The organism is uncultured Ferrimonas sp. (assembly GCF_947489035.1).
Taxonomy (GTDB): Bacteria; Pseudomonadota; Gammaproteobacteria; order Enterobacterales; family Shewanellaceae; genus Ferrimonas.
This window is the reverse complement of record NZ_CANLCI010000005.1, coordinates 1-56,869: the sequence shown is the minus strand read 5'-3', so window position 1 is coordinate 56,869 and position 56,869 is coordinate 1. Positions and strand designations below refer to the sequence as shown.

Annotated in this window: 53 protein-coding genes, 1 rRNA gene and 1 pseudogene; 41 read left to right on the top strand and 14 right to left on the bottom strand. The window is 56.0% G+C overall.

Annotated elements, in window-relative coordinates; all coding sequences use genetic code 11:
- Window positions 1-77: 77 nt before the first annotated feature.
- From Q0796_RS04710 to Q0796_RS04700, 3 genes are read left to right on the top strand one after another with little or no spacing between them, the layout of a single operon-like run.
- A complete protein-coding gene (locus Q0796_RS04710; protein WP_298440685.1) occupies window positions 78-587 on the top strand; it encodes a heavy metal-binding domain-containing protein in 510 nt (169 codons plus the stop codon).
- A 50-nt stretch (window positions 588-637) separates the two neighbouring features.
- Complete coding sequence (locus Q0796_RS04705) at window positions 638-2,083, top strand: efflux RND transporter periplasmic adaptor subunit (RefSeq protein ID WP_298440683.1); 1,446 nt, start codon at window positions 638-640, stop codon at window positions 2,081-2,083.
- Window positions 2,084-2,092: 9 nt separating this feature from the next.
- Window positions 2,093-5,227 (top strand): CusA/CzcA family heavy metal efflux RND transporter, encoded by a 3,135-nt coding sequence (locus Q0796_RS04700; RefSeq protein ID WP_298440681.1) that lies wholly within the window; start codon window positions 2,093-2,095, stop codon window positions 5,225-5,227.
- Between the two features lie 163 nt (window positions 5,228-5,390).
- Here Q0796_RS04700 and Q0796_RS04695 read toward each other — a convergent pair whose 3' ends face one another.
- The gene (locus Q0796_RS04695) at window positions 5,391-5,708 is read right to left on the bottom strand and encodes a hypothetical protein (RefSeq protein ID WP_298440680.1); all 318 of its coding nucleotides are present in this window, start codon (window positions 5,706-5,708) and stop codon (window positions 5,391-5,393) included.
- Window positions 5,709-5,942: 234 nt separating this feature from the next.
- On the opposite strand from Q0796_RS04695, the gene Q0796_RS04690 reads away from it, so the two are divergent.
- Both Q0796_RS04690 and Q0796_RS04685 read left to right on the top strand, forming a co-directional pair.
- Complete coding sequence (locus Q0796_RS04690; protein WP_298440678.1) at window positions 5,943-6,860, top strand: SPFH domain-containing protein; 918 nt, start codon at window positions 5,943-5,945, stop codon at window positions 6,858-6,860.
- On the top strand, window positions 6,857-7,318 hold the full coding sequence (locus Q0796_RS04685; protein WP_298440676.1) for an NfeD family protein: 462 nt from the start codon (window positions 6,857-6,859) through the stop codon (window positions 7,316-7,318). Before Q0796_RS04690 ends, Q0796_RS04685 begins: the two co-directional genes overlap by 4 nt.
- A gap of 23 nt (window positions 7,319-7,341) precedes the next feature.
- Here the strand turns inward: Q0796_RS04685 and Q0796_RS04680 are convergent, their stop codons facing one another.
- Entirely contained in the window at window positions 7,342-8,070 is a 729-nt protein-coding gene (locus Q0796_RS04680) for a tRNA-uridine aminocarboxypropyltransferase (protein WP_298440675.1), read from the bottom strand.
- 63 nt (window positions 8,071-8,133) lie between these two features.
- Complete coding sequence (plsB, locus tag Q0796_RS04675) at window positions 8,134-10,545, bottom strand: glycerol-3-phosphate 1-O-acyltransferase PlsB (protein WP_298440674.1); 2,412 nt, start codon at window positions 10,543-10,545, stop codon at window positions 8,134-8,136.
- A 247-nt stretch (window positions 10,546-10,792) separates the two neighbouring features.
- Between plsB and lexA the strand changes: the two genes are divergently transcribed.
- The 6 genes and pseudogenes from lexA to Q0796_RS04645 all read left to right on the top strand — a co-directional run bounded on the left by lexA (window position 10,793) and on the right by Q0796_RS04645 (window position 16,260).
- Window positions 10,793-11,416, top strand: a complete 624-nt coding sequence (gene lexA / locus Q0796_RS04670) for a transcriptional repressor LexA (RefSeq protein ID WP_298440673.1) — start codon at window positions 10,793-10,795, stop codon at window positions 11,414-11,416.
- On the top strand, window positions 11,416-11,862 hold the full coding sequence (locus Q0796_RS04665; protein ID WP_298440671.1) for a SulA-like leucine-rich domain-containing protein: 447 nt from the start codon (window positions 11,416-11,418) through the stop codon (window positions 11,860-11,862). The genes lexA and Q0796_RS04665 overlap by 1 nt, the downstream gene beginning before the upstream one ends.
- Before the next feature lie 219 nt (window positions 11,863-12,081).
- Window positions 12,082-13,188 (top strand): annotated as a pseudogene (gene coxB / locus Q0796_RS04660) (cytochrome c oxidase subunit II); the annotation flags it as partial.
- Between the two features lie 23 nt (window positions 13,189-13,211).
- Complete coding sequence (ctaD, locus tag Q0796_RS04655) at window positions 13,212-14,840, top strand: cytochrome c oxidase subunit I (protein ID WP_298440669.1); 1,629 nt, start codon at window positions 13,212-13,214, stop codon at window positions 14,838-14,840.
- A gap of 3 nt (window positions 14,841-14,843) precedes the next feature.
- Window positions 14,844-15,374 carry a cytochrome c oxidase assembly protein gene (locus Q0796_RS04650; protein WP_298440667.1) on the top strand — a complete coding sequence of 177 codons (531 nt, stop codon included), beginning with the start codon at window positions 14,844-14,846 and terminating at the stop codon, window positions 15,372-15,374.
- Window positions 15,375-15,384: 10 nt separating this feature from the next.
- Window positions 15,385-16,260 (top strand): cytochrome c oxidase subunit 3, encoded by an 876-nt coding sequence (locus Q0796_RS04645; RefSeq protein ID WP_298440665.1) that lies wholly within the window; start codon window positions 15,385-15,387, stop codon window positions 16,258-16,260.
- Between the two features lie 62 nt (window positions 16,261-16,322).
- On the opposite strand, the gene Q0796_RS04640 is transcribed toward Q0796_RS04645, so the two are convergent.
- Entirely contained in the window at window positions 16,323-16,529 is a 207-nt protein-coding gene (locus tag Q0796_RS04640) for a DUF2909 domain-containing protein (RefSeq protein WP_298440663.1), read from the bottom strand.
- A gap of 27 nt (window positions 16,530-16,556) precedes the next feature.
- Here Q0796_RS04640 and Q0796_RS04635 point away from each other — a divergent pair, with 27 nt between their 5' ends.
- From Q0796_RS04635 to Q0796_RS04615, 5 genes are all read left to right on the top strand, one after another.
- Window positions 16,557-17,261 carry an SURF1 family protein gene (locus tag Q0796_RS04635; protein WP_298440661.1) on the top strand — a complete coding sequence of 235 codons (705 nt, stop codon included), beginning with the start codon at window positions 16,557-16,559 and terminating at the stop codon, window positions 17,259-17,261.
- A gap of 63 nt (window positions 17,262-17,324) precedes the next feature.
- On the top strand, window positions 17,325-17,828 hold the full coding sequence (locus Q0796_RS04630; protein WP_298440659.1) for a hypothetical protein: 504 nt from the start codon (window positions 17,325-17,327) through the stop codon (window positions 17,826-17,828).
- A 9-nt stretch (window positions 17,829-17,837) separates the two neighbouring features.
- Window positions 17,838-18,851, top strand: coding sequence for a COX15/CtaA family protein (locus Q0796_RS04625; RefSeq protein WP_298440657.1), 1,014 nt, complete (start codon window positions 17,838-17,840; stop codon window positions 18,849-18,851).
- Complete coding sequence (gene cyoE / locus Q0796_RS04620) at window positions 18,844-19,743, top strand: heme o synthase (protein ID WP_298440654.1); 900 nt, start codon at window positions 18,844-18,846, stop codon at window positions 19,741-19,743. The genes Q0796_RS04625 and cyoE overlap by 8 nt, the downstream gene beginning before the upstream one ends.
- Window positions 19,740-20,381, top strand: a complete 642-nt coding sequence (locus Q0796_RS04615) for an SCO family protein (RefSeq protein WP_298440652.1) — start codon at window positions 19,740-19,742, stop codon at window positions 20,379-20,381. The genes cyoE and Q0796_RS04615 overlap by 4 nt, the downstream gene beginning before the upstream one ends.
- A gap of 77 nt (window positions 20,382-20,458) precedes the next feature.
- On the opposite strand, the gene Q0796_RS04610 is transcribed toward Q0796_RS04615, so the two are convergent.
- On the bottom strand, window positions 20,459-21,511 hold the full coding sequence (locus Q0796_RS04610) for a polysaccharide deacetylase family protein (protein ID WP_298440650.1): 1,053 nt from the start codon (window positions 21,509-21,511) through the stop codon (window positions 20,459-20,461).
- A 19-nt stretch (window positions 21,512-21,530) separates the two neighbouring features.
- Between Q0796_RS04610 and Q0796_RS04605 the strand changes: the two genes are divergently transcribed.
- On the top strand, window positions 21,531-22,865 hold the full coding sequence (locus Q0796_RS04605; protein ID WP_298440648.1) for an MATE family efflux transporter: 1,335 nt from the start codon (window positions 21,531-21,533) through the stop codon (window positions 22,863-22,865).
- A gap of 76 nt (window positions 22,866-22,941) precedes the next feature.
- Here Q0796_RS04605 and nfuA read toward each other — a convergent pair whose 3' ends face one another.
- Window positions 22,942-23,520, bottom strand: coding sequence for a Fe-S biogenesis protein NfuA (gene nfuA, locus Q0796_RS04600; RefSeq protein ID WP_298440646.1), 579 nt, complete (start codon window positions 23,518-23,520; stop codon window positions 22,942-22,944).
- Between the two features lie 225 nt (window positions 23,521-23,745).
- Here nfuA and Q0796_RS04595 point away from each other — a divergent pair, with 225 nt between their 5' ends.
- Window positions 23,746-26,229: a M14 family zinc carboxypeptidase gene (locus tag Q0796_RS04595; protein ID WP_298440645.1), complete on the top strand. Its 2,484-nt coding sequence runs from the start codon at window positions 23,746-23,748 to the stop codon at window positions 26,227-26,229.
- On the opposite strand, the gene Q0796_RS04590 is transcribed toward Q0796_RS04595, so the two are convergent.
- The gene (locus tag Q0796_RS04590; RefSeq protein ID WP_298440644.1) at window positions 26,226-26,960 is read right to left on the bottom strand and encodes a ComF family protein; all 735 of its coding nucleotides are present in this window, start codon (window positions 26,958-26,960) and stop codon (window positions 26,226-26,228) included. The two genes, Q0796_RS04595 and Q0796_RS04590, sit on opposite strands and share 4 nt — an antisense overlap.
- Between Q0796_RS04590 and bioH the strand changes: the two genes are divergently transcribed.
- Window positions 26,959-27,750, top strand: coding sequence for a pimeloyl-ACP methyl ester esterase BioH (gene bioH / locus Q0796_RS04585; RefSeq protein WP_298440643.1), 792 nt, complete (start codon window positions 26,959-26,961; stop codon window positions 27,748-27,750). The genes Q0796_RS04590 and bioH overlap by 2 nt on opposite strands.
- Before the next feature lie 68 nt (window positions 27,751-27,818).
- Window positions 27,819-28,274: a hypothetical protein gene (locus tag Q0796_RS04580; protein WP_298440642.1), complete on the top strand. Its 456-nt coding sequence runs from the start codon at window positions 27,819-27,821 to the stop codon at window positions 28,272-28,274.
- 12 nt (window positions 28,275-28,286) lie between these two features.
- On the opposite strand, the gene Q0796_RS04575 is transcribed toward Q0796_RS04580, so the two are convergent.
- Window positions 28,287-30,614 carry a Tex family protein gene (locus tag Q0796_RS04575; protein ID WP_298440640.1) on the bottom strand — a complete coding sequence of 776 codons (2,328 nt, stop codon included), beginning with the start codon at window positions 30,612-30,614 and terminating at the stop codon, window positions 28,287-28,289.
- Window positions 30,615-30,724: 110 nt separating this feature from the next.
- Here Q0796_RS04575 and greB point away from each other — a divergent pair, with 110 nt between their 5' ends.
- The 3 genes from greB (at window position 30,725) to envZ (ending at window position 33,344) form a co-directional block, all read left to right on the top strand.
- A complete protein-coding gene (gene greB / locus Q0796_RS04570; RefSeq protein WP_298440638.1) occupies window positions 30,725-31,210 on the top strand; it encodes a transcription elongation factor GreB in 486 nt (161 codons plus the stop codon).
- Between the two features lie 86 nt (window positions 31,211-31,296).
- Window positions 31,297-32,019, top strand: coding sequence for a two-component system response regulator OmpR (gene ompR, locus Q0796_RS04565; RefSeq protein ID WP_298440637.1), 723 nt, complete (start codon window positions 31,297-31,299; stop codon window positions 32,017-32,019).
- Window positions 32,019-33,344, top strand: coding sequence for a two-component system sensor histidine kinase EnvZ (envZ, locus tag Q0796_RS04560; protein WP_298440636.1), 1,326 nt, complete (start codon window positions 32,019-32,021; stop codon window positions 33,342-33,344). Before ompR ends, envZ begins: the two co-directional genes overlap by 1 nt.
- A gap of 11 nt (window positions 33,345-33,355) precedes the next feature.
- Here envZ and Q0796_RS04555 read toward each other — a convergent pair whose 3' ends face one another.
- The 3 genes from Q0796_RS04555 to hslR form a co-directional block, all read right to left on the bottom strand.
- The gene (locus Q0796_RS04555) at window positions 33,356-34,885 is read right to left on the bottom strand and encodes a phosphoenolpyruvate carboxykinase (RefSeq protein WP_298440635.1); all 1,530 of its coding nucleotides are present in this window, start codon (window positions 34,883-34,885) and stop codon (window positions 33,356-33,358) included.
- A gap of 289 nt (window positions 34,886-35,174) precedes the next feature.
- On the bottom strand, window positions 35,175-36,038 hold the full coding sequence (gene hslO, locus Q0796_RS04550) for an Hsp33 family molecular chaperone HslO (RefSeq protein ID WP_298440634.1): 864 nt from the start codon (window positions 36,036-36,038) through the stop codon (window positions 35,175-35,177).
- Window positions 36,035-36,451 (bottom strand): ribosome-associated heat shock protein Hsp15, encoded by a 417-nt coding sequence (gene hslR / locus Q0796_RS04545; protein WP_298440633.1) that lies wholly within the window; start codon window positions 36,449-36,451, stop codon window positions 36,035-36,037. The genes hslO and hslR overlap by 4 nt, the downstream gene beginning before the upstream one ends.
- Window positions 36,452-36,659: 208 nt before the next feature.
- Here hslR and gspC point away from each other — a divergent pair, with 208 nt between their 5' ends.
- The 14 genes from gspC (at window position 36,660) to cysQ (ending at window position 49,552) form a co-directional block, all read left to right on the top strand.
- Complete coding sequence (gene gspC, locus Q0796_RS04540) at window positions 36,660-37,580, top strand: type II secretion system protein GspC (protein ID WP_298440632.1); 921 nt, start codon at window positions 36,660-36,662, stop codon at window positions 37,578-37,580.
- Window positions 37,581-37,604: 24 nt separating this feature from the next.
- Window positions 37,605-39,767, top strand: a complete 2,163-nt coding sequence (gspD, locus tag Q0796_RS04535; RefSeq protein WP_298440631.1) for a type II secretion system secretin GspD — start codon at window positions 37,605-37,607, stop codon at window positions 39,765-39,767.
- Window positions 39,760-41,283 (top strand): type II secretion system ATPase GspE, encoded by a 1,524-nt coding sequence (gene gspE / locus Q0796_RS04530; protein WP_298440629.1) that lies wholly within the window; start codon window positions 39,760-39,762, stop codon window positions 41,281-41,283. The genes gspD and gspE overlap by 8 nt, the downstream gene beginning before the upstream one ends.
- A 3-nt stretch (window positions 41,284-41,286) precedes the next feature.
- On the top strand, window positions 41,287-42,507 hold the full coding sequence (gene gspF, locus Q0796_RS04525; RefSeq protein ID WP_298440627.1) for a type II secretion system inner membrane protein GspF: 1,221 nt from the start codon (window positions 41,287-41,289) through the stop codon (window positions 42,505-42,507).
- Between the two features lie 27 nt (window positions 42,508-42,534).
- Complete coding sequence (gene gspG / locus Q0796_RS04520; RefSeq protein WP_298440625.1) at window positions 42,535-42,978, top strand: type II secretion system major pseudopilin GspG; 444 nt, start codon at window positions 42,535-42,537, stop codon at window positions 42,976-42,978.
- Window positions 42,978-43,583, top strand: a complete 606-nt coding sequence (gene gspH, locus Q0796_RS04515; protein WP_298440622.1) for a type II secretion system minor pseudopilin GspH — start codon at window positions 42,978-42,980, stop codon at window positions 43,581-43,583. Before gspG ends, gspH begins: the two co-directional genes overlap by 1 nt.
- Window positions 43,580-43,951, top strand: a complete 372-nt coding sequence (gspI, locus tag Q0796_RS04510; protein WP_298440620.1) for a type II secretion system minor pseudopilin GspI — start codon at window positions 43,580-43,582, stop codon at window positions 43,949-43,951. Before gspH ends, gspI begins: the two co-directional genes overlap by 4 nt.
- Entirely contained in the window at window positions 43,932-44,627 is a 696-nt protein-coding gene (gspJ, locus tag Q0796_RS04505) for a type II secretion system minor pseudopilin GspJ (protein WP_298440619.1), read from the top strand. Before gspI ends, gspJ begins: the two co-directional genes overlap by 20 nt.
- Entirely contained in the window at window positions 44,624-45,619 is a 996-nt protein-coding gene (gspK, locus tag Q0796_RS04500) for a type II secretion system minor pseudopilin GspK (protein ID WP_298440617.1), read from the top strand. Before gspJ ends, gspK begins: the two co-directional genes overlap by 4 nt.
- Window positions 45,616-46,806 (top strand): type II secretion system protein GspL, encoded by a 1,191-nt coding sequence (gspL, locus tag Q0796_RS04495; protein WP_298440615.1) that lies wholly within the window; start codon window positions 45,616-45,618, stop codon window positions 46,804-46,806. Before gspK ends, gspL begins: the two co-directional genes overlap by 4 nt.
- On the top strand, window positions 46,803-47,297 hold the full coding sequence (locus Q0796_RS04490; protein ID WP_298440613.1) for a type II secretion system protein M: 495 nt from the start codon (window positions 46,803-46,805) through the stop codon (window positions 47,295-47,297). The genes gspL and Q0796_RS04490 overlap by 4 nt, the downstream gene beginning before the upstream one ends.
- Window positions 47,298-47,309: 12 nt before the next feature.
- Window positions 47,310-48,071, top strand: a complete 762-nt coding sequence (locus Q0796_RS04485) for a type II secretion system protein N (protein WP_298440611.1) — start codon at window positions 47,310-47,312, stop codon at window positions 48,069-48,071.
- Window positions 48,072-48,161: 90 nt separating this feature from the next.
- A complete protein-coding gene (gene nudE / locus Q0796_RS04480) occupies window positions 48,162-48,713 on the top strand; it encodes an ADP compounds hydrolase NudE (RefSeq protein ID WP_298440609.1) in 552 nt (183 codons plus the stop codon).
- 29 nt (window positions 48,714-48,742) lie between these two features.
- The gene (gene cysQ, locus Q0796_RS04475) at window positions 48,743-49,552 is read left to right on the top strand and encodes a 3'(2'),5'-bisphosphate nucleotidase CysQ (RefSeq protein WP_298440606.1); all 810 of its coding nucleotides are present in this window, start codon (window positions 48,743-48,745) and stop codon (window positions 49,550-49,552) included.
- A gap of 70 nt (window positions 49,553-49,622) precedes the next feature.
- On the opposite strand, the gene mnmH is transcribed toward cysQ, so the two are convergent.
- Window positions 49,623-50,714, bottom strand: coding sequence for a tRNA 2-selenouridine(34) synthase MnmH (gene mnmH, locus Q0796_RS04470; RefSeq protein ID WP_298440605.1), 1,092 nt, complete (start codon window positions 50,712-50,714; stop codon window positions 49,623-49,625).
- A 106-nt stretch (window positions 50,715-50,820) separates the two neighbouring features.
- On the bottom strand, window positions 50,821-51,933 hold the full coding sequence (locus Q0796_RS04465; protein ID WP_298440604.1) for a fatty acid desaturase: 1,113 nt from the start codon (window positions 51,931-51,933) through the stop codon (window positions 50,821-50,823).
- Window positions 51,934-52,071: 138 nt separating this feature from the next.
- Between Q0796_RS04465 and fabR the strand changes: the two genes are divergently transcribed.
- Both fabR and Q0796_RS04455 read left to right on the top strand, forming a co-directional pair.
- Window positions 52,072-52,704 carry an HTH-type transcriptional repressor FabR gene (fabR, locus tag Q0796_RS04460; protein WP_298440602.1) on the top strand — a complete coding sequence of 211 codons (633 nt, stop codon included), beginning with the start codon at window positions 52,072-52,074 and terminating at the stop codon, window positions 52,702-52,704.
- A gap of 144 nt (window positions 52,705-52,848) precedes the next feature.
- Window positions 52,849-54,060 (top strand): NnrS family protein, encoded by a 1,212-nt coding sequence (locus Q0796_RS04455; protein ID WP_298440600.1) that lies wholly within the window; start codon window positions 52,849-52,851, stop codon window positions 54,058-54,060.
- Between the two features lie 56 nt (window positions 54,061-54,116).
- On the opposite strand, the gene trmA is transcribed toward Q0796_RS04455, so the two are convergent.
- Entirely contained in the window at window positions 54,117-55,208 is a 1,092-nt protein-coding gene (trmA, locus tag Q0796_RS04450; RefSeq protein ID WP_298440598.1) for a tRNA (uridine(54)-C5)-methyltransferase TrmA, read from the bottom strand.
- Between the two features lie 174 nt (window positions 55,209-55,382).
- Between trmA and murI the strand changes: the two genes are divergently transcribed.
- The gene (gene murI, locus Q0796_RS04445; RefSeq protein WP_298440597.1) at window positions 55,383-56,180 is read left to right on the top strand and encodes a glutamate racemase; all 798 of its coding nucleotides are present in this window, start codon (window positions 55,383-55,385) and stop codon (window positions 56,178-56,180) included.
- A 512-nt stretch (window positions 56,181-56,692) separates the two neighbouring features.
- Window positions 56,693-56,869, top strand: a 16S ribosomal RNA gene (locus tag Q0796_RS04440); the annotation flags it as partial.

The window sequence follows — 56,869 nt, the reverse complement described above, 5'->3', positions numbered from 1 at the left end:
TCACTCTAAGTTGTTGCAGTCACTACTGGCTGCAGTTGTTGATTTGATGGCGATTGCCATCGTGATGGAGAGATCCCATGTCCCAATTTTTTGTCGCCCTGATCCGTACTTTTGTGGTGTTGCTGGCGTTAAGCAGCACCAGCTCAGCCTTGGCCGCGAGCCACCACCATGCCTCGTCAATGCAGGCCAGCAGCCACGCCTGCCCGATGCACCCCAAAGTGGTTGGTCAAGCCGGCGATGATTGCCCGAAGTGCGGCATGAAGCTGGCACCGGTGACCGCAGCCAGCCACGCCTGCCCGATGCACCCCAAAGTGGTTGGTCAAGCCGGCGATGATTGCCCGAAGTGCGGCATGAAGCTGGCACCGGTGACCTCAGCCAGCCACGCCTGCCCGATGCACCCTAAAGTGGTTGGTCAAGCCGGCGATGAGTGCCCGAAGTGCGGCATGAAGCTGGCACCGGTGACCGAAGCCAGCCACGCCTGCCCAATGCATCCGAAGGTCATCGGCCAAGCTGGCGATGACTGCCCGAAGTGCGGCATGGCGTTGCAAGCGTCAGCCGCAGCCCACGGCCACGCTAAGCAGCACTGATCGAGTGGCATCGGCGCCGGTGCGCCGATGCCGTTTTCGAGGAGAAAGGTATGAATATTCACGCGCTATTAATTGTTGCGCTGCTGTTGGCGCTGCCGTCATCGGTGCTGGCGGCCGAGCCAAGCAGCACCGAGCAAGCGGCAGCGATCTACGCCTGCCCAATGCACCCAGAGCAGATCGGAGCGCTGAATGAGCGCTGCGCCATCTGCAATATGTTTCTGAATGAGCCAACAACGGCTCAGGCGCATCAAGGCCATAACCATCCCCAGCTCAGTCCGATCGCGGCCACTGCCGTGCTCGACACGGCCAGACCCAGCCTGGATCTGACCAGCCCCGCAGCAGCAAGCCTGCCGCTGGCCAGCAGCACCCAATTTGTGTGCCCGATGCACCCGCATGTGGTGGGGGAAGAAGGCGATAGTTGCCCCATTTGCGGCATGGATCTAGAGCCCATCACCGTGGGCACCGACACTGGGCAAGAGGTGGTGGTGGGGGTTTCTGGCGGCATGCAGCAAGCGCTGGCGATGCGCAGTCAACAGATCGAACGTGGCACCTTATGGCGTTACATCCGCACCCTTGGCACGGTGCAATACAACCAAGATGCCATTGCCCATATCCACACTCGAGTCAGTGGTTGGGTGGAGCAAACCAACATCAGCAACGTTGGGCAGCGCATCAAGAAAGGCGATCTGCTGTATCAGCTTTATTCGCCGGAACTGGTCACCGCCCAAGACGATTATCTGCAGGCGCTGGATTACCTTGATCAACAACAGATCCGTGGCCAAGAACTGCTGCGTAAAGCGCGCTTACGGCTGCAGCTGTTAGGCGTGGACGAGCGGGTGATCACTCAGGTAGAGCAGCAGCGTGCCAGCCTTTATCGCGTGCCATTTTACGCCCCGCAAACAGGGGTGATCAGCCAGCTGAATCTGCGCGATGGCATGTACATCCAGCCGGGGCAAACTCAGGTTGAACTGGTGGATTTAAGCAGCGTTTGGGTGATTGCCGATGTGTTTGAAAACGAGCAAAGCTGGTTAGAAGTCGGCCGCTTTGCGGACGTTACCGCCAGTGCCCAAGGGGTGTTTGCCCGAGAGGGGGTGATCGACTACATCTACCCAGAATTGGACGCCGTTACCCGCGCCATGCAGGTGCGAGTGAAGCTGGATAACGCCGATGAAGTGCTGCGCCCGGGCTCGCTGGTTGAGGTTGAACTCTATGGTGGGCCGCGTCGAAACTTATTGCTGCTGCCAACCGAAGCGTTGATCCAAACTGGCCGAGAGAATCGGGTGGTGGTGCAGCGCGGCGACAACCAATTTAGCTCAGTGGCGGTGACCTTAGGGATGATCAGCCAAGGCAAAGCGGAAGTGCTTGAAGGCTTACAAGAAGGCGACAAAGTGGTGACTTCCGGCCAGTTCCTGCTGGACTCTGAAGCCTCCATCCAAGGCAGCCTACGTCGATTAAGTGGCGCGGCCAGCGTCGAACACAATGGCCATGACCATTAAGGGGGCAAGATGTTAGCAACCATTATTCGTGCCTCTTTGCGTCAGCGGATGCTGGTCTTGGTGGTAACCGCACTGGTGGCGCTGGTTGGCTGGCAGGCGATGCGCTCAACCCCACTGGATGCGTTGCCGGATCTGTCCGATGTGCAGGTGATCATCAAAACCGCTTACCCAGGGCAAGCGCCGCAGTTGGTGGAAGATCAGATCACCTACCCACTTTCCAGCGCGATGCTGGCGGTGCCCGGCGCCAAAACCGTGCGCGGCTTTTCGATGTTTGGCGACTCCTTTGTGTACGTTATTTTTGAAGATGGCACCGACATCTACTGGGCGCGCTCGCGGGTATTAGAGTACCTGTCGCAGATCCAAGCGCAGTTGCCCGATGGGGTGACGCCGGCGTTGGGGCCAGACGCCTCTGGGGTGGGGTGGGTGTTCCAATACGCCTTGGTCGACACCAGTGGTCAGCACGATCTGGCGCAGCTGCGATCGCTGCAAGATTGGTTCTTAAAGCTGGAGCTGCAAAGCGTGGCTGGGGTGTCCGAAGTGGCCACCGTCGGCGGCATGGAGCTGGCTTATCAGGTGGTGGTGGATCCGCATAAATTGGCGCTGTATCGGCTGGATCTGATGGCGGTGCGCAACGCGCTCGATAACGCCAACGCCGCCGTAGGGGGCTCGGTGCTGGAGATGGCGGAAGCGGAGTACATGATCACCGCGTCGGGCTATCGGCAAACCCTAGCCGACTTTGCTGAGATCCCATTGGGGGTGTTGTCCGACGCCGGCACGCCGGTGTTGATGAAGGATGTGGCTACGGTTCGCACCGGTCCTGCCGCCCGTCGTGGCATTGCCGAGCTGGATGGCCAAGGCGAAGTCGTGGGCGGCATTGTGGTGATGCGTTTTGGGGAAAACGCCTTAGCCACCATTGATAACATCAAAGCCAAATTGCAGCAGATCGAAGCTGGATTGCCACCTGGTGTGGAACTTCGCATCACGTACGACCGCTCTGAATTGATCCTGCGCTCGGTGGATAACCTGAAAGGTAAAGTGCTGGAAGAGATGCTGGTGGTGGCGTTGGTGTGCCTGCTGTTTCTGCTGCATGCCCGTTCTACCTTGGTGGCGGTGATCTCATTGCCCTTGGCGATCCTCATCAGTTTTATCGCCATGAACGCCGTTGGCGTTAACGCCAATATCATGAGCCTTGGCGGCATTGCCATTGCGATAGGGGCGGTGGTGGATGCCGCCATTGTGATGGTTGAAAACGCCCATAAGCACTTAGAGCATTACCGTGCTGAGCATGGCCACGATGCCCGCGGTGCCGAGCATTGGCAGTTGATCCAAACCGCCGCCATCGAGGTCGGGCCGGCGCTGTTTTTCAGTTTGTTGATCATCACATTAAGCTTTGTGCCGGTGTTTGCTCTAGAGGCGCAAGAGGGACGTTTGTTCCACCCACTGGCTTACACCAAAACCTTTGCCATGGCGGCTTCGGCGCTGCTGGCGATCACCCTGATCCCAGTGCTGATGGGCTATTTTGTGCGCGGCAAGATCCCATCAGAGCGAAAAAATCCCATCAGCCGAGTGTTGATCAGTCTGTATCAACCGACGTTACAGGCGGTGCTGCGGTTTCCTAAGGTAACGCTGTTGTTGGCTTTGTTGGCGTTGGGATCGGCCTCTTATCCGCTGTCGCAACTGGGCAGTGAGTTTATGCCCGAGCTGGAAGAGGGCGATCTGCTGTACATGCCCACCACGCTGCCGGGGCTCAGTGCCGGTAAGGCGGCGGAGATCTTGCAGCAGACCGATCGGCTGATCAAAACCATTCCCGAAGTAAAGCGGGTGTTTGGCAAGGTGGGGCGCGCCGATACCGCCACCGATCCAGCGCCGTTAACGATGCTGGAAACCACCATCATGTTGAAGCCGCAAGCCCAGTGGCGCGCTGGTTACACCATTGATGACGTGATTGCCGAGCTGCAACAAACGGTGCGAGTGCCGGGGATCACCAACGCCTGGGTACAGCCGATCAAAACCCGCATCGACATGCTTTCTACCGGGGTAAGAACGCCAGTAGGGATCAAGATCTCTGGGGCTAATGTGCAGGAATTAGAGCGCATTGGCGGCGAAATAGAAGCAATTGTGAGTAAGTTACCGGGAACGCGTTCGGCCTTTGCCCAGCGCACCGGCGGCGGTCGCTACATCGACATTACTCCGGATCTGACCGCTGCGGCGCGTTACGGCATGACCTTAGCGCAGGTGCAAGATGTGGTGCAGCTGGCCATTGGCGGCATGACCGTGGGCGAGTCGGTGCAGGGGCAAGAACGCTACCCCATCAATATTCGCTATCCGCGAGAGCTGCGGGACGACATCCATAAGCTGAAGACGCTGCCGGTGCTAACCCAATCCGGCAAGTATGTGCCGCTGGCTAACCTCGCCACACTAAGCTTGCGCGATGGTGCGCCGATGCTCGGCAGTGAAAACGGTCGGCTGATCTCGTGGGTGTTTGTTGATATTGATTCGGTGTCGATTGGCGAGTACATCAACGCCGCCCAAACGGCACTGGATCAGCAGCTGTCGTTGCCACCGCGCTACAGCGTGAGCTTTGCTGGTCAGTATGAATACATGCAGCGAGTTGAGGCGAAGTTAACCCTGCTGGTGCCACTGATGCTGGGGGTGATCCTGCTGTTGCTGATCTTAACCTTTAATTCGTTGTCGCAAGCGTTGGTGATCATGCTCAGTTTGCCGTTTGCCTTGGTGGGCAGTGCGTGGTTGCTGTGGCAGCTGGGGATCAACCTGTCGGTGGCGGTGGCGGTGGGAATGATCGCGCTGGCCGGAGTGGCAGCTGAATTTGGGGTGGTGATGCAGGTGTATCTGAATAATGCCATGGCGGCGCGGCAGCAGGCCGGTACGCTGCAAACCGAAGCGGATCTGCGCGCGGCGTTGCTGGAGGGGGCGGTGATGCGGATCCGACCTAAGGCGATGACGGTGGCCACCATCTTCTTTGGCTTGCTGCCGATCATGTGGGGCAGTGGCAGTGGTAACGAGGTGATGCAAAAGATCGCGGCGCCGATGGTGGGTGGCATGATCACCGCGCCGCTGTTATCGCTGTTTGTGATCCCAGCCATTTACCTGATGCTGTATCGACGTGGCTTAAAGCAGCAGTAATCCCCCACAGCAAAGTCGCCAGTGAGAGCATTGTGCAGGCAGCATATTGAATCGCGGTGGTGGCGATAGCAGCGATAACAATGCGTCTGTTGTCATGCGCTAACAACACCAACCCAACGGGGTTGGTGTTTTTTTTGGGCGTCGCCGTTGATGGCTAAAAAATTTACTGCTCTAACGCCTGCTTGGCTTTTTCTTTGCCTTCTTCTAGGGCATCGGCGGCGGCTTCGGTGGCCTGCTCTAACGCATCGGCGGCTTCGTTTTTGGCATCACCTAAAGCATCTACCGCGGCATCGGCTGCTTCATCTACGGCATCTTCGGCCAGATCTTTGGCCTCATCTAGGGCATCGTGAGCAGCGGCGCTGGCGTCATCGATAACGGCCAGTGTGGCCGCTTTAACGTCGTTTGCCTGTTGTTCCATTTGCTGTTCGCTGCAGCCGATCAAAAGTAAGCAACCGATGGCAGCCAAAGTGAGTTTGTTCATGGTTGGGGATCTCATACTACGTGAAGCGCTGCAGTGTACCGTGGGCAGAAACCGCCTGCGAACACTATGGCGGATCTCCTGTGGGTAAATGTGTTGAAAACCCATTTTAAAGTGCGCTTTAGCAGGATACTCTTTGTATACAAAATGGACAGTGGCTTTGGCGTTGTTGCTGCATTACTGAGCGTTGTTGATCAGTGGTCACCGTTAAACGGCGAAACAGATAAGGATATCCTGATGTATGGAATAGAGGTTCTAGCACTAGTACTGGTGGGATTTGCACTGATATTGCTGCTAACTGGGGTGAAAATTGTGCCTCAGGGTTATCAATACACGGTGGAACGGTTTGGCAAATTTACCCGAGTGCTGCGCCCGGGATTAACGGTGATCATCCCGTTTGTGGATAACATTGGCCATAAGCAAAATATCATGGAGCAAGTTCTCGATATTTTGCCGCAAGAGGTGATCTCCTCCGATAACGCGCAGGTGACCACCGATGCGGTGTGTTTCTTTCAAGTGCAAGATCCGGTTAAGGCCTCGTACGAGGTCAACAATCTGGAACTGGCGATGCAAAACTTGGTGATGACCAACATTCGTGCGGTGCTGGGGTCGATGGAGCTGGATGAGATGCTGTCGAATCGAGATCGGATCAACGCCGAGCTGCTGATCAAAGTGGATGAAGCCACCGATCCTTGGGGGGTGAAAGTCACCCGCATCGAAATTCGCGACATCAGCCCGCCGCAAGATCTGGTGGATGCGATGGCACGGCAGATGAAGGCGGAGCGAGAAAAGCGCGCGTCGATTTTGGAGGCCGAAGGCGAACGGGAAGCGGCGATTAAGGTGGCCGAAGGGCAGAAGCAGTCGGAGATCTTAAAAGCGGAAGGGCAGCTCGAAGCCGCCAAACGCGAAGCCGAAGCGCGCGAACGCTTAGCGGAAGCTGAAGCGAATGCCACTAGCATGGTGTCGAAGGCGATTGCCGAAGGGGATAACCGCGCCATCAATTACTTTGTGGCTCAAAAGTACGTGGAAGCCCTGCAAACCGTTGGCAGTGCTGAAAACAGTAAGGTGATTATGATGCCGCTGGAAGCCAGCAATGTGATTGGTTCGGTCGCGGGCATTGCCGAACTGTTTAAAACGGAGCAACCAAAACCATGATGGAGTGGTTAGCGCAATTGCAGCCATGGCACTGGATCGTTTTATGTTTGGTGTTGCTGGCGTTAGAGGCGCTGGGTACTGGTGGGTTCTTGCTGGGGGCGGCAGCAGCAGCGGGGACCGTGGCTACCATGCTGTGGCTGTTGGCCGATCTCAGTTGGGCCGGGCAGCTGATCGCCTTTGCGGTGGCCACCTTGGTGTACAGCGTGGCCTATTGGCGGCTGTTTCGACACTACAACGAACAGACCGAACAGCCTCAGCTGAATGATCGCGCCAGCCAATTGATCGGTCGCCGTTGGTCGTTGGCGGAAGCCTTGCCCGAAGGCGAGAGCCGAGTGCAGATCGGCGATACTTTCTGGCGGGCTCGGTGCGCCGCTCCCCTTGCCGTGGGCACCTTGGTTGAGGTGATCGACAGTGATGGCATGGTGCTGCTGTTGGCTGCGGTCAACCCCAAGGGATAGCATCAGAAGCGGTTCAGGCACGGCTAACCGTTGGCTGTCAGGCTTTGCAAAAACTGAAAAGGCTCGCTGTCACTGATCGCGGGCTTTTTCATTTTTCCGGCCAAATAGCGTTGCGAGAACACCTGAAAATAGGCGTCTAAAACGTTGGCGTTGTCGGTTTCACCGGCCAGTGCCAACACCTGCGCCGCCACTTCAGCGGTGGCCAGCTGATGATCGTGGGCGGCGCTGCGAAGTTGATAACGACTGAGCGCCTCTGGGCTGATCGACAGCACCGGAATGGTCGACAGATAGTCGCTTTGGAACATCTTGCGGGCTTGCTTCCAGGTGGCATCCAGTAAAATCAGCAGCGGCGTTTTGTTGCTGTGCATCGGAAGAGTGTCATGCACTCGTTCTGGCGCACTGTATTGGCCCGGGAAAACCAGATATGGCTGATATTGCGGATCTTGGAGTAAGGCCAGCAGCGCGGCTTCTGGCTCGGTGCGGCTCCAACTAAAGGCGCTGGTCGTTGGCAGAATTTCAGCAATTAAGCGGCCCGTGTTGGTGGGCTTCAGTGGCTCTTTCGGGTGCATCAGCAAACAAAACTGCAACTGGCTTTGCTGTGGTCGTGCCCATTGGCAGCAACAATGGCTGGCGGCAATTTGGCAGCGCGGGCAGCGAACAACCGTAGCACCACGGGCGTTAAAGGGGCGGGTGGATAGCGCCAACCGCTGCTGGCGCAGGGTTAACACGGCATTGGGGTGTTGTGGTTTCATGGCGTACTGCAATAAAAAAGGCGGGGAAACCCCGCCTTGGAACTTTAGCGTGATAGGCGCAGTTTAGTTGGCCTGTGTAATGCTGTTATAAACCGGTGCGGCCACCAGCGACAGCACCAGTTCGCTCATCTGCGCGACTTTCGCGTGATCGCCTTCTTCCCCTAACAAGCCCAACTCTTTGAGCTTATTGGTGGTGATGTTGAACAGCTTCTTATCAAAGAATTCCGGCGCGCTGATCCCATGCAGTTTCGACATGTGTTCAGCGAGTTTTTGGCTCTCTTTCTCTAAGGTGCCTCGCTCAATCTGCGGCTCTTGCTGCAAGCGAGACAATACCATGGCGTAACGCTGCATGGTTTCCTGCACTTGGCTGGCCATGTTCAGCAGTTCGGCGCGATGTTCGCTGCATGGGCTGATCAGTTCGTCGTGCTGCTGCAGCAACTGCTGATGCAACAGTTCGTTGATGATGCCGTTGAGGTAGTTATCCAGCTCGGCGGTTTCAAGGCCGATAAACAGTTCTGCTTGTAACAGTGGGAACAGGCTGTGGATCTGGGTAAGCAACTGCTGGCGGGGTTGTGCCCCTTGGCGCAGCAGCAAGCTGGCGATCAACGCCGGCAACACCAACAGGTGCTGTGAGCTGTTGCGGTAGTAGGTCATGGTAACGGCCGCGCCATCAAAGATGCGGATGATCTCGGTCAGGCTGTCGCCATCCACTTGGAACTTGTCCAGATCCAGCACATGCTGCAAGACGCTTTTGCCGTCGCCTTCTGGCACGGTGGCGCGGCTGGTGTAAGGCACCGCCCGCAACAGATCCAGATAGATGTCTAACTGCCGTTCGAGCGAATTCCGATCCATGGCGTGTTGATCGGTTGCCAGCAAAATTGAGGCAGTTAACGTCATCGCACTGGCGGCGGCGGCATCGTTGATGTTGCACATCAGTTGATTGGCCAGTTGGTTCACCATTGGGGTCATCCACTTCTGGCGCAAGTTGCCATCGGCCACTTGGGTGCGCCAATCCGGCTGGGTTTTATTCAGGAATTGATGCACCGCAATCGGTTCGCCAAAATTAACGTAGCCTTTGCCGTAGTTGCGTAGCTTGCGAATGGCTGAGAACACCTGCCACGCGCTCTCTTTCTCTTTTTTCTTACCTTTTAATTCTTTGTGGTAAGAGTTCACTTCCATGACGTGATCGTAGCCAAGGTACACCGGCACCATGGTGACCGGGCGTTCCAGCCCGCGCATCACGCTGTTTACGGTCATGGCGATCATGCCGGTTTTGGCTGGCAGCAAGCGGCCAGTACGTGAACGACCCCCTTCACAGAAGTATTCCACCGAATAGCCACGCTTAAACAGCTGATCCAAGTATTCACGGAAGATGGTGGAGTAGAGTTTATTGCCTTTAAATGAACGGCGAATAAAGAACGCACCGCCACGACGGAAGATAGGCCCGGCTGGCCAGAAGTTTAAGTTCACCCCAGCGGCAATGTGTGGCGCAACCAAGCCTTGCTTATAGATCACGTAGCTCAGCAGCAGGTAATCCATGTGTGACCGGTGGCAAGGTACATAGACAATTTCGTGGCCATCTTGCGCCAGCTGTCGCACTTGCTCAGCACCGCGCACATTAATGCCGTTGTAGAGCTTGTTCCACAACCACGTCAGTAAGCGATCGCCAATGCGGAACAGTTTGTCGGAATAATCGGCGGCGATCTCGTCCAAGATTTTATGCGCGTTTTTACGTGCTTCTTGTTCTGAGATCTCTTTGCTGCGCGCTTCTTCAGCGATCGCTTCTTTGATCACTTCCGAGTTAAGCAAGCTGCGGAACAGGGCGTTACGATCCGGCAACTTAGGGCCTGTGGCAACGGTGCGTTGGCGCCCAAAGTGAACCCGGGCCACGCGCGCCAGCTTCGACGCGATGGCGCTGTCGCTGCCCCGTTGTTCCGCCATGTAGCGCATCGATACCGCACGGGAGAAACGGATAAAGTTGTCGCGCCCCAGCATCGCCACAATCAACGATTTACGCAGCCAAGTTGGCTTGTCGTCGGCCAGAATGGTGGCGCTCACGCTCTCCTCTTTACCTGGGTCACGGCCCCAAAGCAGGCTGACTGGGATCACTTGCACATCCAGTTGTGGATTGCTTTTATGCAGCGCCAACAGGTGTTCAAACGGCCCTTGGAAATCGCTTTCGCGGGAGTTAAAGCCAAACAGCCCTTTGGCTGGCGACAGTGCCACCAAACGCGGCACAGACGTGCCATCAATCTCCAGTGGATCAAACGGGCTTGGCAGACCGAGTTTGGTGCAACACTCGTGCAGCGCCAAACGATCAGAGAAGGAGTTTTGCGGCAATACATAGACGATAGGACGGGATAGGTCGAAATCCAGTTCTTGGATCGGCTGTTCAGGAATAGGCTGACTTTGGACCATCAACCGCTGCACCCAACTGACGGGTTGCTGCCAATGGTTCAGGCTGGAAGTACTCACGCGGCTCGCTTCTCTGCAAAAAGTTTCAAATTGGCGCTGAGTTTACACCCATTGACGAGCAGAGGCAGCAGCAAGGGTCGAAACTCCCGCAAGAGTTGCGTTTCCACTGCGGCTTGAGGCGCTAACCCCTGAGTTTTCTTCAAATTGTTGCCAACTGCAGCCAGAAAACTTGGCTTTTGCTGTTGAAATCATCAACAACCTGTATATGATTACAGTATATTCACTGTATGAATAAACAGGTATTTAAATGAAGCCGTTAACTCCGCGCCAATCTGAAGTGTTTGATTTGATCCGGCGTCACATGCAAGAGACCGGCATGCCACCAACTCGGGCGGAGATCGCGCGTCAGTTGGGGTTCCGCAGTGCGAACGCCGCCGAGGAACACCTCAAGGCATTGGCCCGCAAAGAGTACATCGAAATTGTACCGGGCACTTCCCGCGGCATTCGCATCCTGTTTGAACAGCCGCAAGAGGAAGATTTAGGTTTACCGTTGATTGGCCGCGTCGCCGCCGGTGAACCGATTTTAGCGCAAGAACATGTGGAATCACATTACCAGCTAGATCCTGCCCTGTTCCGCCCAGAAGCCAACTACTTGTTGCGTGTTCGCGGCGATTCAATGAAAGAAATTGGCATCCTAGATGGCGATTTACTGGCTGTACACCAAACCCAGACCGCCCGTAATGGCCAAGTGGTTGTGGCACGAGTGGGGGAAGACGAAGTTACGGTAAAGCGTTTCCAAAAGCAGGGCGATGTGGTCTACCTGCATGCCGAGAACAGCGAATACGAACCCATTGTGGTGGATCTGACTGAAATGCCGCTGGCCATCGAAGGCTTGGCCGTTGGCGTAGTGCGAAATGGAGATTGGCAATAATGAAAACCTCAGCAAACCTGCAGCATCGTCATCCCGGGATCTGGCAAACATCGGTGGCCGCGCGCCCCAGTGTTACCCAGCATCGCTGTCAACGTGGTAAAGGTTTGCTGGCGGTAGCGCCGCAGCTGCAACAGCTCACCCAGCAAAGCGGTTGGATCCTGCTTATCAATGCGCCAGAGTGCGACTGGGGCGCCTTTGTACGGCAGTCAGGCATCGACAGCAAACGCATCTTGCGGGTGCGTTGCGCTGACGACATCGAAGCGATGATGGCGTTAGAACAAGCCTTGACTGGTGGCACCTGTGCCGCAGTGCTGGCATGGCTGCCCCAATTAGACAATCGCGATCAACGCCGTCTCGAATTGGTGCAAAAACGGGCCCATTGCCCAGCGTTTTTATTCCATAGCGAATTGCGACTGGCGAATTCCCTTCCCAACCCCATTCATTAATGAACGCCATTTGTGAGCTTGATCAAGCTCAGAACAGGCTGTAGCTTTACTTTAGTAATCAGAAACAAACTGGCAGTTGTACTGGCAGCATTTGCGTAGCTAAGTCGTATACACGTATGCCCATGCCCCCTAGGGTTCAGGGAGCTTACATAGAGTTAAGCCTTACTGTGCGAGCTTTCTTCGAAACGTTGAACATCAACGTGGACAGGAGAAGTGTCTGTGAAGTTAAAGCTGTTTGGCGGCTTAGCCGCTTTGTTCTGCGGGCCAGTTCTGGCCGCTGAATCGCCGTGGAATCTTACCCCCGGTGCCACCGATATCAGTCAGCAGGTATTCAGCCTGCACATGACCATCTTTTACATCTGTTGCGTGATCGCCATTGTGGTGTTTGGGGTGATGATCTATTCGTTGATCAATCACCGTAAATCCAAAGGCGCGGTTGCCGCTAATTTCCATGAAAGCACCAAGGTCGAGATCGCTTGGACGGTGATCCCGTTTATCATCTTGATTGGTATGGCCGTACCGGCAACCAGCACCCTTATCGCCATGGAAGATCCATCGGATTCGGATCTCACCATTCAGATCACCGGCTCGCAATGGAAATGGCACTACAAGTATTTTGGCCACGACGTTGAGTTTTTCAGCCTGTTGTCCACCCCCGCCGAACAGATCCAAAACCAACAAGCCAAAGGCGAAAACTACCTGCTTGAAGTGGATAAACCGTTGGTGATCCCCACCAATCGCAAAGTGCGCTTTTTGATGACTTCCGATGACGTGATCCACAGTTGGTGGGTGCCAGCATTTGCCGTGAAGAAAGACGCTAACCCTGGTTTCATTAACGAAGCTTGGACCAAGGTCAAAGAGCCCGGCACCTATCGTGGTCAGTGTGCTGAACTGTGCGGCAAGGATCATGGCTACATGCCGGTGGTGGTGGAAGTGCTCCCAGAAGCCGAATTTGATCAGTGGCTGGCCACGCAAAAGCTGGCTGCCAATGACGCCGCCGCTGCGGAGCAAGCTTCGTTGACGCAACAGCTGTCGATGGCCAATTCGATGGCACTGGGTGAATCAATCTATAACGCGCGCTGCGCCGCCTGTCATCAGCCTAATGGAATGGGGTTAGCTGGGGTCTTCCCTGCCATCAACGGCAGTGCCATTGCGACCGGAAAAATTGGCGAACACATCGACATTGTGGTGAATGGGCGCAGTGGCACCGCCATGCAGGCCTTTTCCAGTCAGCTGAGTTTGAAAGAGCTGGCGGCAGTGGTGACCTATCAACGCAACGCTTGGGATAACAACACCGGTGATGTGGTGCAAACCGCCGACGTGAATGCCGTGATGCAGGGAGAGCAGCAATGAGTAGTCTCGTAAAAGACGCCAAGTTAGAAGCGGCTGAACCCTTAGTGGGCAACAGCCAGGATGAACACCACGAGCACCATGAACATCACGCCACCGGCATTAAGCGCTGGCTCTACACCACCAACCATAAAGACATCGGTAGCCTCTATCTGTGGTTTAGTTTCATGATGTTTTTGATCGGTGGCGCCATGGCGATGGTGATCCGAGCGGAACTATTCCAACCCGGACTGCAGTTGATTGAACCGCATTTCTTTAATCAAATGACCACAGTACATGGGCTGATCATGGTGTTTGGGGCAGTGATGCCGGCCTTCACGGGATTAGCCAACTGGATGATCCCGTTGATGATCGGTGCCCCAGACATGGCTTTGCCACGGATGAACAACTGGAGCTTCTGGATCCTGCCGTTTGCCTTTGCGATGTTGCTGGGCAGCCTGTTTATGGAGGGCGGCGGCCCCGCGTTTGGTTGGACATTCTATGCCCCTCTGTCGACCACCTTCAGTGGTGACTCGACCGCGGTGTTTGTGTTCTCTGTTCACATCATGGGGATCAGTTCGATCATGGGGGCGATCAATGTGATCGTCACCATCGTTAACCTGCGTGCCCCAGGCATGACGTGGATGAAGTTGCCGCTGTTTGTGTGGACCTGGTTGATCACCGCTTTTTTGTTGATTGCGGTGATGCCGGTGCTGGCGGGTGCGGTAACGATGATCTTGACCGATAAATTCTTTGGCACCAGCTTCTTTGATGCCGCCGGTGGCGGTGATCCGGTGATGTTCCAGCACATCTTTTGGTTCTTTGGTCACCCCGAGGTCTACATCATGATTCTGCCGGCATTTGGCATCATTTCTGCCATTGTGCCAGCCTTCAGTCGCAAGAGGCTGTTTGGTTATGCCTCCATGGTGTACGCCACTGCCTCGATTGCGGGCCTGTCGTTTGTTGTGTGGGCGCACCACATGTTCACCACGGGCATGCCGGTAGCTGCAGAGCTGTTTTTTATGTACTGCACCATGCTGATCTCGGTGCCGACTGGCGTCAAAGTCTTTAACTGGGTAGCCACGATGTGGCGGGGGTCAATCAGTTTCGAAGCGCCAATGCTGTTTGCACTGGCGTTTATTGTGTTGTTTACCATTGGTGGCCTATCGGGGCTGATGCTGGCGATCACGCCGGTGGATTTCCAGTACCACGATACCTATTTCGTGGTGGCGCATTTCCATTATGTGTTAGTGACGGGGGCGATCTTTTCGATCATGGCCGGCGCCTATTATTGGTTACCGAAATGGACCGGCCACATGTACTCAGAATCCTTGGCCAAATGGCACTTCTGGTGTTCACTCATTTCGGTCAATGTGCTGTTTTTTCCGATGCACTTCTTAGGTTTGGCGGGCATGCCTCGCCGGATCCCCGATTACGCGCTGCAGTTTGCAGACATCAACAAAGTGGTGTCGATCGGCGGCTTTGCGTTTGGCCTGTCGCAGCTGATCTTCCTGGTGTTGGTGATTAAGTGCATTCGCGGTGGCCAACAGGCGCAGGCCAAGGTGTGGGATGGGGCGGAAGGACTGGAATGGACGGTGCCATCTCCGGCGCCTCTGCATACCTTTGAAACCCCACCGACAGTGAAATAACCAATGGCAGAGCATAAACGACTGGTTTCAACCCTGCTGCTGGTGGTGGTGGGAATGTTTGGCTTTGGCTTTGCGTTGGTGCCGCTGTATGACGTGTTTTGCGAGATTACTGGCATCAATGGCAAAACCAACACCAGCGCCGTGCAAGCGGCCAACGTAGTGGATGTGCAGCGCACCGTTACCGTGGAGTTTGTTACTTACGTCCGCAACGACATGCCGTGGCAGTTTGAACCGGTGGTTGAGCGGATGCAGGTGCACCCTGGCGAAACCACACAGGTGGCGTTTCGTGCCACCAATCTATCGGGCAACGACACCATCGGCCAAGCGATCCCATCGGTCAGCCCGGGGCAGGGGGCACTCTACTTTTCGAAAATTGAGTGCTTTTGCTTCAATCACCAACCGCTGCCTGCCGGAGAAACCGCGGAAATGGGGTTAGTGTTCTTTGTTGATCCGGAACTGCCGGAATCGATCCAAACCCTGACCCTATCTTACACGCTCTATAACATCACCGATGCGGTGGCCGAGCGTGGCTAAGGAGAGTGCAATGAGTCAACAATATCAACGTTATTACGTTCCAGCGCAAAGCCCGTGGCCAATAGTCGGCGCCGTGGCGTTGTGCATGATCGCGGTCGGTGCCGGCAACTACGTGACCAGCTTGCCCGAAGGCGGTGGCTTTGGCGGTTACTTGCTGCTGGCGGGTGTGGCGGTACTGCTGTACATGCTGGTGGGGTGGTTCCGTAACATCATCGATGAATCGATGGCGGGCATGTATTCCCAGCAGATGGATCGCTCCTTTAAACAGGGAATGGCGTGGTTCATCTTTTCTGAAGTGATGTTCTTCTTTGCCTTCTTTGGTGCGCTGTTTTACACCCGTTTAATCTCGGTGCCTTGGCTGGGTGGTTCGGGCAATAACGCCATGACCAACGAAGTGTTGTGGCCGGGGTTTGAAGCGGTGTGGCCGCTGGTGTCCACTCCGGGTGGGATCACCACTGAAGCGATGGGCTGGGGCGGCTTGCCCCTGTACAACACCATTATCTTAGTGGTGTCGTCGGTGACTCTGCACTTCGCTCATACCGGGTTAGAGCAAGAAAAACGCAAGGCGTTAACCGCTTGGTTGGCGGGCACCATTGCCCTGGGGTTGGTGTTTTTGCTGCTGCAAGCTGAGGAGTATGTGCACGCCTACCGCGAGATGGGGTTGATGTTGAGCTCTGGGGTGTATGGCAACACGTTCTTCTTGCTGACGGGCTTCCACGGCTTGCACGTTACCCTTGGCACCATCATGTTGATAGTGATGTTTTTCCGAGTGCTGAAAGGGCATTTCACGCCACAAAATCACTTTGGCTTCCAAGCGGCCAGCTGGTATTGGCATTTTGTCGATGTGGTGTGGCTGTGCCTGTTCGTGTTTGTGTACGTGCTGTGATTGGTCGGCACTGGCGAACCGCGATGTGCTCGTGGCGCGCGTCAGTGCCGATATTCGCGCGGTTAATATGGCCTTGGGTTGAGCGGTAACCAGCCCATGGCCATCGCCACCAGCACAATCAGCAATACGATGGCAGAGAAACCGACGCGACGGCCCAGATAGTGGGTCATTGAACGCTTACCACGGATCATCGCGACACCAGCCATGGCCAGATTGCCGAGGATGTATAGCAAGATGAGCACCAATACCGTTTTGATGACGATGACCATAATGGCTCCTTGCCAATGATTGCGTGGGTGATCCGTTTAGCTACTGTGGCGGTGCTACTGACGTTGGTCAAGTTGGGGCTGTGGCAACTTGACCGTGCAGCCCACAAGCAACAGCTGCAACAACAGTATCAGCAGCGGGCGCAACAGCGGTTGCAATGGCCGTTGCCAACCGAGGGCGATTTACGAGGTTATCAATTGCAGATCAGTGGCAACTGGCTGCCGCAACAGGCCTTGTTACTGGATAACCAAGTGGTGGATGGCCAAGTAGGTTATCGCTATTTGGTGCCACTGCAGGTGTCGTTAGAGCAGCCTTGGCTGTTGGTGGATTTGGGCTTTGTGGCTGCCCCATCGCGGCGTGAACAACTGCCAGCGTTGCCGCCTTTGCCAAGTCGCAGCGTGGTCTTAGGCCGCCTGCTGCAGCCTCAACCCAACCGATTGGCGGATCAGCTGTTGCCGGAAGTTGGTGTGGTTACCCGCATTCAAGCGCTGAATTGGTCGCAGCTGCAACAGCATTGGCAGCACCCGCTGATTCCAGCGCTCTTGTGGCTGCAACAACCGCAGCAATTGGGGTTCAAACGGCCGTGGCAGCCCATCAACATGGCCGCCGAAAAGCACCACGCTTACGCATTGCAGTGGTTTAGTTTAGCGCTGGCGTGGTTGGTGGTGGCATTGCTGCTGTGGCGGCGTAACCGTAAGGGCACAACCGCAAATCCTGTTAATCGACCCATCTGAATCATCCGATGGCATAACAATAACAATCACCAGCGGTAACGGTGACCATAAGTAGGAGTAACTATGTCCTCATCTTCCGCTGCTTCAAAGCGTACCTTGCTGCTGTTGCTGGGCTTATTTTCCTTACCGGTGATCGCCGCTGCCTTGGTGTTGAAACTGGGCTGGTATCAAGGTGGTAGCACCAACCACGGCCAGTTGTTGTCGGACTTAAGTTACCAGCAGCTACGGGTTGCCAATCCGGCAGAACAAACGTGGCAGATAGTGACCTTTGTGCCAAACCAATGCGACCACGCCTGCCAACAGCACCTGCAGCAACTTAACCAAGCGCACATCGCCTTAGGCCGTGAACATACGCGGGTGATCCCGATCGCTTACAGCAGCGAGGCCATTACGGCGCCAGAACGGTTTCGACAGGTGATTAACCCACCGCTGCAGCAAGCGTTGGCACCCTATGCCATGGTGGTGGTGGATCCTTGGGGGCAGTGGGTACTGGGTTACCAGCAAGGGCAAAGCCGCGACATGCTGCTGGATCTGCGCAAGCTGTTGAAGCTGTCACGGATTGGGTAAGGGGGCGCGATGAAAGGATTAACCTTATTTAGCCTGTGCTTTGCCCTAGTAGTGATCTTACTGGGGGCCTTTACTCGGTTAACGGATGCGGGCTTAGGTTGCCCAGATTGGCCCGGTTGTTATGGCTATCTAACGGTTCCTAATGCCGAGCAAGCCGCGGACGCGCAAGCGCGCTTTCCGGAACGAGCCATCGAGCCAGCCAAAGCGTGGGCCGAGATGGTACACCGTTATGTGGCGGCTTGTTTAGGGCTGCTGATCCTCGCGATCGCGGTGCTGCATTGGCGCCAGCGCGGAGCCAGCGCTGTGCCCTATCTCCTGCTGGGCTTGGTGGTGTTTCAGGCCGCGCTGGGGATGTGGACCGTCACCTTAAACCTTATGCCGCTGGTGGTGATGGGGCATCTGTTGGGGGGCTTCAGTATTGCGGCGCTGCTGTTGTATTGGTTGTTGCAGCAAAGAGGGCAATCCATTCAGGCCAGCGAGAGAGATATTGGCAGCGCAACGCACGTGACCAAGTCGCCGCGGGGGATCACTTCCGGGCTAAAAGCGATGGCTGCCACTGCGTTAGTGGTGTTGGTAACGCAAATTGCATTGGGAGGGTGGACCTCGGCGAATTATGCCTCGTTGGCTTGTACCCAGTTGCCGATCTGCGAAGGCGACTGGCTGGCAAAGTTAAATCCGACCGACGCCTTTAGTCCATTGCAGGCCCCAGCAAGCAGTTATGAATATGGGGTACTGGATCATCCAGCACGGTTAACCATTCACGTCAGCCACCGGATCTGGGCACTGGTTACCACGGCCATTTTATTGCTGCTGTGGTGGCGCTTGCGCCAAGTTGGGATCCAGCGTGAAGCCAATGTGATGGCGGTGGTGTTAACGCTGCAAATCGCACTGGGGATCGGCAATGTGCTGGGGGGATTGCCATTGGCGGTGGCCGTGGCACACAACGGCGTAGCGCTGTTATTACTGCTGGCGGTGATCGCCAGTAATGTTCGGCTGTGGCAGGGAGAAGCGCAACATGGATAAAGCGATAGCAGTAACCTCGGCCTCGGTGCCGTGGCGCGATTACCTCGAAATGACCAAACCTAAGGTGGTGGCCTTGATGCTGCTGACCGCGTTGGTTGGCATGTGTTTATCCACCCCAGGCTGGGTGCCATGGCAACCGCTATTAGCGGGGTTGGTGGGCATCGGCATGATGGCTGGGGCGGCGGCGGCCATCAATCACTTGGTGGATCGGCGCATCGACCACATCATGGCGCGCACCCATAACCGGCCCCTACCAAAAGGCCGAGTCAGTGCGTTGCAGGCGCTGCTGTTTGCCATGGCATTAGGCAGCATGGGCTTTGTGCTGTTATGGCTGTTTACCAATCCGCTGACTGCGTGGTTAACGTTGGGATCCTTGGTGGGCTATGCCGTGGTCTACACCGGCTTTTTAAAGCGCGCGACCCCGCAAAATATTGTGATTGGTGGTTTAGCCGGAGCGATGCCGCCGCTGCTGGGGTGGACCGCCATCAGCGGAGACTTTCACGGCTACGGTTTGCTGTTGGTGATCATCATCTTTGCTTGGACCCCGCCGCACTTTTGGGCGCTGGCGATTGCGCGTAAAGCGGATTACGCCAAAGCGGGCTTGCCAATGTTGCCGGTCACTCATGGCACCGAATACACCAAAACTCAGATTCTGTTGTACAGCTTTTTGTATGCGCTGGCGTGTTTGCTGCCGGTCTTAGTCGGCATGAGCGGCGCGCTCTATTTGGCGGGCACCACGGTGCTGAGCGTGTGGTTTTTAGTGCGAGCGTGGCAGTTGAAATACCAGCCCCAACAATACCCACCAATGAAGCTGTTTTTGTTGTCTATTTGGCACTTGTTGGCGTTGTTTGTGTTGTTGCTGGCGGATCATTATTTGGGGTTGATGCTATGAATCTACGTGTATTGCTGTTGGCGTTTGCTGCGGTTGTGGCATTAGGGGCGGGGGTGTGGTGGTCGTTGCAAACACCGCCACGGCCAGCGGTTGCGGCACTGTGGTTGCAGCAACCACGGGCGCTGGCGGCGGTTGAGTTGGTGGATCAGCGCAATCAAGCGTTCGGCATGGAACAGCTGCAAGGCAAGTGGACCCTGCTGTTTGTTGGCTATACCTCGTGCCCAGATGTTTGCCCAACCACCATGGCCGATCTGGCGCGGCTCTACCCTAAGTTGCAGTCGATACAACAGGGGCCGCAACCGCTGCAGATCGCCATGCTCTCGGTGGATCCGCAGCGGGATAACCTAACTCGGTTAAGCAATTACGTGCGCTTTTTTAATGACGACTTCATCGCGTTAACCGGCGAACACAGCCAGCTGCACCCCTTTACGCAAAGTTTAGGCTTGGTCTATGCCTTGGTGGATAGCCCCAGCGGCAGTGAGTACTTGGTGGATCACAGCGCCGACATGGTGCTGATCAACCCACAGGGGCAATTGGAGGTGATTTTTCGGCCCCAAGGGGAACCAGGGCAAGTGCGGACGGTGTCGATGGCGCAGTTAGAGCACGAGTTGCCGTTAATCATCCACTTCGCCAGTTAGCCCGCAGGGTTAACGGATCGCCGCTGCCAGACGCAGCATCAATACCCCAACAGGGCGCCATTACGGCGCCCTGTTTGTTATTCCTGCGGCCAGCTGCCATCGCTGTTGGCTTGTACCCAAGGCTGGGAAAACCAGTAGTAACCGGACTGGCTCAAACTGGGTGCGGTGCAGTTGTAGCGAGAACGGCCTGCGGGTAAGGGCAGATCCGCTTGAATGCTAAAGGTGTTGTCATCCAGCCATTGTGGCGCTTTCGCGCCTTGGCCTTGGACATAACACATCAGGGCGCGCTTACGCACATCGGTACCCGTTAAGGTAACGGTCAGGCTGGGTTGGCGCCGTTCAATCAGCTCTGAGCCAGCACCATCAAGCGCCACCACCGGCATATTGAGGCTGTGCAGTTTCACTTTCAGGGTGTTGAGATCGGCGTATGGCCCAGCAACGGGAAAGCGTGGAATGGCGGTTAAATTAGAGTAAGGACCGGCGGCGCCGCTGTGTTGACCAATGCCAGCAAAGCCCAGTTGCTCCAGCAGGTTTTGCAGGGCTGGATTGTATTCGCCGTAGGGGTAGGCCAACGCCTTTAAGTGATGGCCTATTTGTTCAGTAATCGCCGTTTCGGTGCGCTCAATGTCAGTGCGGATCCGCTGTTGCCACGCCAGATCGTCTTCGCCAGCTTGCTGGCGGATCAAATGATCGTGTTGGTAGCTGTGATTGGCGATGGTGGCCCCTTGGCGGCTTAACTGGCGCAGCGTCTCCCAGCCCATGATATTGCGGTAGCCCTGTTCAATCGGGGCGACATTAACAAACACGGTGTAGGGGAAGCCGTGCTGACGCAAAATGGGGTGTGCATTCGCCGCGATGCTTTGGTAGCCATCGTCGAAGGTGATCGCCACCGATTTGGCGGGCAACGCCTGTTTCGCGCGGATCGCCGTTAAGGCGGTTTCTAAGCTGATCACGTTAAAGCCTTGTTCGCTTAAGTAGGTCATCTGCGTTTGAAACTGCGCTGGAGTCACCGAAGTGCTAGCTGGAGTACTGTTACTGACGTGGTGGTACTGTAGAATTACCACCGCTCGCGCTGGCAGGCTCAACAGCAGCAAGGCCATTCCAAGCCAAGCCAAACCTTTTTTCATCATTGTTGGAAATCCATAAGTTATGACCATCCCCGCCGTGCTCAGGCAGTGGCCAGCGCACCAACGCACCTTGGCGTTGGCGCTGCCGATGATCTTCTCCAATATCACCACTCCGCTATTGGGCTTGGTGGATACGGCAGTCATCGGCCATTTAAGTGAGGCCTATTATCTCGGCGGCGTGGCCGTCGGCGCGATGATTATAACCCTTTTATGGTGGGTGTTAGGCTTTTTGCGTATGGCCACCACTGGCTTGGTGGCGCAGGGCTTTGGCCAGCAGCACTGGCCGAACCAAATTGCGGTGCTGTGGCAGGGGCTGTGCTGTGCCGCGGCATTGGCGTTGGCGCTGTTGTTATTGCAGCAACCGCTGCTGCAGGGGGGCATCGCTTTAATTGGTGGCAGTGCGGAAGTGCAGCATTACGCGCTTGAGTACGCCCAGATCCGCATCTGGGGGGCACCGGCGGCCTTGATGAATTTAGTGTTGTTGGGATTCTTACTGGGGCGGCAACAAGCGAAGGCAGCCATGCTGCTGCTGATCTTGACCAATAGCCTCAATATTGGCCTGGATCTGCTGCTGGTGGTGGGGTTTGAGTGGGGCGTAGCGGGAGCCGCAATGGCCACGGTGATTGCCGATTACAGCGCCTTAGCCGCGGGCTTGTGGCTCAGTTGGCGCCAGATCCCAGCCGCACAGCGGCTGCGGCAACGCTTGCACCTGCGGGGCATCGGCAAACTGTTGGCGCTGAACCGCGACATCTTCCTACGCTCGTTGTGTTTGCAGCTGTGCATCGCCTTTGTTACGGCGCAAGGGGCACGAATGGGCGATGCGATTGTGGCGGCCAATTCGGTGCTGATGAACCTGACTTTGCTGATCGCCTACGCCTTAGATGGCATCGCTTATTCGGCGGAGGCGCAAGTGGGGCAGGCGGTGGGGAAAGCCGATCAGCGGCGGGTGCGCGATGCCATTTGGCTGTGCTGGAGCTGGTCGGCCCTGACGGCGTTGCTGTTCAGTGTGGGGTTCTTGCTGGCGGGAGAGTCGTTGATCGCCTTGCTGACCGACATCGAATCGGTGCGACTTGGAGCGCAGCATTACCTCGGGTGGCTGGTGGCTTACCCACTGGTGGCCTTTACCTGCTTCCTGTTTGACGGGGTCTACATTGGCGCGGCCAAAGGGCGGGCGATGCGCAATAGCATGTTGATCTCGGCGCTGGGCTTCTTTGCCCTATGGTGGCTAAGCCAAAGCTACGGCAATCACGGCTTGTGGTTGGCGTTTTGCGGTTTTGCGCTGTTGCGGAGCCTGACGCTGGCGGCGCACTATCTGTATCGGCAACATCAACAGCGGTGGCTGGCGGATGGCCATTAACCGAACCGATCCCAAGCTCAGACATTGAGCGACAAAAAAACCGCCCCGTTGGGCGGTTTTTTGTTGGCGGGGGATCTTAGAAGTAAGAGTGCTCGCCTGCTTGGTGCTCGGTGATGTCTTTCACCGCAGAGAGCTCGCCGCTGAAGTGTTCCAGCAGCTGCTTTTCGATGCCATCTTTCAAGGTTACGTCCACCATGGAACAGCCGTTACAGCCGCCGCCAAACTGGATCACTGCGATGCCATCTTCGGTCAGTTCCATCAAGGTGATGAAGCCGCCGTGGCCAGCCAGCTGTGGGTTAACCTGAGATTGGATCATGTATTCAACTCGATCCTTCAGCGGCGCGTCGTCTTCCACTTTACGCATCTTGGCGTTGGGCGCTTTCAGTGTCAGCTGGCTACCCAGTTGATCGGTCACAAAATCGATGTTGGCGTCTTCTAAGAAAGGCGCGCTTTTGCTGTCGATCATGGCGTTAAAACCATTGAATTCCAGTTCGGTGTCGTCGGCTTCTACCGAGTCTGGCGGGCAGTAAGATACGCCGCACTCCGCCTGAGCGGTGCCTGGATTGATAACAAACACACGAATGTGGGTGCCTTCTGGCTGCTGCTCAAGCAACTTCACAAAGTGGGCTTGGGCGGTCTCGGTAATGATGATCATATCGGCTCTCTTAAACCTGAGTAAACGACTCGGATACTGCATGATAACCCCAGACGGTCTGGGATTTATAGTGGGCGGATGTTACCGAGATCACGCTTCGCTGGCTAAACGAACAATTCGATTGATAAGATGGGCGCTATAACAACAAAGCACTTCACTGCCATTAACCGATGCCAAGCAGGGCCAGAGGCAGCGCAGTGAGGCAATCACGTTCAGGGAATGACGATGCGAATATTGATGGCGCTGGCACTGTGGCTGGCGACCCTGCCAGTGATGGCCAGTTTACTGCCGACACAAACCTACACCCCCACGATCACCACCCCAGAGCAAGCGTTCGGCCAAGCGGTTGGGCAACAGCACCTGCGCTATGATCAAGTTCACCATTACCTCGCGCAGTTGGCGCAGCAAAGCGATCGGGCTCAATTGCAGCACATTGGTCGCAGCCATGAAGGCCGTCCGCAGCTGGCGTTGTTGCTCAGTAGCCCTGAAAACCTCGCCAATAAAGAGCAGATCTTGGCAGAGCGGGCGCAGGTTCGGCAAGGCGAAGCCGGGGATGGCCCCGTGGTGATCTGGCTGGCGTACAGCATCCACGGTGATGAGGCCAGCGGCCTTCATGCGGCCACCTTGTTTGCCTACTACCTTGCGGCCAGTCAAAGCGACGAAGTTAGCCAGTGGCTGGATAACGCGGTGATCGCCATTACCCCAAGCCAGAACCCCGATGGCAATGATCGTTTTGCTAACTGGGCTAACGGCAACCGCAATGCGGTGGCCAGTGGCGATACTTGGCACCGCGAGCATCGCCAAGGCTGGCCCAGTGGCCGTGTGAACCACTATCTTGCGGATCTTAACCGCGATTGGCTCTATTTGGTGCACCCCGAAAGCCGTGGTCGAGTGGCCTTTTTCCAACAGTGGTTGCCGCATGTGGTGTCGGATTACCACGAGATGGGCCACCAGTCTTCCTACTTTTTCCAGCCCGGGGTGCCGGATCGCACCCACCCGCTAACGCCGGTTGAAAACCAACAGCTGACCGCTGCCATTGGCAAGCACCACGCGGCGGCGCTGGACAAGCTGTATCAGCCCTATTTCTCGCGGGAATCTTTTGATGATTTCTATTACGGCAAAGGCTCAACCTACCCAGACATCAACGGCGCCGTTGGCATTTTATTTGAGCAAGCCAGTGCCCGTGGCTTAGTGCGCGACACCGACCGAGGTGAGCTGACGCTGAGCATCGGGGTGCGTAACCATTTGGCGACGTCGTTCTCTACCGTGCGCGGTGCCTTAGCCGAGCGGGAGCAGCTGCGCCAGTATCAAGCGCAGTTCTATCGGGAGGCAATGGAAGAAGGGGAGGATCGCAACGGCGATGGGTGGTTTGTGTCAGCCCAAGGGGATCGCAACCGTTTGGCCGCATTCGCCGCGATCTTGGCGCAGCATCAGGTGCAGTATTCCTACTTGGCGCAAGCGGTAAAACGGAAATCACGCCAATTTGCTGCCGGCGATCTGTATATCCCCTTTGCCCAACCTCAATACCGCTTACTGAACGCGCTGTTTGATCAGCGCAGTGAGTTTGCCAACAACACCTTTTACGACGTGTCGGCGTTTTCCGCTGAACTGGCGTTTAACTTAACCGTACAGGGCGACACCAAACCGGCACAGCTGCAAGCGCAGCCACCATTGGTGGATTCGCAACTGGCGCTGCCGGCACTGCATTGGCACATCAGCTGGAACGATCGCATGGCGCCAGCGGCGTTGCAGCAATTGTTGCAGCAGGGCTTTCGGGTGCGTTTTGCCGAAAGTTTCAGTGTGCTAGATGGCGCTGGAGGCGACATTGAAGTTGCCCCCGGCGATCTGTTGATCCTGGCCAATCAACCGGGGCTAACCGCCGCGCTGAAAACCCTTGAAGATCGCCATCAGTTACGCGCGCAGCCCGTCACCTCAGGCCAAGCGTTGGCGGGGTTCGATCCCGGTGGTCGCCGCTACCACGCAACGGCACCGGCCAAAGTGGCGGTGATTGCTGGCGAAGGAACCAGTCAGTATGACGTGGGCATGTTGTGGTTCTATTTAGATAAGCAGCTGCAACTGCCACTGACCCTGATTGACTCGAGCGACATTGGCTTAGCGCCACTGAATGGCTACAGCCACCTGTTTGTGCTGGGCGGCGAGCACCGCTATCTCACCAAAAAGCACGCCAGCAAGATTGCTGCCTTTGTGCAGCAAGGGGGCACCGTAGTGGCATGGCGCAGTGGCGTTAACGCGTTGCTGAAGCGCGAACTGTTCCGTGCCGATCTGCTGGATGGGGATGATTTTGAAGCGGAGTTTGCCCATGCCGGTGACGCGGTGAGCTTTGCTCAGCGCCGCAGCGAAGATGCGCGTCGTACCATTGGTGGCGCGATTGTGCAGCTGCAGCTGGATAACAGCCATCCGTTGGGATTTGGCTTGCCGCCGTTGCTGCCGCTGCTCAAGCAAGGCAGTTACGCCATCGAAGCCGAGCAGGGGCGACAGTTGGCCAAATACCATCAGCAGCCGCTGTTGTCGGGCTTTATCGCCCCAGAACTGCAGCAGTCGCTGGCAGGGAAAGGTGCGGTGCAGTTATTGCCGCAGGGGCAAGGCCAGTACGTACTGTTAGCGGACAACCCGCTGTTTCGTAACTTTTGGCTGGGGGGCGAACGGCTGATCGCCAACACCCTGTTTATGGTGCCGTACCTGCGCTAACGGCTGGGGCGACGTGCCATGGCGCTGGCTAACGCCCAATATTGGCTGACTTGATGGCCGCCACGCTGCAATGCGCTGGCGGCCATTTTCATGGTGGTGCCGGTGGTTACGATGTCATCCACCAGCGCAATCTGGGTTTGGCGCGGCAGATCCGCACAGGCAAAACTGCCGTGCAGATTTTGCCGTCGTTGCTGGCCGTTCAGGCGGTGTTGGCTATCGGTGGCACGCACTTTGTGCAGCAGTTCTGGCCTTACCGGCAGCTGCAGCAATCGGCCTAATTCGGTGGCAATCAACAGCGCATGGTTGCAACTGCGTTGGCGTAAGCGGCTTGGGTGCATCGGGATCGGCACTAAGGCATGGGGCAATGGCTGGTTGGTGACTTTCTCGGCCAGTCGCTGACAAAGCGGTTGCAACAGGCTCCACTGTTGGGTGACTTTCAGCTGCGCCACTAAGCGGCCCACGTCATTGTGGTAGGGGTAAGCCACTTGCAGCACACGCCAACGCTTGTGGCTAAGACACTTGCCGCAGCGCTGGGATGGGTTATTGCTGGGGGCCGCAGAATTGCGGTTAGTCAGGGGCGTACTGCAACACAAGCAGAGCAGCCCAGCATCGGCGTCAGCCAAACACAACGGGCACAGGCCACTGCCTTGTGACAGTGGCTGCTGACATAACTGGCAGCGGTTGGGTAAACTGGCCAGCACTTTTTGCCACAGCATCTGATGGAGTCCCATGTCCCACAACCTAACGGCCTCGGCGGTCGAGATCCACTGGCATGGCCAAGGGCCAGCGTTGTTGCTGTTGCATGGTTGGGGCATGAATGGCGCCGTATGGCAGCAACTGGTGCCCAGCCTACAGGCGCAAGGATTGATGGTTGGGGTGGCGCAGCTGCCGGGCTTTGGCGGCACCGCACCGCTGGCCAGCAGCGATGACATTGAACTGTTGGCGGCAGCGATCTGGGCGCAATTGCCACCAGATTGCCATCTGCTGGGGTGGTCGTTGGGCGGCCTCGTCGCGCAACAGATGGCGCTGTTACGGCCAGAGCGCACCTTGTCGTTGTGCACACTGGCCAGCTCGCCGTGCTTTGAACAGCGGCCGGACTGGCCGGGGATCGCGCCCGCGGTGTTGGCGGGCTTTGCCACGCAGTTGCAGCAAGACAGCAGCAAAACCATCAATGGTTTTTTTGCGCTGCAGGGGATGGGATCGGTTTCCGGTCGTGCCGATGTGCGCCAATTAAAGCAAGCGGTAATGGCACTGCCCGCAGCCCACCCAACGGCTTTGGCCGGTGGCTTAACCATGTTGGCACAGGTGGATCTGCGGGCGCAGTTGGCAACACTGCAGCTGCCGTGGCTGCGGATCTATGGCCACAACGATGCCTTGGTGCCACGGGCGAGCGTGGCGTTGGTGGATCAATTGGCGCCTCAGTCGCAATCGGTGTTGATCCCGCAAGCGGGGCACGCGCCCTTTATCTCCCATTTTGAGTTAACCTGCGCGCAATTGGTTAAATTTTACCTAGCACGCTAATTAGGCAATAATTGCGTCAATAAATTGACGATGGCATTGGGCGATCGTCAGCTGATCTGAGATCCGCGATGTTCTTGGTGTCTAACTTCCCCCAAGTGCCCATCGCCACCACTAACCCTGCAACAGAGGGGGCGGCGCGTGAGCAACAACTGCGACAACCGCTGCCCGCTCCAGAAGCGTTGGCCAAAGCGGCGGCAGAGCGTGAGCTCGATACCGAGCGGGATAAAGCCGACACCGTTGAAGCCAAGCAGCAGGGGCAACAGCAGCAAGGGGAAGACGCGCAGCAGCAGTCGCAATCGGAACAGCCCAGCTACGGCCCAGAATCGCTCAAATCGCTGCTGGCGCAGGCCAACCCAACCATCGAGCGCCCCGGACAGCGCCGCCAAAGTGGCGGCTTACCCGAAGCCAGTGCGGCGCAGCGCTTGAGCGATGCCCAATACGCCCAGTTTGGCCGCATCATCGCCACCCTCTACAACAGCAGTGGCCAGCCAGAACGGCCCCCGCGCTTTTTAGCTTCAACCTGATCCCCAGTGACCTTATCGCCGTTTGGCGTTAGCAAACGCATCGGCCAAGGCGCCGCCTGTTGAATTATCGCTGCGGTTGGCCTTGGCCGCTGCGGCCGGGCGCGCTGACGTTGCAGCCTGCTGGCGGCGGGTTGGGCTTGGCGGGGTACGGTTGCTGGTGGCAGCGCTGCTGTCGTTGGGCTGGTCGTGCAGCTTCATGGATAGGGCAATGCGTTTGCGGTTGATGTCGACTTCCATCACTTTCACTTTCACCACGTCACCGGTTTTTACCACGGTGCGCGGATCCTCAACAAAGCGATCCGCCAGTGCCGAGATGTGCACCAAGCCATCTTGTTTCACCCCGACATCAACAAAGGCGCCGAAGTGGGTAACGTTGGTGACCACCCCTTCGAGGATCATGCCCGGCTGCAGATCGGCGATCTGCTCAACCCCATCGGCAAAGCGCGCGTTGCTGAACTCGCCGCGGGGATCGCGGCCGGGCTTATCCAGCTCGGCGATGATGTCGGTGATGGTGGGCAGCCCAAACTGCGAGGTGATGAATTGCTGTGGCTGCAGTTGCTGCAAGACCGCGCTGTTGCCCAGCAGTTCGGTGGTGGCCAACTTTACGTGGGCACGGATCTGTTCAACCACGGGGTAGGCTTCAGGGTGCACCCCAGAACCATCCAGTGGATTGCGCCCCGCGCGGATCCGCAGGAACCCAGCGCACTGTTCAAACGCCTTCGGCCCCAGTCGAGGCACCTTTTTCAGTTCGGCGCGGCTGTTAAAGCGGCCATTGGCATCGCGGTAGCTGACGATGTTGTTGGCCAGAGTGGGGGTTAAGCCCGCCACTCGTGCCAGCAGTGGAGCAGAGGCGCTATTCAAGTCCACTCCCACCTTGTTGACGCAATCTTCCACCACCGTATCTAAGCTGCGCGCGAGCTGGGTTTGGTTGACGTCGTGCTGATACTGACCAACGCCGATCGCTTTGGGCTCGATTTTTACCAACTCAGCCAGTGGATCCTGCAAGCGGCGACCAATGGAGACCGCGCCGCGCAAGCTGACGTCCATCTGGGGGAATTCAGTGGCGGCCAGTTCCGAGGCGGAATAAACCGAGGCACCAGCTTCCGACACCATCACCTTGGTCAGCGAAGGGTTGCCTGCGCGGATCAACTCCGCCGCCAGTTTATCGGTTTCGCGGCTGGCGGTGCCGTTGCCAATGGCGATCAATTCAACCTGATGGCGCCGCACCAGTTGTTGCAGCTGGTGCAGCGCGCGATCCCACTGTTTTTGCGGTTGGTGCGGATAGATGGTGTCGGTGGCCAGCACCTTACCGGTGGCGTCGATCACCGCCACCTTACAGCCGGTTCGTAAACCGGGATCCAACGCCAAGGTCGGGCGCGCACCCGCTGGCGCGGCCATCAATAGATCCACCATGTTGGCGGCGAACACGCCAATGGCGTCGGCTTCGGCCTTGGCTTGCAGGCTGCCAAGCAGTTCGTTTTCAAGGCTGGGGCCTAATTTGGTTTTCCAGCATTGCTGCACCGTTTGTGCCAGCCATTGATCGCCGCCGCGGCCTTGGTTCTTGATGCCCAGCTGCGCGCCAAGCAACTGCTCCGCCCGGCTGATCTGCCCGCGGGCTGGGGCTTCCGCTTCCAGCCGTAGACTTAAAGACAATTCGCCTAAATTCTTGCCCCGCAGCATCGCAAGGGCACGGTGGGAGGGGGTGTTTCGGTAACGTTCTTGGTGTTGGTAATAATCGCGAAACTTACTGTCGTCGCGGGCTTTGCCACGGCCAGCTTTGCTGCACAACCACCCTTGTTGCAGCGCTTGGCGCAGCTGCGCCACCACCGCGCCTTGGTTGGCAAAGTGATCAATAAGGATCGCTTGGCAGCCAGCCAATACGGCTTCGGCATTGGGGTAGTGTGGGTTGCAATGGCGTGCCGCCAATTGGTGCGGGTTGTGCGGTGGCTCGGCCAGCAGCTGCAGTGCCAGCGGCTCTAAGCCAGCCTCAATCGCTTGCTGCCCCTTGGTGCGGCGCTTGGATTTAAACGGCAGGTACAGATCTTCTAAGGCGGTTTTGCTGTCGGCGGCGGCAATGGCGCGGCGCAGGGGGTCGGTCAGTTTGCCCAGCTCGTCGATGTTGTTCAGCACGGTGTGGCGGCGCTCGTTTAACTCGCGCAGATACCCCAAGCGTTGCTCTAAAGCCCGCAGTTGGGTGTCGTCTAAACTGTCGGTGGCTTCTTTGCGGTAGCGGGCGATAAAGGGCACGGTGGCGCCGCCGTCCAGTAGGTCAATGGCAGCGCTGACTTGGCGCGGTTGTACCTGCAGTTCAGCAGCGATGGCGGTGGCGATGGGGGTCATAACAAAAGCCCAAGAAAAAACGACTGGCGGGCAAGATAACACAGCCTTCGCGCTGCCGCTGTTGGCTTGCTATATTGCCGAGTCATCAGTCTTAGCCAAGTGAAGCCCCTTTGAAAAAAGCCAATTTAATCACCAAAGCCGGTTGGAACGCCCTCGAAGCAGAGCTGCGATTTTTGTGGAAAGAGGAGCGCCCAATGGTAACGCAGGCGGTGTCTGATGCCGCGGCCTTGGGCGATCGCAGTGAAAATGCCGAGTACATCTACGGTAAAAAACGGCTGCGCGAGATTGATCGGCGAGTGCGCTTTTTGTCGAAGCGGATGGAGGTGTTGCGAGTGGTTGAGCCGGATCCACGGCAACAGGGCAAGGCCTATTTTGGCGCCTGGCTGGAGCTGGAATCGGAGCAAGGCGAGGTGCAGCATTACCAATTGGTGGGCCCCGATGAGTTTAATATCGGCCAAGGCAAGATCAGCATCGACTCGCCATTAGCGCGAGCGATGGTGGGCAAAGAGGTGGACGACGAAGTGGTGGTTACTACCCCCGCGGGCGACAAGATCTGGTACGTCAATCGCATCAGCTACCAGCCCTTCGACGACTAACGAAACAGTTTGCAACATCAAAGCGTACGCAGCGACACGGATTGCGGTTAATATCAAAGCGTTAAAATTTTGCGTGAGGGCACAGCATGGAACAGGAAACCACCAAGGTTTTGGTTGTCGATGACGACATTCGGCTACGGGGTCTGCTAGAGCGGTATTTGGTGGAGCAGGGCTTTCAAGTGCGTGCTGCGGCAAATGCGGAACAGATGGATCGTTATTTAGAGCGGGAAAACTTCCATCTATTGGTGCTGGATCTGATGCTGCCCGGCGAAGATGGCTTGTCTATCTGTAAACGCTTGCGGGCGAAACATAACCCCATCCCAATTGTGATGCTGACCGCCAAAGGCGACGAAGCAGACCGGATCTTTGGGCTGGAATTGGGGGCGGATGATTACCTGCCCAAGCCGTTTAATCCCCGTGAATTGCTGGCGCGGATCAAAGCGGTTTTGCGTCGCCGCCCACAAGAGCTGCCGGGCGCCCCTGCCCAGCAAGAAACCGAAGTGAGCTTCGGCGAGCACAGTTTGAATCTTGCCACCCGCGAAATGACCAAAGCGGGGGAGTCGGTGTCGTTGACCTCGGGGGAATTTGCGGTGCTGAAGGTGCTGGTCAGCAACCCGCGCGAACCCATGAGCCGCGATAAGTTGATGAACCAAGCCCGTGGCCGCGATTACAGTGCGTTGGAACGCTCCATTGATGTGCAAGTATCGCGCTTGCGCCGCCTGATTGAAGACGATCCATCCAACCCGCGTTACATCCAAACCGTATGGGGTTTGGGCTACGTTTTTGTGCCCGACGGCGCTGAACGCTAATGCGCTGGACCCGGCTGCCCCGCAGTAACTTTGGTCAGACGGTATTGCTGGTGGGCTGTTTGCTGCTGATCAGCCAGATCCTCTCTTATTGGTCGCTCACCATGTATGTGGTGAAGCCGACCACCCAGCAGATCATCGAACTGATGGCACGTCAGGTGGATTTTGCCTTTCGTGATCTGCAGTTAGACATCAACCTCCCGACCACTTTAGATGCCTTGCAAGGGCGGCTGGAAGAGAACCTCTACATGGAGGCGTTCACGCTGGCGGAAGCGCGGCAGCAAGGGCTGGATCAAGCCACCTACTACAGCCTGTTTTCCGATCAAATGAGCGAATACCTTGGGGGCCCGGCTGAGGTGCGCTTAGCCACGGGCGGCGCCTATCAAGTGTGGGTGCGGCCTCCCCAAGCCCCCCAGCTGTGGCTGCGGATCCCACTGACCGATTTTGATCAAACCACCATTTCGCCGCTGACCATCTATTTGGGCGGGATCGGCACCCTATCGGTGCTGGGCGGCTGGTGGTTTGCGCGGCGTCAATCGCGGCCGTTGCTGCGGTTGCAGCGCGCGGCCTTGGCCGTTTCCCGTGGCCATTTCCCCAAACCGATCCCACTGTCGGGCTCGATTGAAGTGGAAGAGGTTACTCAGGCGTTTAATAAGATGTCGCGCTCGATGGCGAAGCTCGAGACCGATCGGCAAGTGTTGCTGGCTGGGGTGTCGCACGATCTGCGAACGCCGTTAACGCGGATCCGATTAGCGGCCGAGATGATGGATGCGAAAGACGATTTCCTGAAAGAGGGGATCGAGCACGACATTGACGACATGAACGCCATCATCGATCAGTTTATTGCGTTTATTCGTGGCCACCAAAGCGAAGATCTGCAGCCGCTGTCGTTGAACGATCTGCTGCGGGAAACCGCGCAGCAAGAGGGAGTACGTGGCGCCACCATTGAACTGGAGCTGGGGGAAGTGCAGGCGTGCATGTTGCCACCGGTGGCGGTGAAACGGGTGCTCAGCAACCTGCTGGAGAACGCGTTGCGTTACGGCAATGGCTGGATCCGCTTACGCAGCGGGGCCGACAGCGAGTCGGTGTGGTTTGAGATTGAAGACAATGGCCCAGGCATCGATCCGACCAAACTGGATGCGATGTTCGAACCCTTCCAGCAGGGGGATGAAGCGCGTGGTGGCGCAGGCTCTGGCTTGGGCTTGGCGATCATCAGCCGCATCATTGAAGGCTTATCGGGGCAGGTACAGGTGAAAAATCGCGCCGAAGGGGGCTTGGCGGTGCGGGTGTGGCTGCCGCGGCAACCACACCCCTTAGCGGGTTTGTAACGGCGGCGCTCTTAGCTGCGCGGCCCCGCGTTCACAATGGCATCAGAGACCTGATACTTATCGAAGTTGGCGCGAAACTGCATCGCTAACTGCTGTGCGTATTGATCGTATTTGTTGCCATCTTGCCAAGTTTGGCGCGGGTTCAGCAGCGCACTGTCAACGCCGTTCACGTGCAGCGGCACATCCAAATTCAGCTGTTCAATATGATGGGTTTCCACCTGCGCCAATTCGCCGCTCACAATGGCGTCGATCACGGCGCGGGTAGTGGGAATATCAAAGCGCTTGCCTTCGCCGTAGGGGCCGCCGGTCCAGCCGGTATTGACCAAGTACACTTGGCTGCCAAAGGATTCAATGCGCTCCATCAGCAGCTCGGCGTACACCCCAGCTGGGCGAGGGAAGAAGGGGGCGCCAAAGCAGGTCGAGAAGGTGGATTCGATGGCGCTGGTTGAGCCTATCTCGGTCGAGCCCACCTTCGCGGTGTAACCCGATAAGAAATGATAGGCCGCCGCTTGTTTCGATAATTTTGCCACTGGGGGCAACACCCCGGAAACGTCGCAGGTTAAGAACACCACGGCGGCGGGTTCTGCCCCGTTGTTGCTGAGGACGCGGTGCTCAATGTGCTCCAACGGATAGGCGGCGCGGCTGTTCTGAGTCAAGCTGTCGTCGTTATAATCTGGGCGTCGCTGTGCATCCAACACCACGTTTTCCAGCACACAGCCGGAGCGGATCGCATCCCAGATCACCGGTTCATTCTGCTGCGATAAATCGATGCATTTGGCGTAGCAACCGCCTTCAATGTTGAACACGCCACCGGGGGCCCAGCCATGTTCATCATCGCCAATCAGGTGGCGCTTCGGATCCGCCGACAGGGTGGTTTTACCGGTGCCAGACAAACCAAAGAACAACGTGGTGTCGCCTTGTTCGCCCACGTTGGCGGAGCAGTGCATCGGCAGCACGCCTTTCGCGGGCAGCAGGTAGTTTTGCACCGAGAACATCGCTTTTTTCATCTCGCCGGCGTAACGCATGCCGGCGATCAGCACTTTTTGTTCGGCGAAATTGATGATCACGGCCCCATCGGAGTGGGTGCCGTCACGTTCTGGCTTACAGCTAAAGCCCGGCGCATTTAGGATCTGCCAGACCGGCTTTTTGGTTGGATTAAGCTGTTCCGGCACGATGAAGAGGTTGCGGGCAAACAGCTGCTGCCAAGCGGTTTCGGTGCGGACATCTAAAGGCAGGTAATGGGCTTCATCGGCACCCACTTGCAGTTGTGAGCGGTAATGATCGCGTTCGTTTAAATACTCATCAACCCGTTGCCATAAGGCAGAAAACTTCTCTGCTGAAAAGGGTTGGTTGACCTTGCCCCAGTCGATGTGATCACGGCTGCTGGCTTCCTCAACGATAAAGCGATCTTTGGGGGAGCGGCCGGTACGGGAACCGGTTTGTACTACTAGGGCGCCGTTGCTGGCCAGTTGACCTTCATTACGGGCGATGGCGGCTTCGATCAGCTCGGCGCTGCTCAGATCCTGCCAGATTGCTGACATAGCGTGTTCCTCGGTCCTTGGATGCGTGATGGCCATGATTGGCTCTTAGTGTGTCCTGCAGATTCGCCAAGCGATAACGGGCTGATGCGCAGTTCAGCTCGTCAGAATGGTTGGCGGCAGTGGCCACTCTAACGCCTGCGTCGCGCCCCTCGGAACGACCATCAGAATGGTAATGCTTAATCATTATCACAAGTGTAACGAAAATATTAGTCGTAAGGCTCAAACAGTAGCGCGAAAAAAAGCTGCCCAAAGGCAGCTTGTTATCAATGCATTACTGGTTGCTTGCAGCTCAGTGGCGGGTGTCACTGCTGGCTTGGGTTTGGCCCAAACCTGCGACATCCACCGCGTCAAAGTGGTAGTTGCTGTGGCAGTAATCGCAGTGCATCTTGATCTGGCCTTGCTCAGCCAGAATTTGCTCTAATTCGGCCTTATCGATAGACGCCAGTGCCGCTAAGCTGCGCTGGCGCGAACAGCCACAGGCAAAGCTGATGTCGCTGGCAGCAAACAGCTGTATCGACTCTTCGTGGTAGAGGCGATACAGCAGCTCGTTGGCGGCCAAGCTGTACAGTTCATCGGCCTTGATGGTGTCGGTCAGGGCTTCTAAGTGCTCAAACGGCACCGTGGCGATCACGTTCGACGCCGGCATCTGCTGCAGCAACATGCCACCGGCTTTGTTGCCATCCGCGTGCAGCCACAAGCGGGTGTTCAGCTGCTCGGATTGGGCAAAGTATTGCTCAATGTTGGCGGCCAAGGTTGGCTTATCCAGCGCCACAATGCCTTGGTAGCGTTCGCCGTCGGTTGGGGTAATGGTGATCACCAAGTGACCTTTGCCCAACTGCGCCTGCAGATCGCCCTCTGGCACTTCGCCTGTAAAGCGGGCAATGCCACGCATTACGTGATTATGGTTACCGTTAATAACCGCCAAGCTCAGCGGGCCATCGCCCTGCATCTGCACGGCAATCTCGCCTTCAAATTTTAAGGTGGCGGTTAGCATGGCGGTGGCCGCTTGCAGTTCGCCCAGCAACCGCTGCACCACGGCTGGGTAGTCGTGGTTGGCAAGGATCTGTTGGTAGCTTGCTTCTAGCTGCACCAGTTCACCGCGTACGTCCGCTTTGTCGAACAGGTAACGCTGCAGCAGGTCAGTGTGTTTCATGAGTTAGTATCCTGGTGTTTGATCCGCAGCAATTGGCGTCGCTGCTTTTTGTCTGGTCTGCCGGCAGTGTGATCGGCGTCGGCCTTTAATCGTCGTTGCTCGGCACGTTGCTCACGGCGTTGGTGGCTTTGCTCGGTTTCAAGGTAGAGCGCTTGCGCCAATGGCGCACTGAGGCGTTTGGCCGATACGCCCTGCACCAGCACTTCTTTTTCGTCAAAGCCCTGCCAAAGCGTAATGGTTGCGCCCACCTCAACCTGACGGCTAGGCTTACAACGTTGGCCATTTAGGTGCACTTTGCCGCCGTTAATCATTTCCTGCGCTAATGCGCGAGTTTTGTAAAATCGTGTTGCCCACAACCACTTATCTAGTCGAACTGAGCTAACACTCTTTCCATTTGTGCACGTTTTAGCCATATATGCCCCAAATTTACTCGAAATTGACGGTTTGTGCCGTGGCATCTTAAGGCGGGGGACGTTAGCATAAACCCTGTTTTTACGCTATTCACAGGCTGTGGGTTAACGCTGGTTTGTTAGTCAGCAATGACGTAAGTTAACGACACGGAAATTCCTCTATCAGTGACGCTGGGTGTTTACTAGCGCAAAAAGCTAAGCTTCCCTATACATGGACTTTATTGCACCTTTTCAACGCGTTTTATCGCGATTCCCGCAAGCGCCTGTAGCTAAACTCATTACTGCTGTACTGGTCCTCGCCAGTTTGTATGTGGCGGCCTTGATAACGTGGCAGCTCTTACCGCAACCAGACAGCGGTAACGCCCCCAAATGGAAGCCCAGCGGCCACAGCCAAACTCAGGTTGATTCCGGTTCAATTGAACCGCTGTTGGCGTTGAAGCTATTCGGCAAAGCCGATCCTAAAGCCAATAAGCCCGCCGCCCCGGTAGAGCGCGATCTGATCAACGATGCCCCGAAAACCACCCTGCGGATCCTATTAACTGGCTTAGTGGCCTCGTCGCAAGAGGATCGCGGCATCGCCATTATTGAAAGCAGTGGCAACCAAGAGACCTACGGCATTGGCGACAAAATCAAAAGCACCAACGCCAGCCTGCACGAGGTGTATGCCGACCGTGCCATTATTCTGAATCAGGGCCGGTACGAAACCCTGATGTTGGATGGGGTGGAATACACCCGCGAAGTCAGCTCTGAAACGCAACGATTGCGTAAAGCCCCGGTCAAAGACGTACGCGACAATGCCGCCGTCAGCGGTGCCGTGGCGGAAGCTCGCCAAGCGATGTTGAGCGATCCGGGCAAACTGACCGATTTTATTAGTATTTCACCGGTGCGCGATCGCGAAGCCGGTGGCATGAAAGGTTACCGACTTAATCCCGGCAAGAAAGGGCGTCAGCTGTTTCTTGAAGCGGGTTTGAAACCGAACGATTTAGCGGTTTCAATTAATGGCTACGATCTAACGGATTTAGGCCAGGCGGCACTGCTGATGAGTGAACTGCCACAACTGACTGAAGCATCCGTGATGGTGGAACGGGATGGGCAATTGACCCAAGTCCTGTTCTCGTTGCCAAACCAATAAAGCGCACTAGGCGAAGGAATAACAATGAGCAAAATGCAGCGTCGACTGCCGTGGTTGAAGAAGCAGATTTTGGCGGGGATGTTAGCCGGGGCTTCGGCTTTCGCGGTTGCGGCCGCCCCAGCCCAGTATGCCGCCAACTTTAAAGGCACAGACATTCAAGAGTTTATCAATATCGTTGGTAAAAACTTGAACAAAACCATCATTGTTGACCCCACCGTGCGCGGCAAAATCAACGTGCGCAGTTACGATTTACTCAGTGAAGATCAGTACTACCAGTTCTTCCTGTCGGTATTGCAGGTGTATGGCTACGCCGTGGTGGAAATGCCCGGCAACAACATCATCAAAGTACTGAAAGATAAAGATTCTAAAGACGCAAACATCCGTGTTGCTGACGACCGTAACCCCGGTGCTGGCGACGAGATGGTGACCCGCATTGTGCCGCTGTACAACGTTGAAGCGAAGCAGCTGGCGCCGTTGCTGCGTCAGCTGAACAACAACGCCGGTGGCGGTAACGTGGTGAACTACGATCCGTCGAACGTGTTGATGATCACCGGCCGCGCCGCCACGGTAAACAAGCTGGTTGAGATCGTGAAGCGGGTGGATCTGCAGGGCGACACCAAGGTGGAACTGGTGCGACTGAAGTACGCCAGCGCCTCAGAAATGGTGCGCATCATTGATGCCTTGTACCGCGGTGCCGGCAGCCAAGGCGCCGCTGGCGCAGGCAGTGCCCCTAAAGTGGTGGCGGATGAACGCACGAACTCGGTGGTGATCAGCGGCGACGAACGCGCCCGCACCCGTGCCGCTGAACTGGTACGGGATTTAGACCAAGACATGCAAAGCTCTGGCAACACCAAGGTGGTGTACCTGAAGTACGCCAAAGCCAAAGAGCTGCAAGAAGTGTTGACCGGTTTTGCGGAAAGCCTTGAAAAAGAGGACGGCGCCCAAGCCAAGAGCCGTTCCAGCAAAGGCATCACCATCATGGCGCACGAAGATTCCAACGCCTTGGTGATCAACGCGCAGCCGGATCAAATTCAAACCCTCGACAGCGTCATTCGCCAGTTGGATATTCGTCGTGCACAGGTGTTGGTAGAAGCGATCATCGTTGAGATCTCCGAAGGCGACGAAGTGGGCTTTGATGTGCAGTTTGGCACCACCGCCGGTGGCCTAGTGCAGTACAACTCCAGCTTCGGCACCAGCATTGGCGAGATTGGCGCTGGCTTGTGGGATGCGCGTGGCGAAGATGGCGCAACCTCTTGTGTCACCAACGATTCGGGTAACCAGACATGTACAACCAACCCGGATACCGATGGCGACATCACCACCCTCGCCGCCGCCTTATCCAAGGTGAATGGCATGGCGTGGGGCGTGGCGATGGGCGATTTTGGTGCCTTGATCCAAGCGGTTGCCGCAGATTCCAACTCCAACGTGCTGGCCACCCCAAGCATCACCACCTTGGATAACCAAGAAGCGTCGTTTGTTGTTGGTGATGAAATCCCGGTGATCACCGGTTCTTCGGCGGGATCCAACAACGACAACCCATTTACCACCGTTGAGCGTAAAGAGGTGGGGATCAAGCTGAAGGTGACCCCACAAATCAACGAAGGCAACGCGGTACAGCTGGAAATTGAACAAGAGGTATCGAACGTCAGCGGTCGTACCGCGGTCGACGTGACCTTTGGTAAGCGCACCTTAACCACCACCGTATTGGCGGATTCCGGCGAAACCGTGGTGCTGGGTGGCTTGCTCAATGAAGACGTGCAGGAATCGGTGTCTAAGGTGCCAATTCTGGGAGACATCCCATGGATCGGCAACATCTTCCGTTCCACTTCCTCAAAGAAATCCAAGCGCAACTTGATGGTGTTCATTAAGCCAACCATCATCCGCGACGATGCCACCATGAGCGCCATCTCTGGCCGTAAGTACAACTTCTTCCGTGGCGAACAATTAAAGCAGCGGGAAGAGGGCATCAACCTGATGCCGGGCGTTGATGTACCCGTGATGGACGAATGGATTGTGCCAGACGGCATGAGCCCAGAGATCATGAAACTGCTGCAACGTCATCAGTCGGGGGAAGGCTTAGATACGCCAATGCGTAACGAAACCGAATGGATGAAAAAAGCAGTGGACGATGTCTCTAACAGCAACGACAGCAGCGGCTTGATCAACACAGGAAAAGGCGATGAGTGATGCGCCAACCACCGTTGATGGCCAGCCACTGGCTGAGGCCGAGACCGTAAGCAAATTGCGCTTACCGTTCGCCTTTGCCCGCCGCTCTGGGGTGATGATTGATGACCGCCCCGAGCAACCGCTGCTGTGCCATACCCCTAACGCTGCCATGGCGGCGTTGTTGGAAGCCCGCCGCTTTGCTGGGCAATCGCTGCCACTGCAGCTGTTGCAGCAAAGCCAGTTCGATCTGCAACTGACCGAACTGTACCAACAGGACTCCTCCGAAGCGCAGCAGTTGATGGAAGACATCGGCAAAGATGACGACCTAACCTCGTTAGCCGACGAACTGCCAGAAACCGAAGATCTGCTCGATGCCGACGACGACGCGCCGATCATTCGCTTGATCAACGCGCTGCTGTCGGAATCGATCAAACTGGGTGCCTCAGACATTCACGTTGAAACCTACGAGAAAGAGCTGGTGGTGCGTTTTCGGGTGGATGGCGTCTTGCGTGAAGTGCTGAAGCAGCAACGCAAAATTGCCAGCCTGTTGGTGTCGCGCATTAAGGTGATGTCGAAAATGGACATTGCCGAAAAGCGCGTTCCGCAAGATGGCCGGATCTCGTTGCGGATCGGCGGCCGTGCCGTGGATGTACGGGTGTCGACCATGCCCTCTTCCCGTGGCGAGCGGGTGGTAATGCGTTTGCTGGATAAGAACCAATCGGTGCTGAACCTGGAACAACTGGGGATGTCGGCGCCGATCCGTGACCGCTTTAACGTGCTGATCCGCCGTCCTCACGGCATCTTGCTGGTGACGGGGCCAACCGGCTCGGGTAAATCCACCACCTTGTACGCTGGCCTTACCGAGATCAACAGCCGCGATCGCAACATTCTGACCGTGGAAGATCCGATCGAGTACGAACTGGAAGGGATCGGCCAAACCCAAGTGAACACCAAGGTCGACATGACCTTCGCCCGAGGTCTGCGCGCCATTTTGCGTCAGGATCCCGATGTGGTGATGGTGGGTGAAATTCGTGATTTAGAAACCGGCCAGATCGGGGTGCAAGCCTCGTTAACCGGCCACTTGGTGATGTCGACGTTGCACACCAACACCGCCTCTGGCGCAGTAACCCGTTTGCAAGACATGGGGGTGGAACCGTTCTTGGTGTCATCCTCGTTGCTGGGGGTGTTGGCACAGCGTTTGGTGCGAACCCTATGCCCAGAGTGCAAGGTGCCTTACCAAGCCAATGCCCGTGAGCTGGAACTGCTGAGCCGTGCCAGCCACGAACAGGTGACGTTATATAAACCCCACGGCTGCGACAGCTGTAATCAAGGGGGCTATAAGGGCCGTACTGGCATCCATGAATTGCTGGAAGTGGACGATGAGATCCGCGAATTGATCCACAGTGGTCGCGGCGAATTAGCGATTGAAAAATACCTTCGCACCACCACGCCATCGATCCGAGAAGATGGTTTTAACAAGGTGTTGGCCGGTGCCACCACCTTGGAAGAAGTGATGCGAGTAACGCGGGAGGAGTAACCGATGGCCGCGTTCGAATATCAGGCGCTGAACCCCAAAGGCAAGCAAGTCAAAGGGGTGATTGAAGCCGACAGCGCCAAGCAAGCTCGAGCCCAGCTGCGCGAGCAAAAGTTGATGCCGTTAGAGCTGACCGAAGCCGCTAAGCGTGAGCAAAAAACCGCGGCATCGCCCGGTTTCACCCTGTTTAAACCCAAGATCAGTGCCACCGCACTGGCGCTGATCACTCGCCAGTTGGCGACGTTAGTGGCTGGTGGCCTGCCGCTGGAAGAGTGTTTAAAAGCGGTGGCCGAGCAAAATGAACTGCCGCGGCTAAAAGGGATGCTGATGGCGGTTCGGGCCAAGGTGGTGGAAGGCTACAGCTTGGCCGAATCCATGGCGGAGTTTCCGCAGATCTTTGATGAACTGTTTGTGGCGATGGTTGCTTCGGGCGAAAAGTCGGGCCACCTTGAGGTGGTACTCGAACGCTTGGCCGATTACACCGAAAGCCGCCAAGAGCTGAACTCGAAGATGACTCAGGCGCTGGTGTATCCGGTGATCCTAACCATTGTGGCCATCTCGGTGGTGATCTACTTGCTGACCGCCGTGGTGCCCAAAGTGGTGTCGCAGTTCGAACACATGGGCCAAGCTTTGCCCGCCACCACCCAGTTTTTGATCGACACCTCTGAATTTTTGTTCAATTACGGCCTCTACCTATTAGCGGTGTTGGTGTTGGCGTTGGTGCTGTTTCAGCAGGGGCTGCGAAAACCGGCGTTTAAGATGCGTTGGCACGAAATGCTGTTGAAGCTGCCGCTGATCGGCAAAATCTCCCGCGGCCTGAACACCGCCCGCTTTGCCCGTACCCTAAGCACCCTGACGTCATCGGGCGTGCCGATGCTCGAAGCGATGAAAATCGCGTCCGACGTATTGCTGAACTTGCGGGTTAAACACGCGGTGTCCGACGCCACAGCCAAAGTACGTGAAGGTGCTTCGCTGCGGGGCTCGTTAGAACAAACCAAGCTGTTTCCGCCGATGATGCTGCACATGATCGCCTCTGGCGAGAAATCCGGCGAGCTCGATAGCATGTTGGGGCGGGCGGCGGATAACCAAGATCGCGAATTCGAAGGGTTGCTGACCGTAGCCCTTGCGGTGCTACAACCGCTGATTGTGGTGATAATGGCGGGCATTGTGATGTTCATTGTTATTGCTATTTTGCAGCCGATGTTGGCACTAAACACCATGATTTAATTCAAGAAGTTTTAAGGAAATTAAGCAATGAAAAGGTCTAACCTGAACCGTCGCCAGCGCGGTTTTACTCTGCTGGAAGTGATGATGGTACTGGTGATCATCGGCGTATTGGCTTCATTGGTGGCACCAAACATTTTGGGTAACCGTGATCGCGCCAACGTGCAAAAAGCCGTGGCGGACATCTCTGGTCTCGAGAACGCCTTGCAGATGTACTACGCCCACAACAGCGTCATGCCAACCACCGAGCAAGGCTTAGAAGCGTTGGTGCAGCGCCCATCCATCTCGCCAGAGCCACGTAACTACCAAGACGGCGGTTACATTCAGCGTTTGCCTACCGATCCATGGGGCAGTGATTATGTGTTGCTGAGCCCGGGCGAAGTCAGCCGTTTTGATCTGTGCAGTACTGGGCCAGATCAACAGTTGGGCAACGAAGACGACATCTGCAACTACAACCTTGGCGATTACCAGTAATGGCCTTCGCTTGTCGCCAAGCCCCGCAGCAGCGGGGCTTTACCTTGTTAGAGCTGTTGTTGGTGGTGACCTTGATTGGGATCCTAGCCACTTCGGTCACCTTGGTGATGGGCGGCGATAAAACCCGGGAAACGGTGCTGGAACACGGCAACGAATTTACCGTGGTCATTGGCACGGCCTTGGAAGAGGCTGAGCTAACCGGCGAGCTGTTTGGGGTGGTGGTGGAAGATGACCGCTACTTCTTTGCGCGCTGGAACCTTGATGACAATGACTGGGAAGCGATGGGCAACAGCGATCCGCTGTTCCGTGAACGCAGCTTGCCAGAGGGGCTAACCATGTCGCTGCAGCTGGAAGGGCTGCCGCTGTCGCAAGATGAAGATCTTGATGAGTCTGAATTTGGTTTAGATGAATCGTTGTTTGAAAAAACCGACGAAGAGAAAAAACAGCGGCCAGAGCCGCAATTGTTGCTACTGCCATCGGGCGAGATGACCGCCTTTAATCTGCAATTTTTAAGTGTCGATCGCCGCACCCGCCGCGACAGTTTAGAACTGATTGGCAATCCCCTTGGCCAGATCCGCTGGGCCCACGAAGCGGAGCAACAATGACGCGCACCAACCGAGGTTTTACCCTATTAGAGGTGATGGTGGCGTTGGCCATCTTTGCCACTGCGGCGTTGGCATTGATGAACACCGCCACCATTCAGCTGGGCAACGGACCGCTGCTGACCGAGCGTGCTTTAGCGAACTACGTTGCCCATAACCGCATGGTTGATATTCAGCTGGACGATCCATTCCCAGAGTTAGGCAGCAAAAAAGGCGACAGCGAACTGGCCGATCGTACCTGGTATTGGCAACAACGGGTGGTGAAAGCCAGCGATGAAGAGCTGCGGATGATTGAAGTGCAGGTGGCGCTGGATCGCAGCTTCGACAACGTGTTAGCGGAGGTGCAGACCTATGTTGTTAACCCCGACTAACCAGCGCGGCTTTACCTTAATTGAGATGCTGATGGCGATGGTGGTGTTTGCCATGTTGGCGCTATCCAGCGCCGCCGTGTTGCAGCAAACCATTCAAACCGACGAGATCAGTCGCACCAGCCAGCAACGGTTGAAATCATTGCAACGCACCATGACCATGATCGAGCGCGACTTTGGCCAGATGGTGGGTCGTGGTAGCCGCAACAGTTTTGGCGAGGTCAGCAACCAACTGTTTGAGTATGGCGACAACTACGCCGACTCCGATGGCCAAGGGATCCGCTTTCACCGCTTGGGCTGGTTAAACCCCCAAGGCCGGTTGCCGCGTGGCTCAGTGCAGCAGGTGATCTACCGCCTGCGAGAACAAAAGCTGCAACGGCTGTACACCCTCTATCCGGATCCGGTGGAAGGGGAAGAGCCGATCGAGCTGGAATTGATGGATGAGGTGCTCGATCTGCAATTCGCTTTTTACATCGACGGCAGCTGGGTAACGCAAACCGATGGTCAACAATTTCCGCAAGCGGTCGCGGTAGAGATTGAACTGGCCGACTTGGGCAAAATCCGCCGCCACATTTTGCTGGCCGATGGCGTGGGCAGCAGCGACGAGTCTGAGCAACAAGAAGGCACAGGCAATAACGGCAATAACAACAGCAATAACAACGGGAGTGGCAACGGATGAGGCCACAACGGGGAGTTGCGTTACTGACGGTACTGCTGGTGGTGGCCATTATGGCCACCATTGCCGCGGGCATGAGCAGCCGCAGCTATTTATCACTGCGGCGCACCATTAACCTGAACAACCAAGAGCAAGCCTACTGGTATGCGCTGGCATCCGAAGCGTTAACCAAGCGGGTGCTCAAGCAAGATTTTGACGACGCCGATGGCACCATCCATCTGCAGCAATATTGGGCCACCGCTGATGTGGTTTATCCGGTGGATAACGGCACCATTGCGGGGTCGATTAGCGACATGCGCAGCTGCTTTAATCTGAATGCGTTATCGCAAGGGTTAACGGATGAGGAAAAGCAGCAAGATCCTTATCAAGCGCCATTGCCCGCACGGCAGCTGATTGCGATGCTCGAAGCTTATGAGCTTGATGCCTATAGCGCCGAGATGATGGCGGATCGAGTGCGAGACTTTGTCGATAGCGACAACGACACCGCCGGCAGTTACGGCGCCGAAAACCCGGAATATCAGGGGCGTGCCTACCCCTATCAAGCCCCAAACCAACTGATGCAACACCACAGTGAAGTGCGTGCAGTGTTGGGGGTGTCGGCCAAACTGTATCAGTTCTTAGAGGATCGCATTTGTGCCATCCCTGGCAACGACCGGCAGCTGTTGAACGTCAACACCTTAGATCCAGCTGAACCACAGTTGTTGGTGGGTATGCTCGAAGGCAAGCTCAGCAACGAAGAGGCGCAAGATGTGCTGAATGCACGTCCGGCCGATGGCTGGGAAACCATTGAAGATTTTTGGGCCGAAGGCACTATGCAGCGGCTGAATGATTTGAACAGCAAGGTAAAATCCACCTTGGTGCTCGACAGTAAATATTTCCGACTCCGTGGCGGTGCCAAAACCGATACCGCGGTGTTTCGATTAGAAAGCGTGTTGCGACGGGACAGCGGTGACAAACTCACCGTGGTCAGCCGTCAATTTGGAGGCCAACAGTGAGCGAACGATTGGTGGTACGACTGGGCAGCCAAGCCCAGCAACCGATCCCTTGGGTAACCTGGTCAGAACAGCAGCAGGGCGTGATCAGCTCTGGGGTATTGCCCGACGCCAGCGCCTTGGCCAGCTTAGCGGAACGCGCCGGTGGCCGTCCGGTGGAAGTGCTGGTCGACAGCAGCGCCATCACCTTTACCAGTGTCACCATTCCCGCGAAAGCGCAGCGCCAAGCATTAAAAGCGCTGCCATTTATGCTGGAAGACACCTTAGCCGATGACGTCGACGAGCTGCATTTTGTGCCTGGCCCGCGTTATGGCGATCAGGTGCCCGTGGCGGTTGTGCGGCATCAACAAATCAAACAATGGCAGCAGTGGTTAGAAGCCGCCGAGTTGCCTTGCACCCGCATGGTGCCAGACATTTTGGCGCTGCCTCGAGTGGCTGAAACCGAACTGTCGCTGTTGCAGCTGGAATCGCAGTTGCTGCTGCGTCGAGGCGAGATGGCCGGAGAGGTGATCGATCCAGAATGGCTCGGCCTGCTGGGGACCAATCGGGATGATGGCGCCCAGCCGTGGGCGCTGTTTACCCCGCTGGCATTGCCTGCTGGGGTGGAAGGCGTTGAACAAGCGTTAGAGCTGCCGATGCAGCAGTTGGCAGCGGGGTTCACCAAGGCCCCAATCAGCTTATTAAGCGGGCCCTACGCGCCCAGCAAAGAGTTGGGAAACGCCGTGAAACTGTGGGCCAAGGTGGGCATTGCTGCTTCGGTGCTATTGCTGCTGACCATGGTGAACAGCGGTTTGCAGATCAATCAGCTGCAACAGCAGCGAGCGGAGCTGCGCGCCGAGCAAGAGCGCATCTACCGTGGCTTGTTCCCAAATGAAAAGCGGATTGTTAACCCACGCAGCCAACTGCAAGCCAAGGTGCGTAGCCTCGGCGGCGGCGGTGGCAGCACCGAGCTGTTTGCGATGCTTAAGCAGCTGCAGCCCAGCTTCCAAGCCAGCCCCGAAGTAAAGCCGCAAGGGTTACGCTTTGATGCCAGCCGTGGCGAGATCCGCTTGCAGCTCAGCGGCAAAGACTTTGCTCAAATTGAGCAGTTCAGCGACAGCGTAAAACAACAATTTACCGTACAAACCGGTGCCCTGAATAACGACGACAATGGCGTCAGCGGCACCCTAACGGTGAGGGCCAAAGGATGAACGCATACCTGCAACAACTGCAGCAATTTTGGCTGGATCGCACCGACCAAGAACGTCGACTGATGGCGGTGGCTGGGCCACTGCTGTTGGTGGCGATCTTTTACTGGGGCCTATGGCAGCCATTACAACAATCCCTTGAGCTGGCACAAAAACAGGTGGTGGCCGAAACCAAGGCGTTGGCGCAAGTAAAGCAAAATGCCAACCGCTATGTGAGCCAAGGTGGCCAAACGCAAGGGCAGGCGCCAGCAGTTCGTGGCAGCTTAAGCCAACTGGCCAGCCGCAGCGCCAAAGCCAACCGTTTGGTGATTGAGCGGATGCAGCCTCAGGGCGATAAATTACAACTGTGGTTGGAAGACGCTGAATTTGACCGCTTGATGGGTTGGTTAGCGGAATTGAACGGCCAAGGGGTGCAGATCAATGCACTGGATCTCAGCGCCACCGACGAATCCGGCCTAGTGCAAATTCGTCGCTTGCAACTGACCAAGCCGTAACGGAGAGCCACGGTGAAACAAGCAGTAAAATACAGCCTGATTGGGGCGGTGATCTTTAGTTTCTTTTTACTGATCAACACCCCTGCGGCGTGGATCTGGCAGCTGTTGCCAAACAAACCAAAACAGGTGCAGCTAAGCGAGATCTCAGGTTCGTTATGGCAAGGGAAAATCGGCTACGCCAAGGTGGCGGGACGAGAATTGGAACAGCTGAGCTGGGATCTGATCCCCAGTGCCTTACTGGGCGGCAATGTTGCCCTGGATCTCAGCATTGATGGCGCCGTTGTGCAGGGCAAAGGCCATGTGCAGTACGGCTTGGCTGGCTTACAGGCACAGGGGCTGCGTTTACAAGCGCCGCTGCCGTGGTTGGTGGGCAAGCAACGTTTGCCTTTACGCACCCGCTTAGCCGGTGGCGTGACCTTAAACCTACGCACGTTAGCGCAGGGGCTGCCTTGGTGTGAGCAACTGCAAGGACGGCTGCTGCTGGAGCAATTGGATGTAAACAACCAGTTTGGTGCCTACCCGCTGGGCAACATTGCCGCCAACTTAGGTTGTCAGCAAGGGCAAGTGGTGGTGCAGGTGGATCAGGCTGAGAACCGCATTGGGGTTAATGGCGAGCTGCGCCTACTGGCGAATAACCAGGTGCAGGTGAACGCCACCATCCGCGAAACCGAGGGCCAGCCCGATAGTCTCCGCCAAGCGTTAAGCTTTATTGGTAAGCCAGACGCCAGCGGTGCTTATCCTCTGAATTACAGTGGCGCCATTCCGGGTTTGTAACGGTGACGTCGATGCGGCGGCGTTTTATCATTGGTGAATGCCGCATTGGCACCCACCCTAAGTGAACACTCATCAGCTAAGGCAGGCAGCATGAGCGCAGAAAAACCGGAGATCCTTTCCAACCAGCTGGTGGCGCAAAGTCGCTTGTTTAAAGTGGAGCAATTGGAGCTGCGCTTTAGCAATGGCGAGCGCCGCACCTATGAACGGATGCGAGGCGGCAGCAGCGGTGCGGTGATGGTGGTGCCGATGATTGATGCCGAGCACATGCTGCTGGTGCGCGAGTACGCCGCCGGAACCCACAGTTATGAACTAGGCTTCCCGAAAGGATTGATTGATCCCGGTGAGGTCGCAGCGGACGCCGCCAACCGTGAGTTACAAGAAGAGATCGGCTACGGCGCTCGAACACTGCAGCCGTTGCAACAGGTGGCGTTAGCCCCCAGCTATTTTTCCAGCAAGATGGATATCTTCTTGGCCCAAGATCTGTACCCAAGTCGTTTGCAAGGGGACGAGCCAGAACCACTAGAAGTGGTGAAATGGCCCATCGCAGATATCGACGGTTTGTTAGCGCAGAGCGATTTTTCTGAGTCTCGATCGATTACGGCCTTGTTTTTAGCGCGCAAGCGTTTGAAACTGGATAGATAGAAGTTGCAGTAGTTTTAAGGTGGTGTGGAGTGAGTCGCCTGCAATCCTTGCTTGAACCGGTTATCGCCATCGCGACAACCGCGGGTACTAAAATTCTCGAAATTTACGAAAATGGTCAGTTTGAAGAGCTGACCAAATCCGACAATACCCCGGTGACCAGTGCTGATCTGGCCGCCCATCAATACATTATTCACGCTTTAGCGGCGTTGGCGCCGGAGATCCCGATCCTGTCGGAGGAAGACGCCGACATTCCCTTTGCCCAGCGCCGTAACTGGCAACGCTATTGGCTGATCGATCCCTTAGACGGCACCCAAGAATTCATTGCTGGCAGCGGTGATTTTGCGGTTAACATCGCCCTGATTGAAGAGGGTGTGCCGATCATGGGGGTGATTTACGCTCCGGTGTCCAAGGTGTGTTACTTCGCGACCCGTGGCCACGGCGCCTTCAAGCGCGTTAACGACCACACTGTGGCCATTCATAGTCGCAGTGTTGCCGCCGATGAAAATCTTAAGATCGCAGTCTCTCGTCGTCAGCGTCGCGAAAGCATCTTGGCGCGCTTAAACGATCATTGGAACTACGATCTGGTGCCCTTTGGCAGTGCCTCCCTTAAAAGCTGCATGGTGGCTGAAGGTGAAGCCGATTGTTACCTGCGCTTAGGGCCTACGGGCGAGTGGGATACCGGCGCATCACAATGCGTGGTCGCGGAAGCGGGCGGGGTGATTGTTGATACGTTGTATCAGCCTCTGAGCTACAACGAACGCGAAAGCCTAGAGAACCCCAATTACATGGTGCTGGGATCGCAGCAGTTGCCGTGGCGTGATATTTTGCCGCCGGCGTAACGGCTTACCCACCGATGTTTGCTACAACAAGGCCGCTTAATGAAGCGGCCTTGTTGGTTCAGCGGCGCAATTAACGCTGATCTAAGAATTGATGCAGCTCTTGCCAGTTGCCTTGAAACAGCACTGGCGCCGACGATTTACTGCGCTGGTAGTGGTACATCGGATCGTAGTAATCCAGCAGCATGGTTTCAATCCAGTTGCGGTGGCCATCTAAGTCGCCTCGGGCCTGCTGGGCGCTGATGGCGGTTTGCATCTGCTCACGCAGCTGTTGATAACGTACCTGCCCTAAGCGTTTTTGTACCCGCTCTAGGCTGCTGAGCAGGTAATCACTAAAGGCGAGCCAACCCGCTTCTTCGCCATCCCGCGCGAGGTATTCTTGCAGCTTACTGGTGACGTAATCTTTTAAGGTTTGTTCAACTCGCTCGGCATTGGTGCGTTGCAAAATCACCTTGGGCGCCAGCTTCATCTGGTTAAACAGTTCCAGTGGCAACGATTCTCGGCCAATTAAGCGGCTTTCATCTTCCAGCAGCAACTTTGGTTGCTGTCGGTTGTGACGGATCAACGCCAATGCCAGTTGGTTTTCAAAATCGATTTGGCTGGGTTGCTCGGTCAGCATACGGCCGAAGCTGGAACCGCGGTGATTGGCCAGACCTTCTAAATCAACGCTGTCGCGCCGTTCATTGAGGAAATCGGTTTTGCCGCTGCCGGTCATGCCGGACACGATGATCAGATCGCTGCTGCTGGCAACGCGTTCGGTTTCACTGATCAGATAGTGTCGTACCGCTTTGTAGCCGCCTTCAATGTAAGGGCGATCGTGACCTGCGGCGGCTAACCACTGTTGGCTGATTTGGCTTCGCATGCCGCCACGAAAACAGCACAGAACGGTGTCTGGCTGGGCAGCAACTTGCTCGGCCCACGCTTGCACTCGCGCTGTTTTAATGTCGCCACTGACCAACTGATGGCCCAGCGCGATGGCCGCTTGCTGGCCTTTGTGCTTATAGCAGTGGCCAATTTTGCCCCGCTCTGAGTCGTTCATCAGAGGCAGGCTGATCCCACCGGGCAAGGTACCTTTACGATACTCCACCGGCGCACGCAGATCGATGATCGGAGTTTGGTTGAGCAGTAAGGGCAGGTATTCGGCGGGCGCTATGGTGTTCGACATGGGCTACTCAGCAAAGAAAAAGCGGCGAGTACAATACTCGCCGCGGTCGATAGTAGCAAAGGCCAGCGCCCAGAGAATAGAGGAAAGGTCAGCGCTGTTGGCAGGATCACGCCATCGCGTGCAATTGCTGTCGCAGCTGTTGCCACTGTCGCTGCTGCTGTTGCATCGATTGGCGTAACTCTTTCAGCTGCTGTCGTGCCTTACGATCCAGCTTGTGTTTGTTCACTTTCAGCAGCCGTTGCTTTTCTCCGTAGTAGGTTTGCAACCGTTGCAGCAGCTGTTCATATTCCAGCTCTAAGGTGGCCAGCATCTCTGCGGCTTGCTGGTTACTGGCGCAGCGCAATTGGCTGGCGCGCAGTTGCATCTTCAATTTGGCGGTTTCAATGCGATCTTGTGGGGTTTGGCGTAAGCCGCTGGCCAGCCCGAATTTGCTCGACAGCTGGATCAGCCACTTGGTTGGATCGAAGTGCCACCACTTGATGCCGTTACGGTAGTCATACTCGAAGGTGTGGTGGAAATTGTGGTAACCCTCGCCAAAGGTGAACAGTGCCAATACGCCGTTGTCTTTCGAGCTATGGGCATCGCTGTACGGCTGGTTGCCCCAAATGTGGGCTAGGGAATTAATGAAGAAGGTGCCGTGATGGACAATCACGACCCGTAAAAAACCAATCAACAGTAAGCCGCCCAAGGCATCACCTAATAGGGCGCCAACCAGTAAGGGCAGGGCAATGTTTGTGCCGAGTGCCAGCGCGATGTAATGGCGATGCTGGAACATCACAATGGGGTTCTTTTGCAGATCGCGAACGTTGCTGGGCTCGGCTTCACTTAAGCCGTGATCCCGCAATAACCAACCCATGTGGCTGAACCAAAAGCCACGGCCAGCGGAGTAGGGATCGCGATCGTTGTTGTCGACGTGCTTGTGGTGTACGCGGTGATCACTGCACCAATGGATAATGGTGTTTTGCATCGCCATGGCGCCACCAATGGCAAAGACCCACTGCAACAGTGGGTGGGCTTGCCACGCACGGTGCGACCACAGGCGGTGGTAGCCTGCGGTGATCGACAGGCCGCTCCAACCCCAAAACAGGAAGGCCGCGATCCAGAGTGAGCCAGCATAGCCGTGTTCGAAGCCATACCAAGGTACGGCGGTGAGGGCGATGATTAAGGTGCCAAACAGCACGATGTTATTGAGCCACAATACAGGTTTGTTTTTGTTCATCCGTGATAAATCTTTCAGCTTACAACTGTTAGCCATTTTCGTGAATCGTTATCAATTTGCAAGCGCGATAAGCTCCTTGGCTGCAAATTTACTGAGATAGCGATACTATCGGGCTGTTTTAAGTTTAGGTGGTGGCCCATGGGAATCCGAGCACAACAGAAAGAAAAAACCCGCCGCGCCTTGGTGGATGCGGCATTTAACCAATTAAGTGCTGAGCGTAGTTTCTCTAGCTTGAGTTTGCGCGAAGTTGCGCGAGAAGCAGGCATAGCGCCAACCTCCTTCTATCGCCACTTTAAAGACATGGAAGAGCTAGGCTTAACCATGGTGGATGAAGGCGGCTTAACGCTGCGCCAGCTGATGCGTAAAGGGCGACAGCGGGCAGAGCAAGGTGGCAGCATCATCAGTGCGTCTATCCAGATTTTCATGGAATTCATTGATGAGCACCCCAACGTATTTCGACTGTTACTGCGGGAGCGCAGCGGCACCTCTGCCGCGTTTCGTGCGGCGGTAAATCGCGAGATCCGTCATTTCACCGACGAGCTCACCGATTTCTTCATTGATCGCGACAGCATGGATCCACGTTTAGCTTACGCCCAAGCCGAAGCGATGGTGGTGTTGGTGTTCGCCTCGGGTTCCGAAGCGCTAGACATGAACCGTAAAGAGCGGAAGGCTTTAACTGAACGGCTGATTTTGCAAGTTGCGATGTTGTCTGTCGGTGGCGAAACACTGCCTAACAGTAAGCGTTTTGAGCAGCGCATCGGCTCAAGTTAACGTGATGGCGGCAACCACTGTACTAACTGAAGGGGGATGGACGAGATAACGCTCACTAAAGTGGCAAAGTGAGATCTCGGCTGTGGATCTGCCTTGGCTAACTGAGTACAGTTTGCATCAAATGATGCATTTAGGATGCAACTTATGTTGAACATCGATGATCCCAAAGCCGTCGAGCGCACCCCCGCGTTACTGCGTTTGGGTTTTCGCCCCTTCTTTTTGCTGGCTGCCGTGTGGGCGCTGGTTGCGATCCCGCTGTGGTTATTGAGCTGGTATCACCCGCAGTTCAGCCCATTCGGGCAACAGTTTTGGGCTAAAGTGGTGCCTCTGTGGTGGCACCCCCACGAAATGCTGTTTGGCTTTGCCATGGCAGTAGTGGCGGGCTTCCTGCTCACCGCATCGCAAAATTGGACCAGCCAGCCAGGGTTAAAAGGCACTCAGCTTGCGATGGTGGTGAGCCTGTGGGCTTTAGCGCGGTTAACGTTGATGCTGCCAGATTTGGTGCCGTTGTGGGTGCCGGCGTCGTTAGATTGCGCGTTCCTACTTGCGGTGGCGTTAAAGCTGGCGCTGGTCATGAGTAAAGTGCGCCAATGGCGTAATTTTGTCTTTCCGGTAATGATGCTGGTGGCGGCGGGGATCAACATGCTCAGCTACTGGGCCTTGGCTAACCATAACTTGTCGTTCAGTTTGCAGATCTGGCAAGGGATGATCTGGTGGTTGGCCTTGATCATTACGGTAATGGGTGGCCGCGTGATCCCGTTCTTCACCGCCACTCGCTTAAAAGTGGAAAAGCGACCACCGTTGCCATTATTGGAATGGACACTGCCGCTGTTACTGGTGGTGTTGCTGGTTAACTCGCTGCTGCCGTTTCTGGGTCACCTACCTAAGGCGCTGATCTTAGCGGTGGCTGGGGTGTTGCAACTGATCCGCTTGGCACGCTGGTATCCGCTTAAAACCCTGAAGATCCCGCTGCTGTGGTCTTTGCACCTGAGTTACCTCTTCTTGCCAATTACGCTGCTGCTGATGGCGTACTACGCCGATAACCCGTTGTTAGAGCGCCAGCTGATGCACCTTTTTGCTATTGGCACCATGGCGGGCGTCTGCTTGGCAATGATCAGCCGTGTCTCTTTGGGGCATACCGGTCATAACATCTACCAAGGGCCCAACATGGCACCGGCGTTTTTGATGATTGCGGCGGCGGCACTGGTGCGAACCATTTTGCCATTGTCTGATCCGGCTCAAACGGCCAGCTGGCACTGGTTAGCCGCGCTGCTATGGTGCGGGGCTTTTGGGATGTTCTTGTGGCATTACGCCGGGATCTTATCTCGGCCTCGCAAAGATGGCCGTCCGGGATAAGTTCCGTAAAAACACAAAACCCGCCAATTGGCGGGTTTTGTTGTTCTCGCGCAGGGTTATTTGCGCTCGAGCAAGACACCGGCTTCCATATGGTGGGTGTAGGGGAACTGATCAAACAACGCCAATTGGGTGATGTTGTGGGTTTGCCCCAAAGTCTTCATGTTCTCTAGCAACGTCTCTGGATTGCAAGAGATGTAGAGGATCCGTTCGTAGCCTTGCACCATCTTCTCGGTTTCGCTGTCCAGACCGGCGCGTGGTGGATCAACAAAGATGGTGTTGCAGTTAAACGCGTGCAGATCGATGCCTTTCAAGCGGTTGAACTCGCGCACGCCATTCATGGCGTCGGTAAAGTCTTCTGCTGACATGCGGATAATGGTGACGTTATCGATGTTGTTCTTAGCAATGTTGTGTTGCGCCGCCTCAACCGACGGTTTGGCAAGCTCGGTAGCCAACACCCGCTCGAAGTTTTGCGCCAATGCCAGCGAGAAATTACCGCTGCCACAGTACAGTTCCAACAGATCCCCATCGCTATTGCGGGTGGCATCTACCGCCCACTCCAACATCTGCTCAGCCACTTTGCCATTGGGTTGGGTAAAGCTGTTTTCGATTTGGCGATAGTGGTACGGCTGGCCGTGTACGTGCAGTACTTCATCGGCGTAATCGCGATCAACCATGATTTTTTGCTTACGGGCGCGGCCAATAAAGGACACTTTATTACCCCAAGCCGCACGCAACTTGTTGATCTCGGTTTCCCACGCTGCATCCAGCTGGCGGTGATACAGCAAGCTGATCACCAACTCGCCGCTTAAGGTCGATAAAAAATCGACCTGAAACAATTTAAAGCGCAGTGCTGGGTTGGGCAGTAACGCCTCGCGCAGCTTCAACATGTATTCGTTGATCAGGGCACTGGCTGGCAAGAACTGAGTGACGGCCACTCGCGCTTGCGCGGCTTTGTCGAACATCACGTAGTTCAGATCATCGCCGTCGTGCCAGATCCGAAACTCAGCACGCATTCGGTAATGTTGCGGTTCGGAGCGGAACACTTGCAGTTCTGGGGTAGCGTAATCGGCAAACAGCTCGCGCATGCGCTCGCATTTGGTCGCCAATTGCGACTCATACTGACTGGGATCAAGAGCAGACAGATCCATGGGGTTCTCCGAAGCGAGGGTAATCGTAAAGGGGGCAAATTCTAACCACAGCGGCGCACAAGTCCAGATCTCTTGGTGGATCTGGGCAGCTATGTGAGAATTGCCCCTCTATTTTACCGTGGTTTGTCTGCAATTGCTGGCAGCCACCTGCAACCAAGACTGTGTTTAGGGGTTATGGCGTCCATATTACTGTTTGACTCTGGGATCGGCGGCTTATCGATTCAGCACCACATTACCCAACGTCTGCCGGAACTCACTATCCACTACCTCGCAGACAATCAGCGCTTCCCTTATGGTGAGCTGTCAGAACCGCAATTGATCAATGGCTGCGTGTCGTTGATCCAAAGGTTTCTTGCCGAACACGACATTAGCTTGGTGGTGATCGCTTGTAATAGTGCCAGCACCTTAGTGCTTGCTGCTTTGCGCCAGCAAATATCAGTGCCGGTGGTTGGCGTTGTACCGGCCGTGAAACCGGCGGCACAACTGACCACAAATAAGGTGGTGGGGTTACTGGCCACACCCGGCACAATCCAGCGCCAATACACCAATGAGCTGATCAAGGCCCATGCGAGTGATTGTGAGGTATTGCGGATCGGCACCAGCGAGTTGGTGCAGTTGGCTGAATGCAAGCTGTCAGGGCAAACGGTAAATCGGCAGCAACTGCAGCAGATCCTAATGCCCTTTATCCACGCACGTACGATGCCCGATACCATCGTACTGGGGTGTACCCACTTTCCACTGCTTGCCGATGAATTAACGGCAGTCTTAGGTGAGCAAGTGCAGCTGGTGGATTCAGGGGTGGCGGTGGCACGCCGAGTAGAGGATCAACTGCCAACGACTATGGCAGTAAATTCTTCAACGGTTGCCAGCAAAACCAATCAGTTCTTCTATACTGGCTCTGCGCCTAATGTGGCGTTGCAGCAACAACTGCAGAAGCTCGGCTTCAGTCAATGTCGGCTGTTTAACGCTTAAAATGCACCTTATCGTTGGCTCTTTGTTCACACTGACGCAAAACTAAGCGGTCGAACGGTTTATTGCATATTGCGCTTGCGCCAGCTCAGTCAGTCTCTATAATGCGCTTCCTGTCGACGGGGCAGCACAGCAAACGCTGATGCAGCAACGGTTGATACGGCGTCAGCCACTCAGTTAACTTCTCGGATAACTCCTTGACTTGCTAACTTAACTGGCTAAAATGGCGCTCCGCTTCAAACCTTAAGCCGAAACGCTTAAAACATGAAGTTTGGCCGAAAAAGAAAGTTCAACTTTCTGCTTGACGGTCACTGAGGAAAGCGTATTATACGCACCTCGCTTCGGCAACGAAGCAACGCTCGCAAGAGCCGCTCTTTAACAATTTATCAGACAATCTGTGTGGGCACTCACGTGGAATAGAGAAATCATCATTTCTCAATTTTACTGAGTGACTATACGAAATTCAGTATTCATTGAGTGTCTGGCTTTTTAAGTCGGACAAAAAATCAAATCTTTAATTGAAGAGTTTGATCATGGCTCAGATTGAACGCTGGCGGCAGGCCTAACACATGCAAGTCGAGCGGAAACGACAGTATTGACTCTTCGGATGATTTACTGGGCGTCGAGCGGCGGACGGGTGAGTAATGCTTAGGAATTTGCCCAGTCGAGGGGGACAACAGTTGGAAACGACT

Coding starts and splice junctions, on each gene's coding strand:
- Q0796_RS04710 (WP_298440685.1), top strand. CDS start 78: ATGTCCCAATTTTTTGTCGCCCTGATCCGTACTTTTGTGGTGTTGCTG.
- Q0796_RS04705 (WP_298440683.1), top strand. CDS start 638: ATGAATATTCACGCGCTATTAATTGTTGCGCTGCTGTTGGCGCTGCCG.
- Q0796_RS04700 (WP_298440681.1), top strand. CDS start 2,093: ATGTTAGCAACCATTATTCGTGCCTCTTTGCGTCAGCGGATGCTGGTC.
- Q0796_RS04695 (WP_298440680.1), bottom strand. CDS start 5,708: ATGAACAAACTCACTTTGGCTGCCATCGGTTGCTTACTTTTGATCGGC.
- Q0796_RS04690 (WP_298440678.1), top strand. CDS start 5,943: ATGTATGGAATAGAGGTTCTAGCACTAGTACTGGTGGGATTTGCACTG.
- Q0796_RS04685 (WP_298440676.1), top strand. CDS start 6,857: ATGATGGAGTGGTTAGCGCAATTGCAGCCATGGCACTGGATCGTTTTA.
- Q0796_RS04680 (WP_298440675.1), bottom strand. CDS start 8,070: ATGAAACCACAACACCCCAATGCCGTGTTAACCCTGCGCCAGCAGCGG.
- lexA (WP_298440673.1), top strand. CDS start 10,793: ATGAAGCCGTTAACTCCGCGCCAATCTGAAGTGTTTGATTTGATCCGG.
- Q0796_RS04665 (WP_298440671.1), top strand. CDS start 11,416: ATGAAAACCTCAGCAAACCTGCAGCATCGTCATCCCGGGATCTGGCAA.
- ctaD (WP_298440669.1), top strand. CDS start 13,212: ATGAGTAGTCTCGTAAAAGACGCCAAGTTAGAAGCGGCTGAACCCTTA.
- Q0796_RS04650 (WP_298440667.1), top strand. CDS start 14,844: ATGGCAGAGCATAAACGACTGGTTTCAACCCTGCTGCTGGTGGTGGTG.
- Q0796_RS04645 (WP_298440665.1), top strand. CDS start 15,385: ATGAGTCAACAATATCAACGTTATTACGTTCCAGCGCAAAGCCCGTGG.
- Q0796_RS04640 (WP_298440663.1), bottom strand. CDS start 16,529: ATGGTCATCGTCATCAAAACGGTATTGGTGCTCATCTTGCTATACATC.
- Q0796_RS04630 (WP_298440659.1), top strand. CDS start 17,325: ATGTCCTCATCTTCCGCTGCTTCAAAGCGTACCTTGCTGCTGTTGCTG.
- Q0796_RS04625 (WP_298440657.1), top strand. CDS start 17,838: ATGAAAGGATTAACCTTATTTAGCCTGTGCTTTGCCCTAGTAGTGATC.
- cyoE (WP_298440654.1), top strand. CDS start 18,844: ATGGATAAAGCGATAGCAGTAACCTCGGCCTCGGTGCCGTGGCGCGAT.
- Q0796_RS04615 (WP_298440652.1), top strand. CDS start 19,740: ATGAATCTACGTGTATTGCTGTTGGCGTTTGCTGCGGTTGTGGCATTA.
- Q0796_RS04610 (WP_298440650.1), bottom strand. CDS start 21,511: ATGATGAAAAAAGGTTTGGCTTGGCTTGGAATGGCCTTGCTGCTGTTG.
- Q0796_RS04605 (WP_298440648.1), top strand. CDS start 21,531: ATGACCATCCCCGCCGTGCTCAGGCAGTGGCCAGCGCACCAACGCACC.
- nfuA (WP_298440646.1), bottom strand. CDS start 23,520: ATGATCATCATTACCGAGACCGCCCAAGCCCACTTTGTGAAGTTGCTT.
- Q0796_RS04595 (WP_298440645.1), top strand. CDS start 23,746: ATGCGAATATTGATGGCGCTGGCACTGTGGCTGGCGACCCTGCCAGTG.
- bioH (WP_298440643.1), top strand. CDS start 26,959: ATGTCCCACAACCTAACGGCCTCGGCGGTCGAGATCCACTGGCATGGC.
- Q0796_RS04590 (WP_298440644.1), bottom strand. CDS start 26,960: ATGGGACTCCATCAGATGCTGTGGCAAAAAGTGCTGGCCAGTTTACCC.
- Q0796_RS04580 (WP_298440642.1), top strand. CDS start 27,819: ATGTTCTTGGTGTCTAACTTCCCCCAAGTGCCCATCGCCACCACTAAC.
- Q0796_RS04575 (WP_298440640.1), bottom strand. CDS start 30,614: ATGACCCCCATCGCCACCGCCATCGCTGCTGAACTGCAGGTACAACCG.
- ompR (WP_298440637.1), top strand. CDS start 31,297: ATGGAACAGGAAACCACCAAGGTTTTGGTTGTCGATGACGACATTCGG.
- envZ (WP_298440636.1), top strand. CDS start 32,019: ATGCGCTGGACCCGGCTGCCCCGCAGTAACTTTGGTCAGACGGTATTG.
- Q0796_RS04555 (WP_298440635.1), bottom strand. CDS start 34,885: ATGTCAGCAATCTGGCAGGATCTGAGCAGCGCCGAGCTGATCGAAGCC.
- hslO (WP_298440634.1), bottom strand. CDS start 36,038: ATGAAACACACTGACCTGCTGCAGCGTTACCTGTTCGACAAAGCGGAC.
- hslR (WP_298440633.1), bottom strand. CDS start 36,451: ATGGCTAAAACGTGCACAAATGGAAAGAGTGTTAGCTCAGTTCGACTA.
- gspC (WP_298440632.1), top strand. CDS start 36,660: ATGGACTTTATTGCACCTTTTCAACGCGTTTTATCGCGATTCCCGCAA.
- gspD (WP_298440631.1), top strand. CDS start 37,605: ATGAGCAAAATGCAGCGTCGACTGCCGTGGTTGAAGAAGCAGATTTTG.
- gspE (WP_298440629.1), top strand. CDS start 39,760: ATGAGTGATGCGCCAACCACCGTTGATGGCCAGCCACTGGCTGAGGCC.
- gspF (WP_298440627.1), top strand. CDS start 41,287: ATGGCCGCGTTCGAATATCAGGCGCTGAACCCCAAAGGCAAGCAAGTC.
- gspG (WP_298440625.1), top strand. CDS start 42,535: ATGAAAAGGTCTAACCTGAACCGTCGCCAGCGCGGTTTTACTCTGCTG.
- gspH (WP_298440622.1), top strand. CDS start 42,978: ATGGCCTTCGCTTGTCGCCAAGCCCCGCAGCAGCGGGGCTTTACCTTG.
- gspI (WP_298440620.1), top strand. CDS start 43,580: ATGACGCGCACCAACCGAGGTTTTACCCTATTAGAGGTGATGGTGGCG.
- gspJ (WP_298440619.1), top strand. CDS start 43,932: ATGTTGTTAACCCCGACTAACCAGCGCGGCTTTACCTTAATTGAGATG.
- gspK (WP_298440617.1), top strand. CDS start 44,624: ATGAGGCCACAACGGGGAGTTGCGTTACTGACGGTACTGCTGGTGGTG.
- Q0796_RS04490 (WP_298440613.1), top strand. CDS start 46,803: ATGAACGCATACCTGCAACAACTGCAGCAATTTTGGCTGGATCGCACC.
- nudE (WP_298440609.1), top strand. CDS start 48,162: ATGAGCGCAGAAAAACCGGAGATCCTTTCCAACCAGCTGGTGGCGCAA.
- mnmH (WP_298440605.1), bottom strand. CDS start 50,714: ATGTCGAACACCATAGCGCCCGCCGAATACCTGCCCTTACTGCTCAAC.
- Q0796_RS04465 (WP_298440604.1), bottom strand. CDS start 51,933: ATGAACAAAAACAAACCTGTATTGTGGCTCAATAACATCGTGCTGTTT.
- fabR (WP_298440602.1), top strand. CDS start 52,072: ATGGGAATCCGAGCACAACAGAAAGAAAAAACCCGCCGCGCCTTGGTG.
- Q0796_RS04455 (WP_298440600.1), top strand. CDS start 52,849: ATGTTGAACATCGATGATCCCAAAGCCGTCGAGCGCACCCCCGCGTTA.
- trmA (WP_298440598.1), bottom strand. CDS start 55,208: ATGGATCTGTCTGCTCTTGATCCCAGTCAGTATGAGTCGCAATTGGCG.
- murI (WP_298440597.1), top strand. CDS start 55,383: ATGGCGTCCATATTACTGTTTGACTCTGGGATCGGCGGCTTATCGATT.